The following is a 55,929-nucleotide window of genomic DNA, read 5'->3' as shown; positions in this document are numbered from 1 at the left end:
CGATAGCCCTCCTGCGCCAATGCCTCCAGCACCGGGCGCCAAAGACCGGACCAGGCAGCAGTGCCGTGCAAAAGCAGCAGCGGCGGTCCGTCAGTCGGTCCCATCTCCAGCACGTGCAGCGTGCCCATTGATGTTTTCACCATCTGGCCGTCTGCGGGGCGAAGCAACGCCGCCGATCCCGTCTCTCGCAAGGCAGCGAAGATGCGGAAGCCCAACGGGACGACAATTGCCGCACCCAGCAACGACAGCAGAAGAACTCTCAACCAATACAATCGCACCGTTTCACCTGATCAATATCGCCGAAGGATGCGCGAAATCCGAACGCACTCGCAAGCGCACGATCACGCGTCATGCGTATTTCTGCGAGAAATCCGATCCAGCGTTGCGAGCGTTTTCAGCACCTCGACACGCCCGAATTCGCGCGCCGCCTTCTTCCGCGCGGCGTCGAAGCCAGGCGTGAGCCGCGCAATCTCGGCGTCCAGGTGAAGCCTCGCCCCAGCCAGCCGCCCGGATTCCTGACTGGCAAGCCTGGCTCCCGCGACCGAGAAAGCGTCATGTCGCGAATAGCTGAGCGCCAGCTTCTCGCCGACCGCCCGACGCTCTGCCAGCACGGTATCCATATGGGCGCGAAAAGCCGAAAACCTTTTGAGCTCGGCGTCCGAGCGGATCTGCGCCAGCTTCGCGAGCTGCTTCATCTGGGCGGCGTTCATCTTCATCCGTTCATCCTTCTTTCTTGCAGGTATTCGCCGTTCGCCCACGGCCTGCCGCAGGAATGTCTGCGCAGCAGCAGGCAAGCCGGACAGGCAGGCCCTTTACCAACCGCGCTTCGCCTTTTCGCGCATCGTTTCGGCAAAGCGGATCGCCGCGGCGACGGCGGCGAAATGATCCGGCTCGATTTCTGCGCCGATTCTGACGCTGGCATGGATCGCGCGCGCGCAGGGCGGGTCGGGCCAGATCGGCACCTTATGCTCGGCCGCGCGTTCGCGGATGCGCAGCGCGACGGCGTCGACGCCCTTCGCGACGCAGACAGGCGCGCGCCCGCTTCCACGTTTCCACTCCAGCGCGACGGCGTAATGCGTCGGGTTGACGATCACGACATCGGCCTTTTCCACATCCGCAAGCATGGAGTTCAGGACGATTTCCATCGACTTCTGACGCCGGGCGGATTTCATGTGCGGATCGCCCTCGCTGTCCTTCATCTCATCCTTCATTTCCTTCAACGTCATTCGGTTGCGCCGGCGAAAGTCAAAGTGCTTCCAGCCGAAATCGGCGAGCGCGAAGACGATCGAAATCGCAAGCGCGACCAGCAGCGCTTGCGCCAGCACCGTTTCAAGCCCCGCGATCCAGCCCAGATCATCGCTGCCGGCGATCAGGCGCGGCAGCATTCTGCCGAACAGAAACCATCCGCCAATGGCAACAGCGACGGCCTTCGCGGTCGAAATCGCGAAGGTGACGAGGCCGGTCTTGCCAAATTTCTGGCCGGCGTTCTTGATCGGGTTGATCCGGTTGATATCGGGGGCCAGCTTGCTGGGGACGAATACGATCCCGCGCTGTGCCATCAGCCCGATCAGCACCACAATCGCCGGAACAGCCAATACGGCTAGCGTTATTAGCGCAGCGGACGCGGCGACGCCAAGGGCGGCGTCAAGTCCCGCCTTCGTTCGAAGCGCGCCCGCCGGTGACATGCCCCCGGCGCTTGTGAAACCGGCATTTCGCCAGGCACCGTCGACGCTGTGAAGCCAGCCGGGTAAGGCCCATGACAGGGCCGCCGCACCACCCGCAAGCGCGCCGAGATAGGCAAGTGCGGCATTGACCTCGTTCGAACGCGGAAAATCACCCTTTTCGCGCGCCTTTCGCAGCTTTTGCTCGGTCGCGTCGAACTGCTTGTCGTCGTCCTCGGTTTCGCTCATGGATATCTCCGGCCCGTCGCTCGCGAAGCGTGCGCCGCTGCCCCCTGCAGATGATCGCCCTTAATCCGGCAACGCATGCAGGAACACCGCATCAGCCCAACCCGAAAGGATCAGTGGTGACAGTACGGCAAGCGCGACGAGCGCAAGCATAATGATCGCGGGTGCGCCAATGAACACGACAGGAAGTGCCGGCATGACCCGGTTCACGATCCCGGTCAGAACCTGATAAAGAAGCCCGCCCAGTATGAACGGCGAGGCAACCGCAAGCGCCAGCACAAAGGATCGGCTGACAAGACCAACCATGCCGCCCACCTGGTCGCCGCTGATCTGAAATTGCCCGGCAGGAAAGGCCGCATAGCTTTGCGCAATCAGGTCCACCAGCAGGATCGGAAGTCCCATGGCCATCAGCAGTGCCAGTCCCGCCATATGCATCAGATTGCCGATTGGATGGGGTGCGGCCTCGGTCCCCGTCCCGATCAGTTGCGACAGCGAGGCGGTGGCACCAATTGCAGAACTCGCGACATGAAGCGCAGACGCCATGATCCGCGCCGGCAATGCGATCAGGAAGCCTGCCAGCATTTCGCGAAGCGCGAGCGGGGCAAACAGCATGATGCCCTCGGTTTCGGCGGGCAGCGTTTGCATGTTCGACATGACCGCTGCGACCGGCGCCAGCAGCATTGCGATGGTGATCCGGATGCGCACGGACACGACGCGCTCTGAAAATACGGGAAAGACAAGGACGGCGGCCTGAACACGCAGATAGGCCAGCAGAAGCGGCATCAGCATGGCAGTCAGATCAGGGGGAAGCGCAGATGTCAGCGCCATCAGCCCGCCTCGATTGTCCCAAGCAGATTGATATCTGCAGCCGGGTCGATATCGGCCAATCCCAGCACAGGGACGGGCAGGCCATGCGCGGAAAGAATGTCGCGAAGCTGACGCCTGCGATGATCGGGCGCAGCAATTACCGGGTCTTCCTGCAGGTCGAGCCCGGCAAGCTGCGTGCGCACACGCGCAACCAGCTTCCGCGACAGATCGACAAGCGGCGCGCCGTTATGGCCCCGGCCGGCGCCATCCTCTGCCGCGACGAACTCTGCTTCCCACGCGGGGTGAAGCTGTACGATATTCAACTGCCCGGAAGGTCCGGCCATGCGCTGCGTGATCTGACCGCGAAGGCGTCTGCGGATCGCCTCGAACACTGCATCCGGGCTGCCCGCGGCGCGACATTCGTGAACCGCATCGACGATAAGCGGCAGGTTTCGGATCGACAGCCCCTCATCCAGCATCTGGCGCAGAACTGCCAGCAGCAGCTCCGGCGAGATTTTCTCGGGTATCATGTTGTCGAAATAGGCCTGATAAGCCTTCGCGCGCGAGGGATCCGACATCTCTTTCAACTCGGCAATCAGGCGCTGAAGCGCGGTCAGCGTCAACAATTCAGACAGGCTGGATTTGACGACTTCCATCAGGTGCGTCGACAGGACCTCCATCGGTGTGACGACGGTCGCACCGGCAAGGACGGCATCTTCCTGCTGGTCCTGTTCGACCCATTTCGCCTGCGTGCCGAAGACGGGCTCGCGCATGATCGCGCCTGGCATCAGGTCAAGCACCTCGGTGCTGCCAAGCGCCATCAGCCGGCCCGATTCAAGGGTGCCGCGCCCGCGAACCACGCCATGCACGCGGATGACATAGGCATTCGCGGCACAGTTGCTGTCGTCGGTGATGCGCACCTCGGGCAAAATAATACCGAAGTTGCGCGCGATATGAGTGCGCAGGTTTCCGATGCGCGCGGCAAGTCCGCGACCGGCATCCAACGCGTCCATGACAAGATCGTCGCCGATCTCGACCGCGATATCGTCCATGTCCAGATCGTCGCCGATTCGACGCGGTTGCGCAGGCTCGACCACAGGCGCAGGCTCGGGTCGCGCGCATTCGACGGACTTCTTCCGATAGATGCGCCAGGCAGCAAAGGCGAGCGCTGAGGCGAGCAACAGGAAAAGCAGCTTCGGCATGCCGGGAACGAAAGCCATCAAGACCATCGCGCCGCAGACCACGGCAGGCGCGCGCCAGTCCTGCGCGGCCTGCCCCAGAATGAGACTGGAGGTTTCTTCGGTCGCGCCGCCGCGCGAAAGAAGAAGTGCCGCTGCCATGGAGGTGATGAGCGACGGCACCTGGCTGACCAGACCATCGCCGATCGACAGGCGCGAATAGTTCTGAAGCGCAGTTCCGATGGACAGGTCGTGGGCAATCACCCCCATCGCAATCCCGACCAGCAGGTTTATGAGTGTGATCAGGATACCGGCGACGGCGTCACCCTTCACAAATTTCGACGCCCCGTCGAGCGAGCCGAAAAAGCTGATCTCGCGCTGATCGTTCTCGCGACGGCGACGGGCTTCGGCATGGTCGATAGCGCCGCAGTTCAGGTCGCCGTCGATCGCAAGCTGCTTGCCGGGCAGGCTGTCAAGCGCAAAGCGGGCAGAAACCTCGGCCATCCGGCCGGCACCCTTGGTAATGACAATGAAATTCACGGCAGAGATGACCGCGAAAATCGTCAGCCCCACCATTAATGAGCCACCGGCAACGAATTGCGAAAAGCCGCTGATGACATGACCCGCGGCACCTTCGCCTGTATGCCCCTCTGTCAGGATCAGCCGCGTTGACGACACGTTCAGCGAAAGCCTGATGATGAGCGAGACGAGAAGCAGCACCGGGAATGCCTGAAAGTCGGTAGGCTTTTCGACAGTCGATGCCATGACCAGGATCATCGTCGCACTGGCGATGGAAACCGCGATCCCGAAATCGAGCAGGGATGCAGGTATCGGAATGACCATCGTCAGCACGATGATGACGAGGCCGGAGGTTATCATGGTCCCGCGAAGTGCGCCCGCACCCGCGCGTGCGCCCTCATTCGCCATTCGAAGGCTCCGCAGCATTCGGTGCCGCGACAGGCGCGCGCTGGAAGACGATGCCATCCAGAGGCTGCGCGCTGCCGGTCAGAAGCCCCGCACGGCGCAGATAAACCAGCGCCTGCATTCGGTCGCCCGCATCCGGCAGGCGGCGGACATCCAGCATGAAGGCTGCGGGCATCTGCCGCCCGCTCAGAACCAGCCTGTCGATCTCTGCGATTATCTCGGGCAGTCCGGGGGCGCCTGCCAGCCCCGCGGCAAGGATGCCTGCAAGCAGAGTCATGACGCCCTCTTGATGTCGCGCAGGGCGTTTTCAAGCGAGACGAAGCTGGGGCGCAACTGCTCGGGCGCCGATTGCCGCCCGACCTCGACGCAAAGGTTGGTGGCGTGGTGATGAAGGCCAGCCACCAGCACGGATTTGATAACCTCATAGAAGGACAGATCGTGTTTTTTCACCGCGCTGAGGCGCTGCGCGAGCGGCGATACCAGCCCGTAGGCCAGGAAAACCCCAAGAAATGTCCCGACCAGTGCTGAACCGATCATCTTGCCCAGGATCTCTGGCGGCTGGTCGATCGCGCTCATCGTCTTGATGACGCCAAGCACCGCCGCGACGATGCCAAGCGCAGGCAGCGCGTCGGCCATGGATTGAAGCGCATGGGCGACGTGCATCTCCTCTTCCTTGATAAGCGCGATACGCTTGGTCAGCATATCCTCGACCTGATAGGGGTCGTCATAGTTCAGGCTGGCGGATCGCAACGTGTCGGTAATGATCGCCACGGCCTCGTGATCGGCGAGGATACGCGGATACGCCCGGAATATCTCGCTGCTTTCGGGGTTCTCGATATGCTCCTCCAGCTCTACCGCGTTGCTGCGGCCAAGGCGCAGAAGCTGGAACAGAAGGCACAGAAGGTCTTCGTGATCCTGGCCTTGCCACGCTGGCCCCTTGAAAGCCCGCATGATGCCGGAGACGGTATGCTTCAGAACAGCGCCGCTGTTCGACAGGATGTACGATCCGATCGCGGCGCCACCGATAATCATCATTTCGAAAGGCAGGGCGTGAAGGATCACCTCCATCTTGCCGCCGGCGAGCGCATAGCCGCCGAACACCATGACAATCGTGACAACGATGCCTGCTGCACCGAACATGGCGTTCTCCTATCGCAAGGGGGTGCTACGGGCACCCATATAGGTCGTGAGAATGGCGGCCTTTTGCGGTTCGATCGCCGCAATGATGCGCGCGCCTGTCTCGGGGTTCACGCGCATCAGGATCTCGGCGGCGAAATCCGAGGGCAGGCTTGCGAGAACGGCGGCCGATTCCTTGGGCTTCATGGCTTCATAGACCGCGACCAGGCGGGCAATATCTGCGTCAACCGCGCGCTGAGTGCTTGTCTTCGACCCGAGGAGCGGCTTGCCCGCCTGCTTGAACCTTCGCAATTCCGCTGTCAGGGTCGCACGAGCCGATGCTATTTCGGACTTCTTGTCGTCAAGTTCGGCCAATGCCTTCTTGATCCGGTCTTCGCGGATACGCAATTCCTCGACCAAGGCCACAACCTCGGGGATATCGCCGCAACCTGCCAGCAACCCTTCGGCCGCAAACGGTGGCGGTGTGGTTGTCGGGGGCGTCACCGAAAGCGCCGCAACCGGCAAAAGCGCAGCCGCGACGACGGGCAAAAGGATCTTAGGCATCCTCTGCCTCCAGCAACTGGGCGCGTGGGCGCAGACGGCGCTGCGACGCGGTGCCGCCGCGCGAAAGTTCCGATTGCAGGGCCCAATATGCCTTTTCGTTCCGCGATGCCTCGATGACGCGGGCAAGTTCGTTCGACGCCGCTTCCGCCTCGGCCCGCGCCTTCCGAATGCATTGGTCAAGCCGCGAGATCTCGGATGTCATCACGGCAATCGCACCGCCCAACCCGGTTTCCAGGTTGTTCAGCTTTCGCAACCTTCGCGACAAAAGCAGGCAATAGGCCGCCAGCGGGAATGCCGTCAGAACGCTGACGGCGGGAAGCAGGAATTGCAGGCTCATTGGATCGCGAACTCCGTAATCAGGACTTCCTTGACGATGCCGTCGCCCAGCACGATCTGGGCGCGCGTCGTCAATTCAGCGCGAATGATTTCCAGCACCCCGCGCCGATCCATCGCCGCGGGGTCTATATCGCTGAGAAAGCCGGTAAAGCTGTCGGCAATACGCGGCATCAGAAGCTGCACCTGCGCTGCATCTTGCGGCGCGACCTCAAGCTTGATGCTCATCATCAGTTGCCGGTTGCGCCCCGGCATGGGCACGACGATCCGGGGGACATCGACAAAGCCGATCTCTGGCAGCGGTTCGCTATGCCCGGCATCCTTCGAAAACATCGCGAGCGGGCTGACGAATCCCATGTAGCTGGCCGCGAACCCGCAGATTCCGGCTGAAAGGACCAGTGCGATCAGAGCCAGTCTGCCGCGCCCCCTGCGCGCCGGCACTTCATCAATCGCGAGTGTTTCGGACATGGTGATTCTCCTTCTTCGAATTGAGGGAATACCATTGCCCGACTAACCAATAATTAACGCGCATCGTGCCAAAACACCCTTGTCGAAGAACTCGAATCGAAGGGGACAGATTTGCGGGAACTGCAGAAATACTGGGCGGCGCGCACGGCTCGTCAGCGATTCGCGGTGATTGGCGGCTTCGTCGCTACCTTCCTTCTTGTGCTGGCCTTCATCGCGCTTGCCGGGCGTGTTCAGATGGCGCTGCTCTATTCCGGGCTTGACGATTCGCAGGCCGGGCCGGTGGTTGCGCATCTGGAACAGACGGGCACAGCTTATGAGCTTCGCGGAAGCTCGATCTGGGTCGATGCAGCGCAGCGTGACCGCATCCGCATGGATCTGGCGTCGCAGGATCTGCCTCAGCAAAGCGGCAAGGGCTACGAGATTCTCGACGAGATGTCCGGCTTCAGCACCACCTCGCAGATGTTCGACGCGGCCTATTGGCGCGCCAAAGAGGGCGAGCTTGCCCGGACCATCCTTTCGATTCCATCCGTGCGTTCCGCGCGTGTGCACCTGACCGCGCCCCAATCGCGGGGCTATCGCGATACCCAGCCCGGCTCTGCCTCGGTGACGATTGTCACGGATGGCACGCCGCTTTCGCCCGCGCAGGCCAACGCGATGCGCTTCCTGATTTCGTCGGCCGTTCCGAAACTGGCACCAGACGCGGTTTCGGTGATCGATTCTCTGCGCGGTGTCATCCAAGCGCCTGACGAGCAAAGCGTCAGCGACCGCGAGACGCGCATCAAAGAAAATGTCGAACGCATTCTCGCGCCGCATGTCGGCGCGGGGAACGCAATTGTCGAGGTGAGCATCGATCTGGTCACAGAAGCAGAGCAGGTGACCGAGCGAAGCTTCGATCCCACGCAGCGCGCAATGATCTCGCAAGAGACGGAAGAGCTTAGCGACGAAAGCAGCACGGCGAATGGCGGCGCGGTCACTGCGGCATCCAACCTGCCCGAGCAGCGCCAGCAGGATGGCGACAAGCAGCAGTCGCAGCGCGCAGAAACCCGCCAGCGTGCGAATTATGAGGTCGGCAGCGTGACGCGCCAGATCGACCGAAGGCCTGGCTCGGTCCGGCGGCAGAGTGTTGCGGTGCTCGTCAATGGCGTTATGCGCAGCACTGCCGACGGCACCGATGAACTGGTCGCCCGCGATGACGCAGAGCTTGGCGCGATTCGCGAACTCGTCTCGGCGGCAGTCGGGTATGACGAAGCGCGCGGCGATGAGATCACGGTGAAGTCGATGCCCTTCGTTTCTGTTCCCGAAGCCGGAACCGAGATTGCGCGCCGCGATGGGCTTCTGGACCGGCTCGCGCTCGACAGTCTGCTGCGGATCACGATGGTCGGGCTTTTCGCGCTGCTGGCGCTGTGGCTGACGATGCGCGGGCTGCGTCGTGGCAAGGCCGGGGGCAGCGAAAGCGCAGCGCTTGATGATTCCCGGCCTCCACCGGTTTCTGATCAGGCCACGATGGCGCCGCCGATGATGATGCCCGACATTCCGATGCTGACCATGTCCGCGCCCGAGTTCGATTTCGATAATCCGGGCGGCGCAGGGGATGATCCGGTCGCACGCCTGAAGCAACTGATGAAAGAACGCCAGGACGAGACCGTTCGCTTGCTGAGCGGCTGGATCGGCGACGATGAAAGGTCGATCACATGAGTGCCGCGCTGCGTCTGGAAGACTTCGCCGCGCCGCCCCGCCCGCGCCAACCTGTCTTCTCCGAGAGCGAGCTTCGTGATGAATATCAGCGCGGTTTTGCATGCGGCGCCGACGCATGCAGGGATGCCGAACTGACCGCGCTGAATGACGCGCTCAGCGCCGCAACTGCCCGCATCGCCGTGGAAGACCAGATCCGCAATTGCGCGATCGAGGAGGTTTTGCAGGCGATCCGCCCGGTTCTGCAGGCGATCGTGGCGAAACTGGCCGAGCGTTACGACGACGTGCTTGCACAAGCGATTGCCGATGAGTTGGACAGGCTTTGCAAATCGGGTACCCGGCCCGCCTGCCAGATCGCTGCCGAAGGCCCCCTGTTCGGGCTGCTGGAAGAAAAGATCGCCGAGCTTGGCCTTCGCGGGATCACGCTCCGGCCCGGCGCGCAGACGGAAATCACATTCGACGGTGGCCGGATCTCGTTCGGGCATGCCGACCTTCCCGTCAGTATCGCCGAACTTCTTGGCGATCTGTCCCCTTTCAAGGAGCGATGAATGGACCTGAACCAGACCGTCCTGACCGACAATATCCCCGTCGAGATCACCGTCCGCATCGGACGGCGCAGCATGACCGTGGCCGAGCTTTCCGAGCTGCGCGAAAACGACATCCTGCCGCTCGATCAGGCGGTGGATGATGCGGTCGAAATCTGTGTCGGCGATCACGTCATCGCATTTGGCGAACTGATCGCCGACGAGACGGATGCCGGTCGCCTTATGCTGCGCATCACGCGGGCTGGCGGGGACGCGGCGTGATTCGCATGCCTCGGATCGCGTTGCCCGCTCTGCTGATGGTGGCGCTGGCAGTGCTGATCGCGACGCCCTTGCAAGGCGTCGCGCAAAGCGTCGACGTGCCGCTGACGACCGGCGAAGCGATCACAACGACCGACAGTGCCACAGGCGCGCAGGCGGCAAACAGCGTGGCAGAACAGATCGGGTCGGTGGTCGAATCCATTGCGACGGGTTCTGCCGAAGGTTCCGGGGTCGGGCAGACGTCGATCCTGCTGTTTTTGGGGCTGACCGTTCTTTCGCTTGCCCCAGCAATCGCGATTACAGTGACATGCTTTCCGTTCATGGTGACGGTGCTGTCGATCCTGCGCCAGTCACTTGGCCTTCAGCAGTCACCGCCCAATATGCTGATCGTCAGCCTCGCGCTGTTTCTGACATGGTTCGTCATGGACCCGGTCCTTCGCGAGGCCTGGTCGCTTTCCGGCCCGCCGCTTCAGTCGGGCCAGATCGGTTTGATCGAGGCATTGTCGCGCGCAATCGGGCCGTTCGAACGTTTCATGGCCGCGCGTGCCGATCCGGCGATACTGGACGAGATGCGTTCTCTGGTGCCTGCCGACGCGGCTGGCGACGGATTGCGGCTGCTGATCCCCTCGTTCATGCTGACCGAGCTGCAGCGCGCTTTCGAAATCGGCTTTCTGATCGCGCTTCCCTTCCTCGTCATCGACCTCGTCGTATCGGCGGTTCTGATGGCGATGGGCATGATGATGGTGCCCCCGGCTGTGGTCGCGCTGCCGTTCAAGCTGGCCTTCTTCGTCGTTGTCGATGGCTGGGTCATGCTTTCTGCGGCTCTCGTGCGCGGCTATCAATAAGTCTGCCGCAACCATCAGCTTTCAGTCGCCGGGTCGTGGGCGCGTCGGACGCGGACGCACGCGCTTTGCCCTTGGGATCGGCGCAGGCGCGCCTATATTGGGCCTGACGCGCCCTGCTGGCGCCAGACAATCCGAAGGACACCATGACCAATATCAACCAGATCGCGTGGGACGATACCGTCCTGCCGTTTCAGCTCGACCGCTCCTCGATACGCGGCCGGGTTGCTCGGCTTGACGGGGTTCTGGACCACATTCTTTCACGCCACGAATACCCCGGCCCGGTCGCCGCGGCCGTGGCAGAGCTTGCGCTGCTGACGGCCCTTATCGGACCGATGATCAAGTTGCGCTGGAAGCTGTCGCTTCAGGTTCGCGGCAAGGGTGCAATCCGCACCATCGCCGCCGATTATTACGCCCCGGAAACCGAAGGGGGCCCGGCACGGATGCGCGCATGGGCAAGCTTCGATGCCGAGCGACTGACCGAAGGCGCGCATTTCGACCAGATCGGCGAAGGTTACTTCGCCATCCTGATCGATCAGGGGCCGGGTAGTCAGCCCTATCAGGGCATCACGCCCCTTGCCGGAGGCTCGCTTTCGGCCTGTGCCGGGACTTATTTCGCGCAGTCCGAGCAACTTCCCAGCAGCTTTGCGCTGTCCTATGGGCGCTCTCTGCTGCCGGGCGGTGTGGAAACCTGGCGCGCGGGCGGCATCATGCTGCAGACGCTGCCGGCCCAGCCGATGCTGGGTGACGGGGCAAGCACCGAAAGCGGGCTGATCGAAGCCGCCGACATTCTGCAGGGCGCACAGTCCGAAGACTGGAACCGCGCGAATCACCTGCTTTCCACCGTGGAAGAGATGGAGATGATCGGCCCCTCGGTCGCGCCAACCGACCTGCTCGTTCGGTTGTTCCATGAGGAGCAGCCCCGTGTGTTCGATCCGCAGCGTGTCGAGTTCGGATGTTCCTGCAGCGAGGATAAGGTGCGCGCCACCCTGTCGATCTATTCGCAGAAAGACATTGGCCATATGACGACCGAGGATGGCCGCGTCACTGCGGATTGCCAGTTCTGCGGCGCGCATTACGAATTCGATCCGCAATCGCTGGGGTTTGAGGCCACGATTGACGAAAACGGCAACCCTCTGCCCTCTGCCCCGGCATCGCCGGCGGATCAGGATGGTGCCCGCCCATGACCATGACGGCCGGGCCTGGTCCGGTCGACGCGAAGGCGCCGCGTGCTGACGCGACGCCTTTTGCTTCTTCGCCGCGCAGATCACCGCCGCCGCCTTCTGGCGACGCGCTGATCGCGCGGCTTCGCAGGGCGCTTTCTGTCCCGGCCGAGCCGAGTTCCGATTTCGATCCCAACCCCGGCTTTCTGCCGCCAGACGGTTCACTGCGTCGCGCGGCAGTTCTGGCTGCGTTTCACGAAGATGACGGGCGGCTTTATCTGACCACCCGCGCCGCGACCATGCGCCATCATCCCGGCCAGATCGCCCTGCCCGGCGGCAAAGTCGATCCGAGTGACCGCGATGAAGAAGCGGCCGCCCTGCGAGAGGCCCGGGAAGAGATCGCGCTTGACCCCGGCCAGGTCGAAGTGATCGGCGCATTGCCCGCGCATCGCACCGTCACCCATTTCTGCATCACGCCCATCGTGGCCGTCATTCGCGGCCCGTTCACCCCGGTGGCAGAGCCGGGCGAGGTTGCCGAAGTCTTTTCGCTGCCGTTCAGCCACATTGCCGATCCCGCGAATTACCGTCTTGAAGGTCGCATCTGGCGCGACACATGGCGCGCCTATCGGGTGGCACCTTTCGGGCCGTATTACCTGTGGGGGGCAACCGCGCGAATTCTGCTCGGGCTGGCGGAAAGACTATCGAGATGAAGATCAAGGCCAGCTTTCTGAACGATCCGGCGCTTGGAAAACTGCTTGAGGCGCTGACGGATGCCGGGCATCAGGCGCTGATCGTCGGCGGCGCGGTGCGCAATGCGGTTCTTGGACAATCCGTTGACGATGTTGATATTTCGACTGATGCGTTACCCGAGCAGGTCGTTCGGCTGGCCCACGCGGCCGGGATGAAGACCGTGCCGACAGGCATTGAGCATGGCACCGTCACCGTCATCGCTGACGGCACCCCGTTCGAAATCACGACCTTCCGGCGCGACGTCGAAACCGACGGGCGCAACGCCACCGTCGCCTTTTCCGACCGGATCGAGGATGACGCCGCGCGCCGCGATTTTACGATGAACGCGCTTTACGCGACGGTCTCGGGCGAGGTGTTGGACCCAGTCGGAGGCTGGGCCGACCTGCGGCGTCGGGAACTGCGTTTCGTGGGCGACCCGACCGCCCGCATCCGCGAGGATTATCTGCGCATTCTGCGCTTCTTCCGCTTTCTCGCGTGGTACGCCCACAAGACCGCCCCCGGCACGGTCGAGGCGATTACCGCCGAAAAAGCAGGCTTGTCGCGGGTTTCCGCAGAACGCATCGGCGCGGAAATGCGCAAGCTGCTGGCCGCCCCCGATCCGGCAATGTCCATGGGGCTGATGCAGGAAACGGGCGTTCTGTCGCAGATCCTTGATGACGCAGACACAGCCCCTCTCGCCGCGCTTGTGGCTGAAGAAAAGGAGCGAAACATCGCCCCCGACTGGCTGCGCCGCCTGTCTCTGATCGCGCCTGAAACCGGCGCGGATCGCCTGCGCCTGTCGCGGGTCGAGATCGGGCGGCTGGAATCGCTGCGCCGTGCCGCTGGCCTGCCCCCGACAGAGGCGTCGTTCCGGCATGGTCCAGATATTGCGCGCGACGCAGGCCTGATCCGGCTGGCGCGCGGCGATGCGCTGCCGCCTGACTGGCTGGATCAGATCGACCAGGCAGCCCATACGCCTCTGCCGGTCAGCGCATCCGATCTGATGCCCGATCTGACCGGCCCCGCGCTTGGCCGTGGCCTGAAAGCCGCCGAAAACCTGTGGATCGCGTCGACCTTTTCTGCGTCCAAAGCTGCGCTGATTGACGCCGCGCGGCAGGCGGGGGAAGAAGACGCATGAGCATCCATTCCGCCTTCGCGCGTCAGATCGACGCCTTCCGACCCGCCGACGGGCCGCCGCCGCAGACGCTGCTGCGCTTTATCGGCTGGGCGCTGAAGGGATCGGGCCGGGGACTGACGATCGCCACCTTCGCCTCGGCCGCCAGCGGGGCGGCGGATGTCATCTCGGCCACGCTTCTGGGCGCGGTTGTCGATGCAGTGGCCAGCAACGACCCGTCGACCATCTGGGGCCAAAGCTGGCCGATCATCACCGGCTTCGTTCTGTTCTTTCTGGTCGTGCGCCCGCTGATCCTTGGCTTCTCGACCGCCTCATCGAACGTCATCATCGGGCCGAATATCCTGCCCCTTGTGCTATCGCGCCTGCATCGCTGGACGATGGGCCAGTCTGTCAGCTTCTTCGACAACGACTTCGCCGGACGGCTGGCGCAGAAGCAGATGCAGACCGCACGCGCCGTCACCGATGTCGCGGGCGAGATGGTGAACGTCGTGGCCTTCGCGCTGGCGTCCATTATCGGGTCTGCGGCGTTCCTTCTGTCGGTCGATCTGTGGGGGGCGGTGGCGCTGCTCGTCTGGCTGGGAAGCTATGCGCTGCTGATCCGCTTCTTCCTTCCACGCATTCGCAGCCGTTCCGCCGCGCGAGCCTCTGCCCGTGCCACCGTCACGGGGCAGGTCGTCGACACGATCACCAACATCAAGACCGTCAAGCTGTTCGCCCATGCCGATCACGAAGACCGCGCCGCCCTTTCGGCCATGGCCGGTTTCCGCGAACGCGCGGTCGATTTCGGCATCGTGTCCACCTGGTTCCGCCTGTCGCTGATGACGCTGGCGGGCATCCTGCCGGTGATCCTGATCGGCATGGCGATCCTGCAATGGCAGGACGGGCGTGCGACGGCGGGCGATATTGCCGCAATTGGCGCCATATCGCTGCGACTGTCGCAGATGTCGGGCTGGGTCAGCATGGCCCTGATGGGGATCTGGGGATCCATCGGGGAAATCGAGGACGGGATGCAGACGCTGTCGCCCGCGCCTTCTCTGGTCGATGCGCCAGACGCCAAAGCGCTGGCACAGGTGGACGGCGAAATCCGCTTTGACAATGTCACCTTCACGTATGGCCGAAACGACGGGCGTGGCGGCGTCCACGACATCGACCTGACCATCCGGCCGGGCGAAAGGGTCGGGCTGGTCGGCGCATCGGGCGCCGGCAAATCGACGCTGGTCGCGCTGCTGCTGCGGCTTTACGACGTCGAAAAGGGCGCGGTGCTGATCGACGGGCGGGATATCCGTGACGTGACGCAGGAAAGCCTGCGCCGCCAGATCGGCATGGTCACGCAGGAAACCGCGATGTTCAACCGCTCGGCCCGCGACAATATCCGCTATGGCAGCCCCGATGCGACCGAGGGCGAAATCGCCGCCGCAGCCGAAGCGGCCGAGGCTGACGAGTTCATCGCCGCGATGCAGGACCATGCCGGGCGGCAGGGATACGAGGCGCATCTGGGCGAACGCGGCGTCAAGCTGTCGGGCGGGCAACGCCAGCGCATCGCCCTTGCCCGCGCTTTCCTGAAGAACGCCCCGATTCTGATTCTGGACGAGGCGACAAGCGCGCTGGATAGCGAGGTCGAGGCCGCGATCCAGACCTCGCTTGACCGGGTGATGGAAGGCAAAACCGTGCTGGCCATCGCCCACCGCCTGTCCACCATCGCGGAAATGGACCGGATCGTGGTGCTGGATGCCGGTCGCATTGTCGAGGAAGGCAGCCACGAGGAATTGCTGGCGCAGGGCGGCACCTATGCCCGCTATTGGAACCGCCAGTCGGGCGGCTTCCTTGGCACGGACGAGGCGGAAGCCGCAGAATGACGCAATGGACGGTCGAACGGCTGAACCGGCGCGGCGACGGCGTCGCGCGCGACGCATCAGCCCAGCAGGTGCTGGCACAACTGACCCTGCCGGGCGAGATCATAGACGGCGCGGTCCATGACGGCCGCATCGAAACGCCGCGTATCCTGACCCCCTCAACCGATCGGGTGCACGCGGACTGCCCCCATTACGCTGCATGCGGCGGCTGTTCGCTGATGCATGGCAGCGACGCTTTCGTGGCGAAGTGGAAGGCAGACAGCGTGACCACTGCGCTCGCGGCGCATGGGATTACAGCGAAGATCGGCGGCATCGCCACATCGCCCCCGCAATCGCGCAGGCGCGCTGTGCTGTCCGGGCGGCGCACCAAACGGGGCGCGACTGTGGGTTTTCACGCCCGCGCCTCGGATCAGATCGTGGACATGACCGAATGCCGGGTGCTGCGGCCTGCCATCGTTGCGGCCCTGCCGGTGCTGCGCGAACTGGTCGCCACCGGTGCCTCTCGCGGGGCAGAGCTTGCGCTGACCGTCACCGAAAGCCCGGCGGGGCTGGATGTCGCATTGACGGGCGGCAAGGCTCTGGATGCGGCGCTGACCGAAAGGCTGGGCCAGATCATGCGGCAGGGCGATTTCGCGCGGCTGGATTGGGACGGCACGCCCATGACGCGGCGTAGTCCGGCGCGACAGATGGGCCGCGCCCGCGTGATCCCGCCCCCCGGCGCGTTCCAGCAGGCCACGGCAGAGGGCGAGGCCGCGCTGCTAAGCGTCGTGCGCAAATCGCTGCAGGGTGCCGCGCATATTGTCGATCTTTTCGCCGGTTGCGGAACCTTCACGCTGCCGCTTGCCGTAACCGCCGATATTCACGCGGTCGAAGGGTTGGCCGCGCCGCTGGACGCACTCGACGCCGCATGGCGCGCCACGCCCGATCTGCACCGCGTGACGACAGAGATCCGCGACCTGTCCGCCCGGCCGCTGCTGCCCGATGAACTGGCCCGTTTTGATGCCGCCATCATCGACCCGCCCCGCACGGGTGCGCCCGCGCAGGCCGAACATCTTGCCGCGTCATCGCTGAAACGCGTCGCGTGGGTCAGTTGCGATCCCGTGACCTTCGCCCGCGACGCCCGCACCATGCTGGATGCGGGCTGGCGCATGGGGCCCATCTATGTGGTCGATCAGTTCCGTTGGTCCCCGCATGTGGAAACGGTGACAAGCTTCACCCGCGACTGAAAAGGCCAAGCGATGCCCATGCCCTTCACCTATCGCCACGCCACGGACGAATGGCGTCGCTACCTGAAAAACATGCGCGAACGCACGCTGCTGGACAGCGACAATGTCATTTACACGGCGACTGACGGCATATTCCGCGCCTTTCGCAGCCGCGTTCCGCCCGAACAGGTTCTGGCCTTCGGGGATGAGCTGCCGGCCGTCATGCGATCCATCCTGATCTGGCGTTGGGACATTACCGCAACGCTGAAGCCATGGCTGCCCCGCGCGGAAATCGAAAGGGAAATCCTGACGCTGAGGCAGGACCACAACTTCGCATCTGCCGGAATCCTAGACGATCTGGTCTGGGGTATCCGCAAGGAAGTGCGAGAGATCGACTTTGACCGCGTCCTGTCGCGCATGTCGCCCGAGGCGCAGGCGTTATGGGCGCCCGTCGGCGGCTAGACGAACACCTCGACCCGCTCCTGCTCGCCCACGCCGAACACGCGCTTATAGCGCTCGATTTCGTCGGCAGGCCCCATTGCCTTTGCCGGGTTGTCTGACAGTTTGACGGTCGGTCGCCCCTCGGCCTCGACCGCCTTGCAGACAAGGCTGAGCGGGTCGAGCCCATTCCCGTCAACCAGACCGCGGAAATCGTTGGTCAGCAGCGTTCCCCAGCCAAAGCTGACCTTCACCCGGCCATTGAACTTGTTATAAAGTTCCTCGATCTTCTTTTCGTCCAGCCCGTCCGAGAAGATGACCAGCTTCTGGGTCGGGTCCTCGCCCCGGTCCTTCCACCACTTGATCGCGATTTCAGTGTTTTCCACCGGATCGCCGCTGTCGACGCGGATACCAGTCCAGCCCGCCAGCCAGTCGGGCGCGCCTTCCAGAAAGCCCTTGGTGCCGTAGGTATCGGGCAGAATGATGCGCAGATTGCCGTCATGTTCTTCGTGCCAGTCGGCCAGAACACGGTAAGGTGCCTGCTTCAACTCCTCGTCCGTATCTGCAAGCGCGGCATAGACCATCGGCAGTTCATGCGCATTGGTCCCGATGGCTTCCAGATCGCGGCGCATGGCGATCAGGCAGTTCGAGGTGCCGATGAACTTGCCGTCCGGGGCATGGCCCAGACCTTCGCCCATGGCCTGCACACACCAGTCCTGCCACAGATAGGAGTGCCGCCTCCGCGTTCCGAAATCGGCGATCTTCAGGTCGGGCAGCTTGTTCAGTTCGGTGATCTTTTCCCAGACGCGCGTCATCGCACGGGCGTACAGCACCTGCAGTTCGAACCGCCCCATATCCTTCGTCACCGCGCGCGATCGCAACTCCATGATGATGGCGAGCGCGGGAATTTCCCACAGCATCACCTCGGGCCATTTGCCTTCGAAGCGCAGTTCATACTGGCCGTCTTTCTTCGACAGCTCGTATTCGGGAAGCTGCACATTCTCCAGCCACTCCATGAAGTCAGGGCGGAACATCTGGCGCTTGCCATAGAAGGTATTGCCGCGCAGCCAGGTCGATTCACCGCGCGTCAGCCGCAGATTGCGCACCTGATCCAGCTGCTCGCGCAGTTCGACCTCGTCCACGATCTCGGCCAGCGGCACCGATTTGGTGCGGTTGATAAGCTGGAAGGTGACGTTGGTGTCGGGCTTGTTGCGAAAGACCGACTGGCACATCAGCAGCTTGTAGAAATCCGTATCCAGCAGCGAACGCACAATCGGATCAATCTTCCAGCGGTGGTTGTAGACCCGCGCGGCGATATCGACATTCGGCATCATCATTTCAGCATCACTCCTGCGGCGCGCATGTTGTCCTGCGCGGCTTTTTTCGATCCGTTCAGGTCGATGGCACGGGTTGCGTCCTCGATCACCCCGACATTGAAGCCAAGCTTCGCCGCGTCGATGGCCGACCATGCCACACAGAAATCATGGGCGAGGCCGACGAAATCCAGGCTCATCAAACCGCGCTCGCGCAGATAGCCTTCCAGCCCGGTGCGGGTCTGGTGGTCGTTCTCGAAAAAGGCGGAATAGCTGTCGATTTCAGGGCGGTAGCCCTTGCGGATGATGACATCGGCGACATCCACCGCCAGCGCGGGATGGAAACCCGCACCGGGCGAGTTGATCACGCAATGGCGCGGCCACAGAACCTGCGGGCCGTAAGGCATCTCGACCGTGCTGAACGGTTCGGCCCCGTCATGGTTATCGGCGAAGCTGGAATGGTTTTCGGGGTGCCAGTCCTGCGTCAGCACCACGGCGTCGTAATCCGCCATCAGGTCGTTGATTGGCGCGATGATCTGGTCGCCGCCTTCGACCGCAAGGCGGCCGCCGGGGCAGAAATCGACCTGCGCGTCGATGACAATCAGGGCCTTGGGCATGGGCTGATCCTCCGTTTGCCTTTCGTAACAGTTGCGTCCCCCGCGTCAATGCCGCCACGCGCCGGCGTCGATCCGCTGTTCGGCAGGCATCACAAACGGGCATGACCTGTCCATTTGGACAGTCTGCGCTTGCGGCTGCCGAGCGATTTACGCAACCTGACGATAGGGAAGCCTATGAGGAGGGACGCGCAATGACCGAAGATCACTTGCCGAATGAACCCCGGCAACAGGGTGAGTACGAAGAATATGATGACGGCGGCGGCCGCTCTGCTGCGATGATCTGGGGGCTTCGCGCTGCCGGTCTGATCGCAGCGGCGCTTGTCTGGCTGCTGCTTGGCGGGTCGGAAAACCTGTCGCCCGATGCCCGCAACGTCGCCGCGATCGGCACGCTGATGGCGATCTGGTGGATGTCCGAGGCGATCCCGCTTTCTGCCACCTCTCTTCTGCCCATCGTGCTGATCCCGATGCTGACCGAACGCACGGTCAGCGAGGCGACGGCGCCCTATGCAAGTTCCATCGTGTTCCTGTTTCTGGGCGGCTTTCTGATCGCCATTGCGATGGAAAAGTGGAACCTGCACCGCCGCATCGCGCTGCTGACGCTGCGCAAGGTCGGCGTGCAGCCGAAACGCATCATCCTCGGGATGATGCTGGCGACAGGGTTTCTGTCGATGTGGGTGTCGAATACCGCAACGACGCTGATGATGCTGCCCATCGGGCTGTCCATCCTGACGCTGGTGGTCGAACGCAGCCACCACACCGATCAGGGTGCCGAGGTCGGCGAGGCGCTTGCCGCAGGCGGCACCATCAGCGAGGTGGTGGACGATCCCAATATCAAGGCGTTCGGCATCTGCCTGATCCTGTCCATCGCCTGGGCGGCGACCATCGGCGGATTGGGGACATTGCTGGGCAGCCCGCCCAACGCCATCGTCGCAGGCTATGTCGCTGACGAGCTGGGCCGCGATATCGGCTTTCTGCAATGGATGCTGATCGGTCTTCCGCTGGCGCTCGTGTTCATCATGATCGCGTGGTTCCTGATGACCAATCTGCTGTTCCGCTTCAATCTGAACGAGGTGCCGGGCGGTCGCGCCATGATCAATGACGAGATCGCCCATCTCGGCCCGGTCAGCCAGGGCGAGCGGATGGTCATGATCGTGTTCGGCGCGGCAGCCTTTCTGTGGGTGGTGCCGGGACTGCTGACCAGCCTCACCGGATCGGATCTGGGTTTTCTGGGCATGCTCGACGACACCGCAATCGCGATTGCGGCGGGCATTGCGCTGTTCATCCTGCCGGCGCGCGGTCGCACGGAAATGGTGCTGAACTGGAAGGATGCCGAAGACGGATTGCCCTGGGGCGTCCTGTTGCTGTTCGGCGGCGGGCTGTCGCTGGCCGGTGCTGTGGCCTCGACCGGGCTTGACCAATGGTTCGGCCAGCAGGTGCAGGGGCTTGGCAGCCTGACGCCGCTGATGCTGGTGGCCGCCGTCACAACGCTGATCCTGTTCCTGACCGAGGTGACATCGAACACCGCCACCGCCGCCACCTTCATCCCGATCCTTGGCGGGGTCGCGGTCGGTATTGGCGTCGATCCCATGGCGCTGCTGATCCCCGCGGCCTTCGCGGCGACCTGCGCCTTCATGCTGCCGGTCGGCACCCCGCCAAACGCGATTGTCTTCGGCACCGGGGCCGTGACCATCGGGCAAATGGCGCGGGGCGGCTTCGTGCTGAACCTGGTCGGCATCATTCTGATCACCATGTTCATCTATCTGCTGGGCGGCTTTGCCCTTGGCATCACCTTCGGATGATTTGACGAACCGGGGCGCGGCGGCTATGGCCAGCAAATGCTGACAGTCGCCGCGCTTTATCATTTCACGCCTTTCCCTGACCCGGATGCCATCAAGGCCCCGCTGGCAAAGCTTGCCTGCTCGCAAGGGGTCAAGGGCACGCTGCTGCTGGCGCGTGAAGGCATCAACGGCACCATCGCGGGGACGCGGCAAGGGATCGACGCCGTGCTGGCCCATATCCGCGCCCTGCCCGGCTGTCAGGGACTGGTCTGGAAGGAAAGCACCGCGACCGAGATGCCCTTTGGCCGGATGAAGGTGCGTGTAAAGCCTGAAATCGTCACCATGGGACAGCCCGATGTGGACCCGCTTGCCAGCGTGGGCCACTATGTCGAGCCGAAGGACTGGAACGACCTGATCTCTGCCCCCGATGTCGCCGTCATCGACACCCGCAACGATTACGAGGTCGAGATCGGCACCTTTGACGGCGCAGTCGATCCCGGCACCAGATCCTTCCGCGACTTCCCGGCATGGTGGCAGCAGAACAAGCACCGCTTTCATAACAAGCGCATCGCCATGTTCTGCACCGGCGGCATCCGCTGCGAAAAATCGACGAATTACCTGATCTCGCAAGGGGTCGAGGATGTTTACCACCTGCAGGGCGGCATCCTGAAATACTTGGAAGATGTGCCGGAAGCCGACAGCAAATGGCAGGGCGAATGCTTCGTCTTCGATCAGCGCGTCAGCCTAGGTCATGGGCTGCGCAGCGGCAGCTATGACATGTGTCACGCCTGCCGCCGCCCGCTGTCGGCGCAGGACAAGACCCGCCCGGAATTCGAAGAAGGCGTGTCCTGCCACCGCTGCCTGCCCGAATATTCCGACGCCGACCGCGCCCGCTTCCGCGAACGCCAGCGGCAGGTTGAACTGGCCCAGGCGCGCGGCACCGATCATATCGGCGCAGTCCTGAACCCAAAGGCTTGAAACTCTGCCCTGCCGGTGATCTTGTCGGCGCGGCCCTGGCCAGACCTGAAAGCGGGATCAAGCGATGCTGGCGATCTTCCTGAAAACCCTGCCCTTCTTCGCCCTGATCGGGTTGGGCTGGTTCGCCGCGCGCACGCGGATCTTTCCGCCCGAGGGCGCGGCATGGCTGACCCGCTTCGTCTTTTATTTCGCGCTGTCGGCGATGCTGTTCCGCTTTGCCGCGACGCTCGACATCAACGAAATCTGGGACCCGGCCTTTGCTGCCGCCTATCTGTGCGGCTCTCTGGTCCTGTGGTGTATCGGCATGGCGATCGGCCGCGCCCGCAAGCTGGGCTGGGCCGAAGCCGCGATGGAGGCGCATTGCTATGTCATCGGCAACACAGGCTTCCTTGGCGTGCCGATGCTGATCGTCCTGCTGGGCGAGGCCGCCGCTGGTCCTGTCCTGCTGATCCTGATTATCGACCTCGTGGTGTTTTCGACGCTTATCACGGTCATCGTCACGGGCTCGCGTCAGGGCCGGCTCAGGGTTTCGACGCTGTGGACCTTGCTGCGCGGGCTGGTTGCGAACCCGATGATCGTGTCGATGCTGGCGGGCCTCGCATGGTCGGCGCTGCACCTGCCGCTACCCGGCCCGGCGCTTGAATTCCTGACAATCCTGTCGGCAGCCGCCACCCCCGGCGCGCTGTTCGCCATTGGCGCCAGCCTTGTCGGACGCCGCGCCGACCGGCCCGTCATCGCCGTCTGGCTGTCCTTCGCGAAACTGGTCCTGCATCCCGCAGCCGTCGCCGCCGCCTGCATCCTGTTCAGCGTGAACCCCTTCGCAGCAGGCGTTATGATCGCCGCCGCCGCCCTGCCCGTCGCGGGCAATGTCTTCATGCTGGCCGAATATTTCGGCATCGCCGTGCAGCGCGTGTCATCGGCGATCCTGATCTCGACCGCCGCCAGCGTCGCAACCATTCCCATCATCATCCACCTGATCGAAAAAGGCTGACCCATGTCCCGTATCGAGGCGCTGTCGCTGGAACATTGCAAACTGGAACTGGACGATCTGGGCATCGCCACGGTCACGCTGAACCGCCCCGACAAGCGCAACGCGCTGAACGCCGCGACGATTGACGAGCTGATCGCGATTTTCACCGCCCTGCCCCGCGATGGCGTCCGCGCCTGCATCCTGCGCGGCGAAGGCCCGCATTTCTGCGCCGGGCTGGATCTGGTCGAACATCACGCCGCCGACCGCTCTCCGGCAGATTTCATGCATGTCTGCCTGCATTGGCACGAAGCGTTCAACAAGATGGAATATGGCGGCGTCCCGATCATCGCCGCACTGCAGGGCGCGGTCGTGGGCGGCGGGCTGGAACTCGCATCGGCGGCGCATATCCGCGTCATCGACGACAGCGCCTATTTCGGCCTGCCCGAAGGTCAGCGCGGGCTGTTCACCGGCGGCGGGGCCACGATCCGCGTGGCCGACCTGATCGGCAAGTCGCGCATGGTCGACATGATGCTGACCGGCCGCCTGTATCGCGGGGACGAGGCCGTGACCGTGGGCCTCGCGAATTACCTGGCCGAAGACAGCCACGCAAAGGCCTATGAAATCGCCAAACGCTGCGCGGAAAACCTGCCGCTGACGAATTTCGCCATCTGCTCGGCGATCAGCCATGTGCAGAACATGTCGGCGCTGGATGCCGCCTATGCCGAATCCTTCGTCGCCGGGGTCGTGAATACCCAGCCCGCCGCGCGCGAGCGATTGGCGGCTTTTCGCGACGGCAGCGGGCCGCGCATCAAGCCGACGCAGGGTTGATCCTATACAGGCCCGGCTGCCGGGCCTAAGCTGTCCGCGAATTTCATTTGGGGGAACATCATGTCTGATTCCGATATCGTCATTCTGGCCGGCGCACGCACCGCGATCGGCACCTTCGGCGGCAGCCTGGCCGCCATTCCGCCGATCCAGCTTGCCGCGACCGTCACCAAGGCCGCGATCGAACGCGCGGGCGTTGCGCCAGACCAGATCGGCACCGTGGTCTTCGGCCATGTCATCAACACCGAACCGCGCGACGCCTATCTGTCCCGCGTGGCCATGCTGGATGCAGGCGTCCCCTTCACCACGCCCGCGATGAACGTGAACCGCCTGTGCGGATCGGGCGCGCAGGCCATCGTGTCCGCCGTGCAGTCGCTGCAACTGGGCGACGCAGATTTCGCCGTCGCGGGCGGTGCGGAAAGCATGTCGCGCGCGCCCTATATCGCGCCCGCCGCACGTTTCGGTGCCAAGATGGGCGATGTGCAGATGCTGGACATGATGCTGGGCGCGCTGACCTGCCCGATGGGCACCGGCCATATGGGCGTCACCGCTGAGAACGTATCCGCCGAACATGACATCAGCCGCGAGGCGCAGGACGAATTCGCGCTGGAATCGCAGAACCGTGCCGCCAAAGCGATTGCAGAGGGGCGTTTCAAGGACCAGATCGTCCCGGTCGAAGTGAAAACCCGCAAGGGCGTGGTGGCCTTTGACACGGACGAACACCCCAAGGAAACCTCGCTGGACAAGCTCGCCGGTCTGAAAACCGTGTTCAAGAAGGACGGCAGCGTCACCGCAGGCAACGCATCGGGCATCAATGACGGTGCCGCCGCCATCGTTCTTGCGCGCGAGGACGCCGCCAAAGCCGCTGGCCTGACCCCGCGCTTCCGCGTGCTGGGCTATGCCGTCGCAGGCGTCCGGCCCGAAGTGATGGGCATCGGCCCTGTTCCCGCCGTCCAGAAGCTGCTGGAGAAGACCGGGCTGAAAGCGGAAGACTTCGACGTCATCGAATCGAACGAGGCTTTTGCCGCACAGGCCCTTGCGGTGAACAAGGAACTCGGCCTCGACCCGGCCAAGGTGAACCCCAATGGCGGCGCAATCGCGCTTGGCCACCCGGTCGGGGCCACTGGCGCGATCATCACCGTCAAGGCGATGTATGAACTGGACCGCACGGACGGCAAGCGCGCCCTGATCACCATGTGCATCGGCGGCGGTCAGGGGATTGCCCTGGCGATCGAGCGCATCTGACGCCAGCCGACGCGGTGTCGCCATTTCGCGGTGACGCTGTCCCTGCCAGATACAAAACCGCCCGCCCCGGAACCGAGGCGGGCGGCTTTATCTCAGTCGACCGGACTCAGGCCTCGCCGTCCCAGCCGCTGATCGCCTTGGAATCCATGAACTCCTCGATCCCCCAGACGCCTCCTTCGCGGGCGCGACCCGACCGGCCGATGCCGCCGAAGAACGCACCGGCGGCGCGCCCCTCGCCATTGGTTTCGACCATGCCCGCGCGCAGCTTCCGCGCCATGCGGTTGCGCCGCGCGCCGTCCTGGGTCTGGACATAGTTGGTCAGGCCGTAAGCGGTGTCATTCGCAATCGCGATGGCCTCTTCCTCGTCGTCGAACGGAATGATCGACAGGACAGGGCCGAAGATTTCCTCGCGCGCGATGGTCATGTCATTATTGACATCCGCAAAGACCGTGGGCCGCACGAAATAGCCGCGGTTCATCCCCTCGGGCAGACCCGGACCTCCCGCCACAAGGCGCGCGCCCTCGTCGATACCCTTCTGGATCAGGCCCTGTATCTTATCCCATTGCTGGCGCGAAACGACCGGCCCGATATGACGCCCGGCATCATGCCCGCTGGCCACGCCGGTCTTCTCGGCAACCTCTTTCGCGGTTTCGACCGCCTTGTCATAGATGTCGCGCTGCACCAGCATGCGGGTCGGCGCATTGCAGCTTTGGCCGGAGTTATAGAACACATGCCGCGCCCCACGCGTCACCGCCTTTTCGTCGGCATCGGCGAATATCACATTCGCGCCCTTGCCGCCTAGTTCCAGCGCCACCTTCTTCAGACTGTCCGCAGCAGCCTTGGAAATCGCGATCCCCGCGCGGGTCGAGCCGGTGAAGCTGATCATCTCCACATCGGGATGGGTCGAAAGCTGCGTGCCGACGCCGCTGCCATCGCCGTTCACCAGATTGAACACCCCCGGCGGCAGCCCCGCCTCGTCCACGATCTCGGCAAAGACCATCGACGACAGCGGCGCGATCTCGGACGGCTTCAGCACCATCGTATCACCTGCCAGCAAGGCCGGGATCACCTTCAGCGTCACCTGATTCATCGGCCAGTTCCAGGGCGTGATAAGCCCCACGACGCCAATCGGTTCCCACGCGATCATGGTGCCGTTCGCCTTGTCGTTCAGCGGGCGAATGAACTCGAAATCGCGGAAGGCGTCGATGAAGTTCTGCGTGTGATAGCTGCCGGCCTCGACCTGATCGCCGACCGACATATCGGTCGGTGCGCCCATTTCATGGGTGATCGCCCATGCCATGTCGTCAGCGCGGCGCTTATAGATCGCGAGGATCTTTTCGACATAGGCCAGCCGTTCCTCGGGCGGGGTCGCCGACCATGCCGGGAAGGCGCGCTTGGCCGCGGCCACAGCCGCATCGGTATCGGCCTGATCGCCGAGAGAGATCACCGCCACCGCCTCCTCGGTCGAGGGGTCGATCACCTCCAGATCGTTTTTGGCCTTGGGCTCGACCCAATTGCCGTCGATATAGAATTTTCGCTTGTCCAGAAGCTCGCTCATGCCTGAGTCCTCCAATCATTGACCGAATGGTCGCATTTACGCCGCACCGGCGCAAGCTGCACGCGCCGGGAAATCCTGTCGAAAAAAGGGCTTGGAACTTGGCGCGCGCACCATATGTTGCCTGTGAGATCAACGGAAAGGACTCCAGATGAGCCTGCGTATCAACGACACAGCCCCCGATTTCACCGCAGATTCGACCGAGGGCGAGATCAAGTTCCACGAATGGGCTGGCGACAGCTACGTTGTTCTGTTCTCGCACCCACGCGACTTCACCCCGGTCTGCACCACCGAATTCGGCGCAGTGGCCCAGCTTGCCGCGGATTTCGAAAAGCGCGGCACCAAGGTGCTCGGGATTTCGGTCGACTCGGTCGACGATCATGGCAAATGGAAGGCCGATATCGAGAAATTCGGCGGTGCGCCCGCGAACTTCCCGATGATCGACGACACCTCGCTGACCGTCGCCAAGGCCTATGACATGCTGCCGGCCGACTATTACCTGCCGCAGGAAGGCCGCACGCCCCAGCATTCCGCGACCGTGCGCACCGTCTTCATCATCGGCCCGGACAAGAAGGTCCGCCTGACCATGACGTATCCCATGTCCGTCGGCCGCAACTTCGCCGAGATCCTGCGCGCCCTCGACGCCGTGCAGGAAACCGACGGCGTGCCACTGGCCACCCCCGCCAACTGGGTGCCGGGTCAGGACGTGATCGTGGCACTGTCACTGGACGATGCGGCGGCTGAGGAAAAATACGGCAAGCTCGACAAGAAGCTGCCCTATCTGCGCTTTGCGAAAGATCCGAAGCACGGGTGATATGCGGGAAGGCCGCGCGGAATTGCGCGGCCTTATTTCTTTCGGCGGCGGCCGCTTTGCGGACAAAGCTGCCGCTTTCTGATCTATGGTGATTTCGACCGTATGATGTTTGCAATGATCGCGATAAGAATTGCGCCAATGCACAGTAAGGCCATGGCGACCCGGAGGCCGAACCCTTGGGACAGGAAGCCGAGCATCGCAGGTCCGACGAAGAACCCCGTGTAGGCGATCACGCTGATCGTCGCAACGGTCGCGCCGCGCGTTGCCGACGATGCCCGTTGCCCGCCGATATTCAGGGCGGCAGGGGCAATTACCGAGACACCGGCTGCGCCGAGGAAGATGCCGGCGTAGGCAAGCCAGGGGTGTTGCGAAAAAGCGAAGGCAAGACAGCCTAGTGCTGATCCTCCCGCGCCGAGCAGGATTATGCCCCAGTCCCCGACTCGCTGCGTCATCGCCTGGCCGCCAAAGCGACCGATGGCGACGGCCAGACCAACCGTTGCAGGAGCGCCGCTCGACAGCTGAGGCGTGGCATCGAAGAGCCTCTCGAAAAAGAGTGCGCTCCAATTCTGGAGGCCGTTCTCCGTCAGGAAGGCGATCCCCGCGATTACACCAAGCCCCATCACGGGCAGGCTGGGCCGGAATCCCGACCGAGGTTCGCTGCCCGATCGCGAACCGGCCCGCGTGAGAACGCCGGCAAGCACGGCAAGCAGGAGGCAGAGCAAGAGGATCGCCAAGAGAACCTGCAACGCGCCGAACCCCGACCCTCTCGCCTGACCCGAGGCGATGGCAACCAGAAAATAGATCGCGGCAAAACTTCCATGTGCGAATTGCATCGACGATTTGCCAGTCCGGGAATCCGCCTCGGACACGCCAGCATTCATGACAATATCCATGAAGCCCGAGCAGCATCCGAGGATGAGAAGGCACAGGCCAAGGGCGAAGGGATCTCGCGCCATCGCCGGCAGCACGGCAGATGCCCCGAATGCCGGAATCGCGATAGGCAGAAGAAGCCTGACGCCCAGTCGATCGACCATCCGCCCTCCGAGGATCATCGCGGGTATTGCTCCGAGGGCGACGCAGAGGAGTGCCATTCCAAGCTCCGCATCCGAAGCGGCGGTATTCGTCTTCACAACAGGGATGAGGGTGCCCCACGCACCCCAGAACACCCCCATTGCGACGAAACCTATGAGGGGGCCTCCAACCTCTGCGAGCTTCATTGACCCCTCCTAAAAAATGCCCCTGAACATGAAATTTTTGACAGCCAGTCAAATATGTTAGCGCTATACTGCCTTGGGCAATGTCTTGGAAGGGCTCAAACCAACCCCGCACAAAAACCCAGCCGCTCGCGCCCGCGCCACATGGTGCCCCAGAAAACTGTCCTCGGGGATCACGCCGCCGTTTTCCTTGGCAAGGATCTTGTTGATATTGCTGGCCGTCAGATGCACCGCCCGCGTGTCCGGCCCGAAGCTTTCATCCGACAGGTCGCCCGGCGTCACAAAACGGCGGCAATCCTTCGTCAGGATCGGATACAGCACCTCCAGCGGCAGGGCATAGCGCAGCTCATCATGCTTGCGCAAAAACGCCGTCAGCGCGCGCGGGCCGGTTGACCCCCAAGGCCAGTTTTCAATCGGCACGCCGCGCCCAAACGTCTTGATCTGGTATTTCAGCCGCCGCGCGCCCTGGATATGCGGCGCGATCCCGCGCGTACCCGGCCCCAGCTTCGACAGATCGGCCAGCACGGGCGAATCCTTCGGCAGCCGCAGCACGGCGCAATTCACTTGATCGGGCTTTTCATAGCCGTAAATCCGCGCACCCTCGAACGCGAAGGGCTGCAACGCGATCATATCCAGATCGACCCATGTGTGATCCGTGTTCCGCATCAGCGCGAAGCGGAAGAAATTCGAATGCAGCGAGGGCGAGCCTTCGCGCGCATAGGTGGCGATCTGCCGCGCCGGATAAACCTCGTTCGCATCGCGGCCTTCGACGCCCGGCGGCAGGTTCGCAATCGGCGTATAGCTGTAAACCGTCAGCGGATTGCCCATGCGCAAGAAACTGGCGGCCGATGCCAGCTCGATCGGGCCAAGCCTGTCGCCAACCCACAGGGTCGCCAATGTGTTGCGCATCGAAATCCTCAAGAAAATGGCCGGCCCGAGCATCCCCGGACCGGCCTGAACATTCAAGAAGCCGCGCCGATTATTCGGCGGTTTCTTCCTTGGCTTCGGTAACTTCCTCGCCGGTTTCCTGATCGACCATCTTCATGCCAAGGCGCACCTTGCCGCGGTCGTCAAAGCCCAGAAGCTTCACTTTCACTTCCTGGCCTTCCTTCAGCAGCTCGTTCGGGTGACCCAGACGCTTGTTGGCGATCTGGGACACGTGGACCAGACCGTCGCGCTTGCCGAAGAAGTTCACGAAAGCACCGAAATCGACCAGCTTCACCACCTTGCCGGTGTAGATCTGGCCTTCTTCCGGCTCCGCGACGATCGAGTGGATCATCTCGTAGGCTTTCTTGATCGACTCGCCGTTTGCGGATGCGATCTTGATGGTGCCGTCGTCGTTGATGTCGACCTTGGCGCCGGAAACTTCCACGATCTCGCGGATGACCTTCCCGCCCGAACCGATCACTTCGCGGATCTTGTCGGTCGGGATCTGCATCGTTTCGATGCGCGGGGCGTGTTCGCTGAACTCGCGGCGGCCTTCGGTCAGGGCTTTGCCCATCTCGGCCAGGATGTGCATCCGGCCGTCTTTCGCCTGCGACAGCGCCTGCTGCATGATCTCGGGCGTGATGCCCGCAACCTTGATGTCCATCTGCAGGCTGGTGATGCCCTTCTCGGTCCCGGCGACCTTGAAGTCCATGTCGCCCAAGTGGTCTTCGTCGCCCAGAATGTCGGTCAGAACGGCGTATTTGCCATCATCTTCCAGGATCAGACCCATGGCGACACCAGCCACCGGCGCCTTCAGCGGAACACCCGCATCCATCATCGACAGCGAGCCGCCGCAGACAGACGCCATCGACGAAGAGCCGTTCGATTCGGTGATCTCGGAGACGACGCGGATGGTATAGGGGAAGTCGGTGGCGGCGGGCAGAACAGCCTGCAGCGCACGCCAAGCCAGCTTGCCGTGACCGATTTCGCGGCGACCGGGCGAACCCACGCGGCCAACCTCGCCGACCGAATAGGGCGGGAAGTTGTAATGCAGCAGGAAATTGCTGCGGAAGTTGCCATGCAGCGCGTCGATGATCTGTTCGTCATCGCCGGTGCCCAGCGTGGTCACGACCAGCGCCTGCGTTTCCCCACGGGTGAACAGGGCCGAGCCATGGGTCCGCGGCAGCACGCCCACTTCGCAGTCGATCCCGCGCACGGTCTTGGTGTCGCGGCCGTCGATGCGCTTGCCATTGGCAACCACGTCACCGCGCAGAATCGCCGATTCCAGCTTTTTCAGCGCCGAACCCAGATTGGCATCCGCCAGTTCATCCTCGTTCAGACCGGCAACGATCTTTTCCTTGGCCGCGTCGATGGCGTCGCGACGGTCGCCCTTGTCCAGAATGGCATAGGCGGCGCGCATATCGGCCTCACCCAGATCCTTCACACGGGCATAGAGCGCCGAATAATCCGGCGACTCGAAGTCGAACGGCTCTTTCGCGGCGGCTTCCGCGAAGTCGATGATCAGGTCGATGACCGGCTGCATCTGTTCATGGCCGAACTTGACCGCGCCCAGCATTTCTTCCTCGGTCAGCTCGTAAGCTTCCGATTCGACCATCATCACGGCGTCCTTGGTGCCGGCGACGACAAGGTCCAGACGCTGCTCGGGGTTGTTGCGCAGCTGGTCCATGTCCTGAACTTCGGGGTTCAGCACATATTCGCCATCCGCAAAACCAACGCGGGCCGCACCGATCGGGCCCATGAAGGGAACGCCGGAAATCGTCAGCGCAGCGGATGCGGCGATCATGGCGACGACGTCGGGATCGTTGACCAGATCGTGCGACAGCACGGTGCACATGACCAGAACTTCGTTCTTGAAGCCCGGCGCGAACAGCGGGCGGCAGGGACGGTCGATCAGACGCGCGGTCAGCGTCTCTTTCTCGGTCGGGCGCGCCTCGCGCTTGAAGAAGCCGCCCGGAATCTTGCCGGCGGCATAGTATTTTTCCTGATAGTGAACCGTCAGCGGGAAAAAGTCCTGACCCGGCTTCGGTTCTTTCGCAAAGGTCACGTTGGCCATGACGCTGGTTTCGCCCAGCGTGGCGATGACGCTGCCGTCAGCCTGACGCGCAACCTTGCCCGTTTCCAGGGTCAGCGTTTCCGGCCCCCACTGGATCGATTTCTTCACTTCATCAAACATCGTATATCCTCTGGGCGCGCACCGGCCCTCCGGCCGCGCCGTGTTTTTGGCGGCCCCATTGCCGCCGCCCCTATCCTTATGCGTCGCCCCGGGGCCGGGCGTTACGTCACAGATTGGGGGGCCTTACAGGAAATCAAGGGCTTTGGGAAGTGTCGCCGGGCCGCGCCTGCGGGGAAATGCCAGACGCCCGCCCCGATGCGGGACGGGCGCCAAAGCCAGGAACGGATGCCCCGGATCAGACCGTTTTCGGCGCGCGGTATTCGCCGGTATCGGGGGTCATGTTGCTGACGACGACAATCGCGATCCATGCGGCGATAAAGCCGGGCACGATCTCATACAGCGTGCTGCTAAGCCCCAGCATGATCCAGACGCCGACCACGACGGCACCCACGATCAGGCCCGCAACCGCGCCCGCGCCGGTCATCCGCTTCCATGTCAGCGCAAGGATGATCAGCGGACCGAAGGCCGCGCCAAAACCGGCCCATGCGTTGGACACCAGCCCCAGCACCTGCGCATCGGGGTTCGAGGCGATGACCACCGCGACCAGCCCCACCAGCAGCACCGCAATCCGCCCGACTGTCACCAGCTCCCTGTCCGTCGCATCGCGCTTGAAGACGGTGTGGTAAATATCCTCGGTCAACGAGGATGACGCGACCAGCAGCTGGCTGGACACCGTGGACATGATCGCGGCCAGCAATGCCGCATACAGGAAGCCCGTCACCAGCGGGTGGAACAGCAGGTTCGACAGGATGATGAAGATGGTTTCCGGGTCCGCGACCTCCAGCCCGTTCCTTTCGGCATAGGCGCGCCCGAAGATCCCCAGCGAGATCGCGCCGATCAGCGACACCGCCATCCAGCTCATCCCGATATTGCGCGCGGTCGGCACTTCCTTGACGCTGCGAATGGCCATGAAACGCACGATGATATGCGGCTGCCCGAAATAGCCCAGGCCCCAGGCCACCGCCGACAGCCAGCCCATGAAGGTCAGCCCCGCCGTCAGTGACAGATAGTCCGGCCCCACCGCCTCGCGCAGGCGGTCGGCGGCGGTTGCGATGCCGTCGCCCTGCCCGGTCGTCAGAATGACGATGGGCATGATGACCAGCGCCAGCATCATGATGATGCCCTGCACGAAATCGGTCAGCGACACCGCCAGAAAGCCGCCCATGACGGTATAGACCATGACGATCCCCAGCGTCAGCAGCACGCCGGACATATAGCCGCCATTGAACGCGCTGACGAACAGCTTGCCGCCGCCGACAAGGCCCGATGCCGTGTAAACCGCGAAGAACACCACGATCACGATGGCCGACACGATCCGCAGCAGGCGCGCCTGCGACGGAAAGCGATTGCCCAGAAATCCGGGGATGGTCAGGCTGTTATCATATTCCTCGGTCTGCTGGCGCAGGCGCGGGGCCACGACGACCCAGTTGACCCAGGCCCCGATGAACAGCCCGATCCCGATCCAGCTTTGCGACAGGCCCGACACGAACAGCGCGCCCGGCAGACCCAGCAACAGCCAGCCGCTCATATCCGACGCACCCGCCGACAGCGCCGCAACGGAAGGCGGCAGGTTGCGCCCGCCCAGCATGTATTCTTCTGAATTCGAGGTTGATTTGCGCCACGCATAAACGCCGATGCCGAGCATCAGCAGAAAATACGCCGCCAGGCTGATCCAGATTCCGGTTGCCATGAAAGCCTCCTTGCCAATAATTTCTTTGCTTGTTTCACAAAAACGTCAGAAGCCGAAGGCCACCCGGAAGATTTTTCCGTTTGCTGTGGGGATTTGGTCAAAACGTCCCGGACAGCGCCGCCCGAGCCTGCGTGAAATCAGGCGCGGGCGGGACCGCGTTCCGGGGACTTGTGGGGGCGTCAGAAATTGCAGGCCTGCGCCGTGTAAATCTCGCCCTTCACCAGCACCTGACCCGGAATGCAGAAGCGCGGGACGCGCATGGTTCCGGGCATATCGCCCGCCAGCGGACCCGGCGCGGACCCTGCCGGCACCTCGCGGACCTCGAAATGCAGATGCCGGCCATCATTGCTGCCCTGCGCCATGCCGATATTCGATTCGACCCCGATCACCTGCCCCATCGCCACATCGTCGCCGACCGAAAGCCCGGCGGCACTGACCGATCCGGTGGCAAGATGGGAATATTTCGTCCATTCCAGCCCCGGCACATGCTGGATCCAGACATAGTTGTTCGGACAGCCCGAGGCGCAGTTCTGGGTGTTCGTCTCCTCGATGAACCGCACGATGCCGGGCCGCGCGGCGACGACATTATAGGTCGTGCTGCCGTTCGTTCCGGCCATGTCGATGGCGAATTCGCCCCCGGAATGGGTGGTATGGTCCTGCCAGACCCCCACGGTCGATCCGGGCTGATAGGGAAGCTGATACAGAAACAGCGATTGATCGGGCGATGTGCAGCCAGCCAGCAGCGCACCCGCCGCGATAAGGGAAGAGAGGGTTTTCATGACAATAACGACCGCCCGCCGCGACTCCGGCTAAGCGTCCGGGCGGCACGCGCCTTTCAATTGGTGTTAAGCCCTGAAATCATACCATAAATTTTCGATTCGCGCGACGAAAAGCGGTCATGGACAGCGCTCGCGCTGGCTGACAAACTTCCCGAAAAAGGATCGCCATAATGTCCAAGACCGCCGCCAAATCGAAGCCCGCCGATCAGGTCAGGCTCGACGCCTTCTTCTCTCATCTCGACAATTGGCGCGACGAATTGCTGGTCCTGCGCGCGATCCTTCTGGATTGCGGCCTGACCGAGACATTCAAATGGTCCTCGCCCGTCTATACCGCGCATGGGGGCAATGTCGCGATCATCTGGGGCTTCAAGGACCGCGCCGCGCTTGGCTTCTTCAAGGGCGTGCTGATGAACGACCCCGAAGGCATTCTTGAACCGCCGGGCGAAAATTCCCGCAGCTCTCGGGTCGTCAACTTCACCGATACCTCCCAGATCAGGGCGGCGGAAAAGACCCTGCGCGCCTATATCGCCGAGGCGATGGGGATCGAGGAAAAGGGCCTCAAGGTTGATCTGCCCAAGGACGATCTGGAATATCCCGATGAACTCGTCGACAAGCTGGACAGCGACGACGCCTTCCGTGACGCGTTCGAAGGTCTGACCCCCGGTCGCCAGCGCGGCTGGGTGCTGCATTTCTCGACCGCCAAGCAGTCAAAGACCCGCACCGACCGGATCGAGAAGGCCGCGCCCAGCATCCTTGCGGGCAAAGGCATGCATGACAGGTGACAGAATGCCCGGAACCGCCCGCTATCTGACCCATCCGCAGGTTCAGGTCGATCCCGACCGCGACGTGCCCCGCTGGACACTGAACGACACCGGCCGCGCCCGTGTCGCAGCCCTTGCCGCAGCGCCGGGCCTTTTGTCCGGCACCAGCCGCATCATCAGCAGCGCCGAGGTCAAGGCCGTGGAAACCGCCGAACCGCTGGCCCGCGCCCTTGGCCTGCAACTGGAAATCCGCCCGCTGATGCACGAAAACGACCGCAGCGCCACCGGCTTCCTGCCACCGCCGGAATTCGAGGCGATGGCAGATGCCTTCTTCGCCCGCCCCGACGACAGCATCCGCGGCTGGGAACCCGCCCGCGCCGCGCAGGCCCGCATCCTGTCCGAGGTCGAAGCGGTCCTTGCCGGCCACGATACCGGCGACGTCCTGTTCGTCGGCCACGGCGGCGTCGGCACCCTGCTTTACTGCGCGCTGGCGCAGGAGGCCATCGACCGGCGCTTCGATCAGGGACCGGGCGGAGGCGGCAACTGGTTCGGCTTCGACATTCTCAGCCGCAAGGCGGCGTTGGGCTGGCAGCCGATGGAAACGCTAAGCGACTGATACACAATGAAAAACGCCCGCAGCGGATGCCACGGGCGCAATTCTCGATCATCTCGGCGTCTTAGCGGCGGATGCCCAGACGCTTGATGAGATCCTGATACCGGGCCTCTTCCTTGCCCTTCAGATAGTCCAGCAGCTTGCGGCGCTGTGCGACCAGCTTCAGAAGGCCACGACGGCTGTGGTTGTCCTTCTTGTGGGTCTTGAAGTGCTCGGTCAGGGTGGAAATGCGCGAGGTCAGAATCGCGACCTGAACTTCGGGCGAACCGGTATCGCCTTCCTTCGTCGCATATTCCTTCATCAGGCGATTCTTTTCTTCTACCGTAATCGACATCGGGGTCTCCTTTCGGAATCAAGGGGTTATGGCGCAGGCCGGGATGTCGTCCAGCACTGGCCCGTGGAGGCTTGCCGCCGGATTTCGCCAGCGGACGCGCGGCTATACTGAATCCTGCCGCAAAAAGAAAGCCTTGAAGTGCCGCGTCCTATAGTCCGGGGTGGATCAGCGCAATATCGGCCAGCTTCAGTCCCGCCCCGTTCAGGACCTGCACGACCGGCTGACCATCGACCAGCACGGTGGCATGGCCCTCTGCCTCGGTTATGCTCAGAACGGCATCGCGATGGCCGACTTCGATCTCGATCCGGTCGCCCGCGCCGTAATCGCCGATATGGACAAGCCCGGTTTCGGCCGGATCATAGGCGATGACAAAGCGGTCATCGCCGTCATTGCCGTCCAGCCAGTCGCCCGCACCGCCCAGCAGCGCATCATCGCCCGCGCCGCCATGCAGCGAATCCGCGCCCGCGCCGCCGGACAAGGTGTCATTGCCCAGCCCGCCGGCAAGGTCGTCATCGCCCGCGCCGCCGTCCAGCCAGTCATCGCCTGAATTGCCGTCAAGCCAGTCACTGCCGTCGCCGCCGTCCAGCGAATCGTCGCCCTCGCCACCGAACAGCCGGTCATCGCCCGCATCGCCGGCCAAGGCGTCGTCGCCGCCATTTCCGGCCAGCGTGTCATTGCCCGCCCCGCCATGCAGCCAGTCGTCGCCGCCGGGGCCATAGCTGTCATCGCCATACAGCCAGTCGCCGCCATCATTGCCGATCAGCGTGTCATTGCCCGCGCCGCCTGCCATATCGTCAAAGCCGTCGCTGCCCTCCAGCCGGTCATCGCCGGCCCCGCCGACAAGCGCGCCTTGCCCGGTGATCGTCTGCCCGGAGGATGCGTCGTCAAGCCCGGCTTCCGCCCCATCCTCGCCGGTTTCGGGATCGGATACCCCTGCGCCCGGATCAAACGCCGGATCGCCCGCATCGCCTTCGCCCTGCGTTTCTGCATCGGGATCGCCAAGATCGACATTGTCGAGGATCGTGCCGGCGCCCTCTGTCTCGTCCGGCGGCGCTTCGGCGCCCATCTCGTCCTCGTCCGTATCCTGGTCAGGACCGGACTCCTGAAACCCGCCCTGACTGAACATCAGTTCAACCGCCGCACCGGCGGCCAAGGCACCCATCAAACCAGCCAGAATCAACATGACACAACCCCACACACCATCCGCAGGACATATCGCAAACAGCGTCCCCCGGCCCGCGCTATGTTAAGAATGGGTTAACGCAGCAGCGCAGAGCCAGCTTCGCGCCATTCACCCGGCGCGATGCCGTCCAGCACCCAGTCGCCCACCTGCCAGCGCACCAGCCGCAGCGTCGGCAGGCCCACGGCGGCGGTCATGCGGCGCACCTGCCGGTTCCGCCCCTCGCGGATGGTCAGGCGCAGCCAGGCATCAGGCACGGTCTTGCGTTCCCGCACCGGCGGGTCGCGAGGCCACAGATCGGGGGCAGCGATCAGGTCCGCTTTCGCGGGCAGGGTCGGGCCGTCCTTCAGCGTCACACCCTTGCGAAGCGCCTGAAGCTGCGGCTGATCTGGTGCGCCCTCGACCTGCACCAGATAGGTCTTTTCCATCTTGTGCTTCGGGTCAGCGATGCGCGCCTGCAACTTGCCGTCATCGGTCAGCAGCATCAGCCCTTCGCTGTCCATATCCAGCCGCCCCGCCGGATAAACCCCCTTCACGTCAACGAAATCCGCCAGAGTCGGCCGTGGATTGGCCGACTGGTCGGTGAATTGCGGCAGCACGCCGTAAGGTTTGTTCAGCAGGATCAGCATCATCCCTTGTCACCCTATGCGCCGCGCTTCGCAAGCGTCAGACTGCGAAGCCATGCCCGACAGGAACCGCCGGGCAGCGCCCGACCCGCCCCCCAGGGCGGGCGCTTCACGCCCACCCTCGGGCCGGTCGCTGCCCTCTGCTTTATCCAGCATGCCCCGAATCCCTTGCCACGCCGCCCCCACAGGCGTAAATTCCCCGCCCATGATGCGCTATTTCAACATTCACGACCGCGCCCGCCTGCCGGGCCGCTTCTATGGCGAAAGCCTGTCCGTGACTGCCCGACTGTGATCGGCGGCGGGAAGACCCCGCATGACCAATCGCATCAGCAAGCCATTCCCTGAGGAAGAACAGCCATGACCGGCCCATCCAACGCGGGAAAACCCCGCACCCTTTACGATAAAATCTGGGACGCCCATATCGTCGACACGACCGATGACGGCACCAGCATCCTCTATATCGACCGCCATCTGGTCCACGAGGTCACCAGCCCGCAGGCCTTCGAAGGTCTGCGCATGGCTGGCCGCAAGGTCCGCCGCCCGGATCAGACCATCGCGGTCCCGGACCACAACGTGCCCACCACCGCCGACCGCGTGAACGGGATCGAAAACCCCGAAGGCCGCATTCAGGTCGCCGAGTTGGACAAGAACGCGAAAGAGTTCGGCCTGAACTACTATCCGATGAACGATGTGCGTCAGGGCATCGTTCATATCGTCGGCCCCGAACAGGGCTGGACCCTGCCCGGCATGACCGTCGTCTGCGGCGACAGCCACACCGCGACCCATGGCGCGTTCGGCGCGCTGGCGCACGGCATCGGCACGTCCGAGGTGGAACATGTTCTGGCCACCCAGACGCTGATCCAGAAGAAGTCGAAGAACATGAAGGTCGAAATCACCGGCAAGCTGCGCCCCGGTGTGACCGCCAAGGACATCACCCTGTCCGTCATCGGCGCGACCGGCACCGCCGGCGGCACCGGCTATGTGATCGAATATTGTGGCGAGGCGATCCGCGACCTGTCCATGGAAGGCCGCATGACGGTCTGCAACATGGCCATCGAAGGCGGCGCACGCGCCGGCCTGATCGCGCCCGATGAAAAGACCTTCGCCTATGTCAACGGTCGCCCGCATGCGCCGAAAGGTGCCGCATGGGAAGCCGCGCTGAACTGGTGGAAGACGCTCTATTCCGATGACGACGCGCATTGGGACAAGGTCATCACCATCAAGGGCGAAGACATCGCGCCGGTCGTCACATGGGGCACCAGCCCCGAAGACGTGCTGCCCATCACCGCCAATGTCCCCGCCGCCGAGGATTTCACCGGCGGCAAGGTCGAGGCTGCGCGCCGCTCGCTCGATTACATGGGCCTGACGCCGGGCATGGCGCTGACCGACATCAAGATCGACGCGGTGTTCATCGGGTCCTGCACCAATGGCCGGATCGAGGATCTGCGCGCCGCCGCCGGCATCCTGAAGGGCAAGAAGCTGGCCGACGGTGTGCGTGGCATGGTCGTGCCGGGGTCTGGCCTCGTGCGCGCCCAGGCCGAGGAAGAGGGTCTGGACAAGATCTTCACCGATGCCGGTTTCGAATGGCGTCTGGCTGGCTGCTCGATGTGCCTTGGCATGAACCCCGACCAGCTTGCACCGGGCGAACGTTGCGCCGCGACCTCGAACCGCAATTTCGAAGGGCGCATGGGCTATAAGGGCCGCACGCATCTGATGTCGCCGGTCATGGCCGCCGCCGCTGCGGTCGCCGGCCATCTGGTCGATGTGCGCGACGTGATGGTCGAAACGGAAACGGCGTAAGGCAGCCGCCTATGCACGCGCGGTGTACGGCCTGTATACAGGCTGTGTACGCGCTGTGCGGGCGAAACCAGACAGGATCTAGAATATGGAAAAATTCACCACCCTCACCGCCGTGGCCGCACCGATGCCGCTGGTGAACATCGACACGGACATGATCATCCCGAAGCAGTTCCTGAAAACGATCCACCGCTCGGGTCTTGGCAAGAACCTGTTCGACGAGATGCGTTTTGACCGGGAAGGCAATGAAATCAGTGACTTCGTGCTGAACCAGCCGGCCTACCGAAACGCCGAAATCATCGTCGCAGGCGACAATTTCGGCTGCGGCTCGTCCCGCGAACACGCCCCCTGGGCACTGCTGGATTTCGGGATTCGCTGTGTGATTTCAACAAGCTTCGCCGACATCTTCTTCAACAACTGCTTCAAGAACGGCATCCTGCCCGTCGTCCTTCCCGAAGACGCCGTCCAGGCCCTGATGGACGACGCCCGCAACGGCGAAAACGCGCGCCTGACCGTGGATCTGGAAAACCAGAAAGTGACGGCCCCGGACGGGACCGAATACCACTTCGACGTGGACCCGACGCGAAAGCATAACCTGTTGAACGGATTGGATGATATCGGCCAGACGTTGGAGCGCGGGGCGGCGATCGACGCCTTCGAGGCAACGGCCAGCCAAGCCCGCCCTTGGGTCTGAAAACAGTCCTTCTGACGACCATTCTGGCCGCCGCGCTGGCAAGTCCCGCGGCGGCCGAAACCATTCGCATCGCCAGCTTCGACCCCGAACTGACCCGCAAAGGACCGGGCCTTCTGCTGCGCGACATTCAGTCCGGCAAGGACAATCAGGTTCTGGCCGTCGCGATGGTCATCGCCAAGGTAAATCCCGATGTTCTGCTGCTGACCGGCTTCGACTGGGACCACGATCGCGCCGCGCTGCGCGCATTCACTCAGCTTATGGCCCGTAGCGGCGTGGATTATCCTTATCTCCTCGCCCCACAGACCAATCGCGGCATGGCCAGCGGCGCGGACCTCGACAATGATGGACGCTTGGCAGAGGCGGATGACTCTCAGGGCTGGGGCAGCTTCACCGGCCAGAACGGCATGGCGATCCTGTCACGCATTCCCCTCGGCAACGTCGTTGATTACAGCGAAGGCTTATGGCGCGACATGCCCGGGAACCTGATCGGGGACGCCCTCTCGCCCGAAGCCAAGACGGTCCAGCGTCTCTCGACCAGCGGGCATTGGGATGTCGAGCTTCTGACTGATCCGCCCCTGCATGTGCTGGCTTTTGCCGCCACCGCGCCGGTTTTCGACGGGCCAGAAGACCGCAACGGCCGCCGCAATCATGACGAGATCGCCTTCTGGCAGACCCACCTGCCAAACGCCCCGTTCGTCATTGCCGGCAACGCCAATCTCGACCCGGTAGACGGCGATGGGCGACACGAAGCAATCCGTAATCTTATTGAAAATAAACGCATTTCTGACGCACGACCTGCCAGCGCCGGCGGGGCAGCTGCAGCCGATGCGGGCCAGTCGGGCGATCCCGCGCTCGATACCGCGGACTGGCCTGATGATGGGCCGGGCAACCTGCGCGTAACCTACCTGCTGCCATCACGCGCGCTTCGCGTCACCGGCTCTGGCGTCGTCTGGCCCACCGACGAGGAGCCATTGTATCAGGCCGCCGCGGTCGCCTCGCCGCACAAGCTGGTCTGGATCGACGTGGAGATCGCGGACTGATGCTAGCTCCCGTTCTCGCCGGTGCCGCCGCCCATCTCTATCAGGTCGTCGATAATCGGCCGCGCCTTCGGGCCGATCCGGTCGCAGGCGGCGGGATCGTCCAGCATCCGAAATGCCGGGCCGTAATATTCGCGGTCATAGGTTTCCGGGTCGATACCAAGCTTTGCCGCCAGCATGTCGCCGGTGCCGGTCAGCAGCGTCCATTCACCATCGCTGATCCGGTAATCGGGGCAGTTCGAGGTGATGACGTTGATCTGCGCAAGCGCCGACAGCAATTTCTCGGCATTCGCATCCGAGATTCCTTCCAGATTCGGGATCGGAACAGACACTTTCGCGTCGGCCCGAACCTCCTTGCCAGTTGCACCCAAAGCAGTCGCGGCCGCCAGTGCCGCGACGAAAAGGCGGTTCATGGATCGTCCCCCGGTCGTCTTCATCTGCGCATGACTCGGCCCGATCCACGCGCGATGCGCAACCCAATTCAGCGTGAACTTGACCACATCCCGCGCCGGCGCTAGGCCAGCAATAACCCCGAAAGCACGAGGCACATATGTCCGACTATTCCCTTCTGATCCTTCCCGGCGACGGAATCGGCCCCGAAGTCATGGCCGAAGTCCGTAAGGTGATTGGCTGGTTCCAGACCAATCGCGGCATGCGTTTCGACGTGTCCGAGGATCTTGTCGGGGGCGCGGCTTACGACAAGCACGGCAAGCCGCTGGCGGATGAGACCATGGCAAAGGCGCAACAGGTCGATGCCGTTCTTCTGGGTGCCGTGGGCGGCCCGAAATACGACAATCTGGACTTTTCGCTGAAGCCAGAGCGTGGCCTGCTGCGACTGCGCAAGGAGATGGACCTTTACGCGAACCTGCGCCCCGCGCAGTGTTTTGACGCGCTTGCAGATTTTTCCTCGCTCAAGCGAAACATCGTGGCCGGTCTAGATATCCTGATCGTGCGCGAGCTGACCTCTGGCGTCTATTTTGGCGAGCCGCGCGGCATCCATGACGACAATAACAACCCCGAAAACGAGGGCGGCCGCGTCGGCATCAACACGCAGCGCTACACCAGTGGCGAAATCCGTCGCGTCGCCCGCGCCGCGTTCGAATTGGCGAAGAAGCGCGGCAACAAGGTCTGCTCCATGGAGAAGGCCAACGTGATGGAATCCGGCATCCTCTGGCGCGAGGAAGTGCAATGGGTTCATGACAACGAATTTCCGGATGTCGAGCTGTCGCATATGTATGCCGATAACGGTGCCATGCAGCTGGTCCGCAACCCGCGCCAGTTCGACGTGATCGTGACCGACAACCTCTTCGGCGACATCCTGTCGGATGCCGCAGCGATGCTGACCGGCAGCCTTGGTATGCTGCCTTCGGCGAGCCTTGGTGCGCCGATGGACAATGGCCGACCCAAGGCGCTGTATGAGCCCGTCCACGGGTCTGCCCCCGATATCGCGGGTCAGGGCAAGGCCAACCCGATCGCCTGCATCCTCAGCTTCGCGATGGCGCTGCGCTATTCCTTCAACGAGGGCCAGGCCGCTGACGATCTGGAAAAAGCCGTCGAAAAGGTGCTGGCCGATGGCGTCCGCACCGCGGATCTGATGGGACCAGAGGGCGGAACGCCTGTCTCGACCTCCGAGATGGGCGACAAGATCACCGAAGCACTGTCGAGGGCCTGATTGAACGCGCCGGGCAATATCAGGGCGATTGGCTTTGCGTTGATGTCGATGGGCGTCTTCGCGACGCATGACGTCATCATCAAGCTGCTCGGCGCGCACTACCCTTCGCTTCAGGTTCTTTTCTTTTCGTCCCTGCTGTCCTTTCCGCTCGTCTCACTGATCCTGATGCAGGAACGGACGCCCGGCACGTTGCGACCGAACCGTCCCGGCTGGGTTGCGTTGCGCGCGGTCTGCGCGATGGGATCGGGCATCTGCGCCTTCTATGCCTTCTCGGTTCTGCCGCTGGCGCAGGTCTATGCGATCCTTTTCTCGACGCCGCTGCTTATCACGTTGCTGTCGATCCCGATCCTGGGCGAGCGCGTCGGCATACATCGCTGGCTGGCGGTCGCCCTTGGCCTTTGTGGCGTGATGATCGTGCTTCGCCCGGGCGGGCAGACGCTGGAATTCGGTCATCTCGCCGCACTTCTCGCGGCCCTGTGCAGCGCAACCGCCGGGGTCGTGACGCGCAAGCTCGGCGGCTCCGAGAGACCGCTTGTCCTGTTGATGTGGCCGATGCTGGGCAACCTTTTGATCACCGGGGCGGGTCTCAGCATTGCCTATACGCCGATGCAGCTGCCGCATCTGGCGATGGCGGGCATGATTGCGGTGCTGGGATTGACCGGCGGTTTCCTGTCGATCCAGGCCTACCGTGTGGGCGAGGCGGCAATCGTCGCGCCGATGCAGTATTCGCAGATCATCTGGGCAACGATCTATGGCTGGTTCATCTTCGGCGAATCGCTGGATCGCCCGACAGTGATCGGCGCCGGGGTCATCATCAGCTCTGGCCTGTACATCGTCTGGCGCGAAAGCTCTCGCGGGGCTGGTTCCAACCGCCCGGTCATCGCATCCCGTCTGCGGCCCGACACGGTGACAACCCCGAAATCAACGCTTTTGCAGCGAATTCTTACCGGCCGCGCAGGATCACATCACTGAGGCGCATTTTGCGCCCGCATTCCCCCTTGCATTCGCCCCCAAGCCGCGTTACCTGCCCCACCTACGGTCGGAGCGTAGCGCAGCCTGGTAGCGCACCTGCTTCGGGAGCAGGGGGTCGGAGGTTCGAATCCTCTCGCTCCGACCAGTTTTCCCTTATGGCGTTTCAGGAAGGTTTGCCTTTTGTTTCACAAGGCGAGGCTTCTGGCGATCGGAGTGGACCCATTTCGTTCCTATAGACAGCCGCATGACGTCAACCGCATCGCATGTCGAAGGCGGCGGGGCGCTGATCGAGCAAATTATATTTGATCAGAGTTCAGCCGTCCGGATGCGCATTCCACTGCTGCGGAAACGGACTGGCCAGCCGCAGATTGGTAAAGCAGTGGATCAGGGTGGTGACTGCCTCGACGCTAAGCCCGTGCTCATGGAAGCTTTTGTCTTCAAAGCCGATAAGCAGATTGATCCCACCTTCGGGATTCACCGACAGTTCGAAATAGCTTTCATTGATCGACGCCCGCAGCCTTCGCTTCCGCGACCAATCGGCAGGATCGTCCGCGAGGATCGGCAGAGGCTTCACACCGATGCCGCTTTCGACCAGAAGATCGACCAGCACGTCCAGCAACACCGCCGCGCGCCGGTGGTCTTCGTCAGTCGGTGGCTCGAACACATACTCGAGGCGGTTGGCGACGATGATGTTGCGGACGAGGTTGGAGACCGCCACCACATGAGGGGCGATCACGTAGTAGCCACCGACATCTATGAACGGACGATATTGGAGATCGAGATGCTGATCTCCGGTATCCATCTTCAAAAGCTCGATGATCTCACGCGCCTTGTCCTCGTCGCCTAAGATCAGCCGCATCTGCTCGACCATTGCATCATGCCGTATGACCAAGAGTGTCGAAGCCAGAGTCAACGTTCCGCGCTCGGCCGGGTCCTGAAAGTCCGCCAGCCTGCGCTGGTACGCGCAGCTGATGAAGTTGAAGTAGCGCTGCACCTTGAATACGTCCATCGATGAGATGCGGTCGGTGATGGAGAAGATGAGGTCATCGAACGTTCCAAAGCTGTCGACGTCCAGCGCCAGAAGCTTCTGGATCTCGTCGAGGAACCGTTCGTCCCGCCCGAAGAATCCATTGAATACCTCCGGGATCGCGGGCAGTCGCAGAATCAAGCGTCTTACGATCTGATCGTTGATCTCAAGCAGATGGTCGAAACTACCGCGGTCAAAGCCTTGGTCTATGACGCTCCGGATGGAGATCGCTGGATCCTCTTCATGCAGGTGGAACTGTCGGATAGTCATCTGGTTCTGCTGCTGAATGAAGCCAAGGCGGACGGATTGGCCTCGATCACGAGGTCGATCCGGCCCTGATCGCAGAACTGGCCCCGCAGTTGAAAGACCTCCTGAACGTGCATGATGCCGCGCGCCGTCTCGGCATTAGCCTCGACGTGTTTCGCGTGCTGCTGGCCGATGGGCTGATCGAGCCCGATTATCAGTTCAACCGGCGCATGGCAGGGTTTCGGCCCGAAACACTGGACGCGTTTTTGGTCGAGTGGGCGGGGTTTGGGCGGCCGATACCGAAAAGGACAAGGCAGAGGACGTTGAATCTGATGATCGTTGCGCGGTCGCACTTCACGCGAACGCCCCTCCTACTTCGCGCCGCACGGAAACTGGGACTCGAATTGTTCCGGGACAGGCGGAAGCGCGGGCTGGCGGCGGTAATGATCGCTGAATGCGATGTTGCGGCATTGATCGAGGAGGCGAAGGCGGAGCGTGGACGGCGGGATCGCGATCGTCAGGATATGGTCGCCCAACGATGACTTTGGCCGAAATCTATGGGTCTGGAGCCTACATATGGATACCCATGAGGATATTATGGCTGCCACTAGCCCGTCGCAGTCAAGCTGGGACCTGACATTCGTGCCCGTATTCACCAGGCCGCCAAGGCGCGGGATCGCTCAGCACCCTACCATGTGGAGGGGACCTCGCGGTGGTGCTGGCCGTCCGCCATCAGCGCGAGGCGGGCTATGGCTGACCGGCGCGCGACGTGGTAAAAGGCCAATATTGTAACAGGTGCATGGTAACAGGTTTCCAGATGAACATCCCGCAGGATCAGGACAGCGATGATCCTTGGACGCTGCTGCCGGGAAGTGCTGCTGCGGGTCAGTCGGAACCCGACCGTCCCGTGCTTCAGGTCGACACAATCGAGGGCGTCGAGCCGCTGGATACCCAGATCGGCGTCTTCCCCAAGAAAACCGTCCCCGACGCGCTGCACGATGCTCTGTTCGGCCAGCCGGAACCAACCGCAGCCGAGATCAAGGCGGCAGGCGGCGATCCTGCCGCCATTCCGCCCATGCAGACCTATGCCATCCTAGACGCCGCCAAAGTCACCAACCCGCTGGAACTGCTGGAACGCAGCGGTCTCGAACACCGCTGCCTGTTCAAGGGCGCGGCCTATGACGAGCTGAAGAACGTCGCCCCCTGGATCGTGCGCCTGGAAGAGGGAAACGCCTTCACCCGTAACCTGTTCACCCGCTCAGATGCGCATTGGCACCACTGGGACAAGGAACCGGGCATCTGTGTCCGCTCGCGCGGAACCCTGGACGATATGTGGAAGCACTTTAGGAAATTCACCAGAGTCCAAGATGAAGACGGGAACTGGCTCTACTGGAGGTTCTGGGATAACCCGGTCAATACAACACTCATCAGCATGGGATCGTCCGGCGAAGCCACCGAATTGGTAGTCCCGCTATTCGGTGGCGGCAAGATTGCGGCCTTTGTGCTTCGAAACGGGTTTGGGCAATGGCAGCATATATGCTGGCATGGTCGAGCGGCCCTTCCACAAAAAAAACCGATCCTGACCCATGACGTGCGAAGACTGATGCGCCGATTGAGGCAGATATTCGAATTTGAAAAGCTGGCCAGGGTATCGACCTGCAAAGTTGCCGAGCGTCAGAGGATTGATGAGGCAAAGGCAATGGCGTCGCTGCGATCAAGGCGTGACGAATTTTTGAGCCTTGGATTTTGGCGCCGCGACCATTTGGCGAAGATCTGCTGCTGGGAGTTAATGCTTGGCCCGGACTTCATTGGGCGTTTTGAAAGTGGGCGCGTAAAGGACATCATGCTGGAGGCGGTCACACCGGAAGTCAGGATATCCAAGACAGAGGAGCTGCTTGCGACTGTAGCGCAGGAGAAGGGTTGAGATGACTGGCACTAGCAGCAGCCGTGGCGACTGGTTACAGGCAGGGGCTTTCCGATGGATCACAATCGCAGGGGCTGTTTTCTGTGCGTCACTTGTCTTCTTTTGGCTGGGGCCAACCCATGCGCGCAGCATGTCGCTTGACTACAACCTGGCCCCCTATGTGCCAGGTGCAATGCGGGTGGAAGCCAATGGTCAGGTCATCGATTACATTTCCAGCGGGCGCAATAGCGGTGGTGGTTCATATTACAAAAGTCGGTTCAGTGACGAGATGGAGTTTCGCATCCTGTGGTATGACGCCGCTGAGGAAACGGCATGGATGTCAGATATAATGGTTCGCGGCCGGGAACTTTCGGCCTATGACACAGAGCGAGAGGTTCTCGGTCTCGACATCGTTGTCGGGCCGGGTGCTGACTTGCTGGTGACAACACCGAACGCGGACGCATTGCGCTTGATGCGAGACGACCGGACGGATGAAATTACGACCGATATGCGCGCGCCGGTTGTTCTGCGCCAGCTTTGCGGCACATCGCTGCCGCTGGACGACCCGCGGATCGATCCACTCGTCTCTGCTGCGCATGATCCGGATGACAGCCTGTCTCGTCGTATCGCACGGATCATGACGGCACGTAATGAGTTCATTGGGGATGGCGGTGTCATCCAATCGCGCTGCGGCGGGCGGGAGTAGCTGCTATGCAGACAGAAAATCATGAAGCGATAGAACAGGCGACAGCCGCGGCGAATGAAGCGGCGGCCGAAGTCGGCTCTGGCCCGGTAGATGCCGTTGCAGCGGGATGCGACCTTTTCCGTTTTGGCGTGTTTTTCGACGGGACCGGTAACTCGCGCGACCATGCTGGGCAGGGTGATTTTGGCGCTTGGCATACCAATGTCGATCTGTTGGAACGTCTTTATCTCGATACCGGAGGGGTGCCGGTCAACGGCACCGGCTCGGCTGCTGGGCGTAAGATCATACGGCTGAAGCGCTATATGCGCGGTATCGGCGTAGATCCCGACGGTGACACAACTGACAACCTTTTGGATGCCTGGCCCCCAAGTTTCTTGCCCGGCCCGCGTGGTTTTGGTCATGGAACCGGCCCTGAGGGCGTGGAAATGCGCGTAACGGAAGCTATCGGCTTCGTGAATGCCGATATCCGAAGCGCGGCCGGAGATATTCAGCCCTGCGACATTCATCTGGACATATTCGGCTTTTCACGAGGGGCTGCCGCCGCGCGTCATTTTGCGAACTCAGCCCGGCGCGGGGCCGTCAGCTATGACAGCGCGAATATCCTTACGAAGTTTCTGGGCCTGTTCGATACTGTCTCATCACTTGGTGAGGGTGGGCATACCGGCAATTTCGGTAACGTTGACATCAGCACAAGCGGCAATGTCGCCGAGCGGATCGTTCATCTCACCGCGAAGGATGAAATCCGCAAGAATTTCCCGCTGACCCTTGCGATGACCGGAACGCGGATAGAACTTGTGGGCGCCCATTCGGATCTTGGCGGTGGCTATCTTCCCAGCGGCGATATCTATCGGCTGGAGATTCCGCGAGAGACCTATCACGGGGTTTCGGATTTCTATCGAGAGCGTTGGATTGTCGGCTCGGACGGCAACAGCATCACCCGCGAAGACATATCCAGTGCTGCCGACCTGTATCCCCGGGTCAGAGAGATCATCGACACCGAAACGCGTCATGGGCTGCAATTCGTATCGTTGCGGGTGATGCATCGCGAGGCCGTGGCTGCGGGTGTGCCGCTGGAGACCGAAATCGGAAGCTCTATCGACGGCCTCAACGTTCGCCTGATTGACGAGCTTCAGGAATATTACACGGCACTGCTGGACAATGGATATCGCGCAAGTCCGGAGTTGGAGCGCAGGGTCCGTTCCAAGTTTGGCCACTTCTCAGCGCATAACCGCCTGCACCCTGATATCAGGCCTCATTTCTCGTCGCCATCGGGCCACGTTTCCACCCAATGGGGGAACGTGACTGCGCAAATGAGCCACATGCCAGAGGCCAGTGGCCGACGCCGGGTCGCACAGATGTAGCGCATGGCGCTCAGATATTGCATTTTAAGTTGCTGTGGGATCATTTTTCACCGCCCAGCCGTGCGCAGACGCCCTGCTTCAGCAGCCTGTTAAAATTCAACGCAGCCAATTATCGACTGGGGCAATAGCGGTTTTACTCGCTTATAAAGGCGGTACAGCAGCGGATGAAACGAAAGGCAATTGTGAAAAAAATCGCTGGCGCGAAACCCAGCAATCGTTCACGATTCGGAACATGAACAAAGCAAGACTTCGTGAAATTTTACATCCCTTATGGTGTTTCAGGAAGGTTTGCCTTTTGTTTCACAAGGCGAGGCTTCTGGCGACTTGGATAAGCCCATTTCATTCCTAATAGACAGCCACATGATGTCAGCGACGGAGCGGCACGGGCGGCGTCGCTTCGCTAGGGGAGGATCAACCGTCACGGCGATCATCGCCGAAGCGAAGGATCGCAAGAAGCGGATCGAGGCGCTGATGGCAGAGCTTCAGGCCAGCCAGAAAGCGCAGATCGCGGCTGAATAGATTTTCCGCCGGGGCGACGAATGAAACGATCCCGTGAAGCCATTGGCGTCGGCGCATGGCCTGCCTACATACAGCGCAGCGAACAACAAGGGGACCAAGGATGACCTACAAGAAATCCGATGACGCCATTTCCAAGCTGACCCCGGAGCAATTCCGCGTCACCCAGCAGAACGGGACCGAGCGCGCCTTTACCGGCAAATATGACGAACATTTCGAACCCGGCATCTATGTCGATGTCGTTTCGGGCGAACCGCTTTTCGCCTCGTCAGCGAAGTTCAATTCGGGCTGCGGCTGGCCGTCCTTCTCGAAGCCCATCGTCGATGCCAATGTCAACGAATTGCGCGACACCACGCATGGCATGGTCCGGACCGAGGTGCGATCAGCGCATGGTGACAGCCATCTGGGCCATGTCTTCCCGGACGGGCCGCGCGACATGGGCGGGCTGCGCTACTGCATCAACTCGGCCAGTCTGCGGTTTGTCCCCGTCGAGGACATGCAGGCAGAAGGCTATGGCGACTATCTGGATCAGGTAGAGGGCAAGTGATGACCGAACGTGCTGTATTGGCGGGTGGCTGTTTCTGGGGCATGCAGGATCTGATCCGCAAGCTGCCCGGCGTTCAGACGACCCGCGTCGGCTACACAGGCGGCGACGTCGAGAATGCCACCTATCGCAACCACGGCAGCCATGCCGAAGGAATCGAGATCATCTTTGATCCGGCGAAGATCAGCTATCGCGACCTGCTGGAATTCTTCTTCCAGATCCACGATCCCAGCACGCAAGACCGGCAAGGCAATGATCGCGGCACCAGCTATCGCTCGGGCATCTACTATACCTCCGAGGCGCAGCATCAGACCGCGCTGGATACGATTGCGGATGTCGATGCCTCGGGTCTGTGGCCGGGCAAGGTCGTGACCGAGGTGAAGCCCGCGGGCGATTTCTGGGAAGCAGAGCCAGAGCATCAGGATTATCTGGAACGCATCCCCAACGGCTATACCTGCCACTTCCCCCGTCCGAACTGGGTGCTGCCCAAACGCGCCGCGGAATAACAGGCGGGACAATCAGGGTCATTCCAGACGCCAGCGGAGCGATCCGCTGGCGTCTTTCTCATGTCAACTGCGGATGAATTCCAGCAGATCCTTGTTAATCGTTTCGGCTTCGGTGGTGGGCATGCCGTGCGGGAAACCGGGATAGGTTTTCAGCACGCAGTTCTGCAGCAATTCGGCTGATTTCTTCCCGGAAATCTCAAACGGAACGACCTGATCATGCTCTCCGTGCATGACCAGCATCGGGATGGTGATGCCCTTCATCTCCTCGCGGAAATCGGTCTGCGAGAAGGCAACGATCCCGTCATAATGCGCTATGCCCGCACCCATCATGCCCTGCCGCCACCAGTTATGGATGATCGGCTCGGACGGCTCGACCCCGTCCTGATCGTAATTATAGAAGGGACCTGACGGCACATCGTTGAAGAACTGTGCGCGGCTTTCCTTGGTGTTCTTCTGAAAATCGTCGAACACCGCCTTGTCGATGCCATCCGGGTTGTCATCGGTCTTGACCATCAAGGGCGGCACGGCGCTTATCAGCACGCCCTTTGCGACCTTGTCTTCGGGATGGCGCGTAATGTAACGCACGACGACGCCGCCGCCCGTCGAATGGCCGACATGCACCGCGCCCTGCACACCCAGATGCTTGACCACGGCAGCCGTATCGTCGGCATAGTGGTCCATGTCATGCCCGTCCCAGACCTGCGCCGAGCGGCCGTGCCCGCGTCGATCCGAGGCGACAACGCGGAAGCCTTCGCCCAGAAAGAACATCAGTTGGGCATCCCAGTCGTCAGCACTAAGCGGCCAACCATGGTGAAAGAAGATCACCGGCGCGTCTTTCGGACCCCAGTCCTTGTAAAAGATTTCGACCCCGTCCTCCGTGGTGACATAGCCCATCTGCGTCTCCTGATCCCTTGGTTTGACTTGGGATCGCAACGCACAGACACCCGGTAATGTTTCGGTCGATGGGCTGAATTGCATGCACCGCTCAGCCCTTGCGATGCCGCAGCGCTTCGACGATCAGGCGGAAGACTGGCAGGTTTTGCCGGCGGGTTGGGTAATACAGGAAATAGCCGTCGAAGAAGGGCGACCAGTCGTCCAGCACCAGTTGCAGCGCGCCGGAAGCTACATGATCGTCGGCGAGGCTGTTTGGCACGAAGGCGATGCCCATTCCGCTGAGTGCTGCATCCATCATCGCGTAGGAATTGTTAAAGGTTAGTTGGCCGTTCACGCGGACATTCAGCTCCTGACCATCCTTCTCGAATTCCCACGGATACAGCCCGCCGCGTGTTTCGTGACGCATGTTGATGCAATTGTGCTTCAGCAAGTCCTGCGGGTGCTCAGGCACGCCATGGTTGGCGAAGTAATCGGGCGATGATACGGCAACCATCCGCCAGTCCGGGCCGATCCGAACGGCAATCATGTCCTTTTCGACGCTTTCGCCCAGGCGGACGCCCGCATCAAACCCGTCTTCAACAATGTTGCGCAAACCGCTGTCGAGGCTGAACTCCACGCTGACATCGGGATGTTTGGCCAGAACCGGCTTCAGCTTTGGCCAGACGACGGTTTCCAAGGCGTGATCGGACAGCGTCAGCCGGATAGACCCCGAGGGTTTGTCGCGGAGCTCCATCAGGGCTGCAATTTCGTCCTCGATCTCGGTCAGACGTGGGGCAACGGTGGCCAGCAGACGCTCCCCTGCCGGGGTCGGGGCGACGCTGCGGGTGGTTCTCGTCAGCAGGCGGATGCCCATATTGGTTTCCAACCGCTTGATCGTATGGCTCAGCGTCGATTGCGCCACGCCGATCCGGGCGGCGGCACGGGTAAAGTTGCGCTCCTCTGCGACGATGCGAAACCACATCAGATCGTTGAAATCGGTCTTTGACATGGCGACATCATTAATCGACTGGATCGATTAGTCCATGCAATTCTAGACGGCTAATCAGATTGGCGTCCTGCGTCTATCTTCTGTCCAACCCTAGAGATGACGGAGATCAGCCATGACCGACGCGGCCGCAATTCCTACAAGGTCCAATGCCCAGTGGGGCGCTGTTCTGTCCATGTCACTCTGCGTGGCGCTGCTGATCGCGTCGGAATTCATGCCGGTCAGCCTGCTGACACCGATGGCTGCAGGTCTGGGTGCCAGTGAAGGCGCGACCGGACAGGCGATTTCGATCAGCGGCTTGTTCGCGCTGGCAGCAAGTCTGCTGATCACAACGGCTGCCGGTCAGTTCAACCGCAAATTGGTGTTGATCGCACTGACCGCGTTGATGCTGGCCTCCCTTGTCATGGTCGCTGTGGCCCCGAATTTCACCGTGCTGATCACCGCGCGCGCCATTCTGGGCATCTGCATCGGCGGCTTCTGGGCCTTGGCGACCGCGGTGATGATGCGGCTGGTGCCGCCGGGCGAGGTGCCGAAGGCTCTGTCGATCATGTATGGCGGGCAGGCCATCGCCGCGGCCTTCGCCGCGCCCTTGGGTGCCTATCTTGGCGATATCTTCGGCTGGCGCGCGGTGTTCTGGGCGCTGACCCCTTTGGTGGCGCTGAACCTGATCTGGCACCTGATCGCGCTGCCTTCCCTCCCTGCACGCGGTCGCCAAAGCTTTGGCGTTGTGATTGAGGTCCTGCGCCGCCCGTATTTCCTGCGCGGGCTGATCGCTGCCATGCTCAGCTGGGGTTCGGCCTTCACCATGTTCACCTATCTGCGCCCGTTTCTGGAGCAGGTGACCGGCGTTAATGCGACACTGCTGTCGATCCTGCTGCTTGTCCTTGGAATTGCCGGTTTTGCCGGAACCTGGGCTGCGGGGCGCTTTGTCGGCGAGGGCTTCGAGCGGCTTTTGAAACTGCCGGCACTGGTGATGGGCGGTGTCACGCTCGCACTGATCTTCACCGGCAGTTCACCCCTCGCCACCGGCATTTTGCTGGCGATCTGGGGCGCGATGAACACGGCACTGTCGGTGATCTTCATGACCTGGATGTCGCAAAACGTCGATGACCAACCCGAGGCTGGCGGCAGCCTGATGGTCGCCGCGATCCAGGGGTCGATCCTGCTGGGCGCTGTCATCGGCGGGCTTTTGCTGGACGCCCTTTCCATCACTGCAACCTTCGCGGGCGCCGTTGCCCTTGCTGTCGCCGCCGTCGCGCTGATCGGCAACGGGCAGCGGATGCTGAAACCCGCGAACTGAACCTGAACAGGAGACTGTTATGACCACCCAACTTCACGACGAAACGAACGACGCGAACGCCCGCCACACATTCGGCCGCCGCGCGTTGCTGAAGATGACCGGCGCAAGTGTCGCCGCCATTGGCGCATCTTCTTTCTTCAACACATCAACAGCAAAGGCACAGACCATGACACAAGATTGGGACAAGGTTTTTCCGAAAAGCGACCGCGTTGACCACGAAAAGGTCAGCTTCACCAACCGCTACGGCATCACGCTGACCGGCGATCTGTATCTGCCCAAGGATCGCAGCAGTGCCATGCCTGCGCTGGCAGTTTCCGGGCCTTTCGGGGCGGTAAAGGAACAGTCGTCGGGTCTTTACGCACAAACCATGGCTGAACGCGGCTTTATCGCACTGGCCTTCGATCAGTCCTTTACCGGCGAAAGCGGGGGCGAGCCGCGTAATGTCGCGTCCCCCGACTTCAGCACCGAAGATGTCAGCGCCGCCGTCGACTTCCTTGGGCTGCATGAGGCCGTGAATCGCGAACGGATCGGCGTGATCGGAATTTGCGGCTGGGGCGGCTTCGTCCTGAACGCCGCTGCCGCCGACAAGCGGATCAAGGCGGTCGTGGCCAGCACCATGTACGACATCTCGCGTGTCAGCGCGCATGGCTATAACGACAGCATGACCGCCGAACAGCGCGCAGAGGCGCTGGATCAGATGAGCCGTCAGCGGTGGGCAGACGCCGAAAATGGCAGCCCGGCCTATCTGCCGCCGTTCAATGCAGAGGTCGCAGCGGACGCGCCGCAGTTCATGAAGGATTATCATGATTACTACATGACGCCGCGCGGATACCACGAACGGGCGGTTAACTCGGGCAATGCATGGACACAGACGAATTCGCTGTCCTTCATGAACATGCCGCTGCTGACCTATATCGACGAAATCGCCCCGCGTCCGATCCTGCTGATACACGGCGAGAACGCCCATTCCCGCTATATGAGCGAAACCGCCTATGAGGCCGCGGCGGAGCCGAAGGAGCTGCTGATCGTTCCGGGCGCCAATCACACCGATCTTTACGACAAGGTCGATGTGATCCCCTTCGACCGGATCGAAAGCTTCTTCAGCGACAATCTGGCATAGCGTTTTTGCGGTCGGGGTGATGAGCCCCGGCCGCAATCGTTAAGCTCTCTCTTTGCGAAGAAAGGACTGGAAATGATGACCACGAATCGGCGCGAGTTCATCGCGGCTGCCGCGACCCTGCTCGTCGCCCGCCCCATCCTTGCCCAGGCCGAGGCCACGCCCATGCGCATACGCTGCACCTTCGCCGATCAGGACTTCACCGTCGCGCTGCAGGACAGCGCCACGACACGCGATTTCGTATCAATGTTGCCACTGGATCTGACGATCAGCGACTTTTCCACCAACGAAAAGATCGCCCACCTGCCGCGCCGACTGGATGAGGGAGGGCTGGTCGATTACACCGACGAAGCCCCCGGCGATCTGTGCTATTTCCGTGGCTGGGGCAATCTCGCCTTCTTCCACGACAGCTACAACTATCGCGGCGACCTGATCCGGTTGGGAAGAATCGAGGGCGAGATCGATCCGCTGCTGATAAAGGGAGAGTTTCCGCTGCGGATCGACAAGTCATAGTCGGCAATCTAAAGCTTCTCGGTCAGTTCCGGGACGATCTGGAACAAGTCGCCCACAAGGCCGTAATCGGCGACCTGGAAGATCGGGGCTTCCTCGTCCTTGTTGATCGCGACGATGACCTTCGAATCCTTCATCCCCGCAAGGTGCTGGATCGCGCCCGAGATGCCGACGGCGACGTAAAGCTCTGGCGCGACGATCTTGCCGGTCTGGCCGACCTGCCAGTCGTTGGGCGCAAAGCCTGAATCGACGGCGGCGCGGGATGCGCCGACGGCGGCGCCCAGCTTGTCGGCGAGCGCCTCGATGATCGCGAAGTTTTCTTCCGATCCGACGCCGCGCCCGCCCGAGACGACGCGGCCCGCCGAGGTCAGTTCCGGCCGGTCGCTTTCCGCGACCTCATCGGCGACCCAGCTCGACAGGCCCGGATCTTCGCCCGCGGCCTGAGCGGTCACGCTGGCCGATCCGCCCTGACCCGCCGCATCGAACGACGCCGTACGGATGGTCATGACCTTCTTGCCGTCCTTCGACTTCACCGTCTGGATGGCGTTGCCGGCATAGACCGGGCGTTCGAACGT

General features: G+C 62.4%; 59 protein-coding genes and 1 tRNA gene (1 of these 60 only partly in view). 34 read left to right on the top strand and 26 right to left on the bottom strand.

Annotated elements, in window-relative coordinates; translation table 11 throughout:
• The 10 genes from FQV27_RS12810 to FQV27_RS12765 all read right to left on the bottom strand — a co-directional run.
• Nucleotides 1-263, bottom strand: partial view of an alpha/beta fold hydrolase gene (locus tag FQV27_RS12810; protein WP_147099129.1) — the 5' end (the start) only. The gene continues 718 nt to the left of window position 1, outside the view; 263 of the gene's 981 nt are visible here — the first part of the coding sequence; the start codon lies at nt 261-263; its stop codon lies beyond the left edge, outside the window.
• A 78-nt stretch (nt 264-341) separates the two neighbouring features.
• Nucleotides 342-716, bottom strand: a complete 375-nt coding sequence (locus FQV27_RS12805; RefSeq protein WP_147099126.1) for a glycoside hydrolase family 92 protein — start codon at nt 714-716, stop codon at nt 342-344.
• A gap of 96 nt (nt 717-812) precedes the next feature.
• Nucleotides 813-1,910, bottom strand: a complete 1,098-nt coding sequence (gene flhB / locus FQV27_RS12800; protein ID WP_147099124.1) for a flagellar type III secretion system protein FlhB — start codon at nt 1,908-1,910, stop codon at nt 813-815.
• Between the two features lie 60 nt (nt 1,911-1,970).
• Nucleotides 1,971-2,735, bottom strand: a complete 765-nt coding sequence (locus FQV27_RS12795) for a flagellar biosynthetic protein FliR (RefSeq protein ID WP_147099122.1) — start codon at nt 2,733-2,735, stop codon at nt 1,971-1,973.
• The gene (locus FQV27_RS12790) at nt 2,735-4,819 is read right to left on the bottom strand and encodes a flagellar biosynthesis protein FlhA (protein WP_147099120.1); all 2,085 of its coding nucleotides are present in this window, start codon (nt 4,817-4,819) and stop codon (nt 2,735-2,737) included. Before FQV27_RS12790 ends, FQV27_RS12795 begins: the two co-directional genes overlap by 1 nt.
• Entirely contained in the window at nt 4,809-5,093 is a 285-nt protein-coding gene (locus FQV27_RS12785; protein ID WP_147099118.1) for a hypothetical protein, read from the bottom strand. The genes FQV27_RS12790 and FQV27_RS12785 overlap by 11 nt, the downstream gene beginning before the upstream one ends.
• Complete coding sequence (motA, locus tag FQV27_RS12780; protein ID WP_147099117.1) at nt 5,090-5,956, bottom strand: flagellar motor stator protein MotA; 867 nt, start codon at nt 5,954-5,956, stop codon at nt 5,090-5,092. Before motA ends, FQV27_RS12785 begins: the two co-directional genes overlap by 4 nt.
• Nucleotides 5,957-5,965: 9 nt before the next feature.
• Complete coding sequence (locus FQV27_RS12775) at nt 5,966-6,496, bottom strand: MotE family protein (protein ID WP_147099115.1); 531 nt, start codon at nt 6,494-6,496, stop codon at nt 5,966-5,968.
• Nucleotides 6,489-6,833, bottom strand: a complete 345-nt coding sequence (locus tag FQV27_RS12770; protein WP_147099111.1) for a hypothetical protein — start codon at nt 6,831-6,833, stop codon at nt 6,489-6,491. The genes FQV27_RS12775 and FQV27_RS12770 overlap by 8 nt, the downstream gene beginning before the upstream one ends.
• Complete coding sequence (locus FQV27_RS12765; RefSeq protein ID WP_147099108.1) at nt 6,830-7,297, bottom strand: flagellar basal body-associated FliL family protein; 468 nt, start codon at nt 7,295-7,297, stop codon at nt 6,830-6,832. Before FQV27_RS12765 ends, FQV27_RS12770 begins: the two co-directional genes overlap by 4 nt.
• A gap of 111 nt (nt 7,298-7,408) precedes the next feature.
• On the opposite strand from FQV27_RS12765, the gene fliF reads away from it, so the two are divergent.
• The 10 genes from fliF to FQV27_RS12715 all read left to right on the top strand — a co-directional run bounded on the left by fliF (nt 7,409) and on the right by FQV27_RS12715 (nt 17,181).
• Complete coding sequence (fliF, locus tag FQV27_RS12760; protein ID WP_147099106.1) at nt 7,409-8,992, top strand: flagellar basal-body MS-ring/collar protein FliF; 1,584 nt, start codon at nt 7,409-7,411, stop codon at nt 8,990-8,992.
• On the top strand, nt 8,989-9,537 hold the full coding sequence (locus FQV27_RS12755; RefSeq protein WP_147099104.1) for a hypothetical protein: 549 nt from the start codon (nt 8,989-8,991) through the stop codon (nt 9,535-9,537). The genes fliF and FQV27_RS12755 overlap by 4 nt, the downstream gene beginning before the upstream one ends.
• A complete protein-coding gene (locus FQV27_RS12750; protein ID WP_147099101.1) occupies nt 9,538-9,795 on the top strand; it encodes a FliM/FliN family flagellar motor switch protein in 258 nt (85 codons plus the stop codon). It begins immediately after the preceding gene.
• On the top strand, nt 9,792-10,637 hold the full coding sequence (locus tag FQV27_RS12745; protein WP_246133097.1) for a flagellar type III secretion system pore protein FliP: 846 nt from the start codon (nt 9,792-9,794) through the stop codon (nt 10,635-10,637). The genes FQV27_RS12750 and FQV27_RS12745 overlap by 4 nt, the downstream gene beginning before the upstream one ends.
• Before the next feature lie 143 nt (nt 10,638-10,780).
• Entirely contained in the window at nt 10,781-11,821 is a 1,041-nt protein-coding gene (gene hslO, locus FQV27_RS12740) for an Hsp33 family molecular chaperone HslO (RefSeq protein WP_147099098.1), read from the top strand.
• On the top strand, nt 11,818-12,507 hold the full coding sequence (locus tag FQV27_RS12735) for an NUDIX hydrolase (RefSeq protein WP_246133096.1): 690 nt from the start codon (nt 11,818-11,820) through the stop codon (nt 12,505-12,507). The genes hslO and FQV27_RS12735 overlap by 4 nt, the downstream gene beginning before the upstream one ends.
• Complete coding sequence (locus tag FQV27_RS12730) at nt 12,504-13,664, top strand: CCA tRNA nucleotidyltransferase (RefSeq protein ID WP_147099094.1); 1,161 nt, start codon at nt 12,504-12,506, stop codon at nt 13,662-13,664. Before FQV27_RS12735 ends, FQV27_RS12730 begins: the two co-directional genes overlap by 4 nt.
• On the top strand, nt 13,661-15,517 hold the full coding sequence (locus FQV27_RS12725; protein ID WP_147099089.1) for an ABC transporter ATP-binding protein: 1,857 nt from the start codon (nt 13,661-13,663) through the stop codon (nt 15,515-15,517). Before FQV27_RS12730 ends, FQV27_RS12725 begins: the two co-directional genes overlap by 4 nt.
• Nucleotides 15,514-16,740, top strand: coding sequence for a class I SAM-dependent RNA methyltransferase (locus FQV27_RS12720; protein ID WP_147099087.1), 1,227 nt, complete (start codon nt 15,514-15,516; stop codon nt 16,738-16,740). The genes FQV27_RS12725 and FQV27_RS12720 overlap by 4 nt, the downstream gene beginning before the upstream one ends.
• Nucleotides 16,741-16,752: 12 nt before the next feature.
• Complete coding sequence (locus FQV27_RS12715; RefSeq protein WP_147099085.1) at nt 16,753-17,181, top strand: DUF2267 domain-containing protein; 429 nt, start codon at nt 16,753-16,755, stop codon at nt 17,179-17,181.
• Here the strand turns inward: FQV27_RS12715 and pncB are convergent.
• Nucleotides 17,178-18,494 (bottom strand): nicotinate phosphoribosyltransferase, encoded by a 1,317-nt coding sequence (gene pncB, locus FQV27_RS12710; RefSeq protein ID WP_147099083.1) that lies wholly within the window; start codon nt 18,492-18,494, stop codon nt 17,178-17,180. The two genes, FQV27_RS12715 and pncB, sit on opposite strands and share 4 nt — an antisense overlap.
• On the bottom strand, nt 18,491-19,087 hold the full coding sequence (pncA, locus tag FQV27_RS12705) for a bifunctional nicotinamidase/pyrazinamidase (protein ID WP_147099081.1): 597 nt from the start codon (nt 19,085-19,087) through the stop codon (nt 18,491-18,493). The genes pncB and pncA overlap by 4 nt, the downstream gene beginning before the upstream one ends.
• A 191-nt stretch (nt 19,088-19,278) precedes the next feature.
• On the opposite strand from pncA, the gene FQV27_RS12700 reads away from it, so the two are divergent.
• The 5 genes from FQV27_RS12700 (at nt 19,279) to FQV27_RS12680 (ending at nt 24,883) form a co-directional block, all read left to right on the top strand.
• Nucleotides 19,279-20,886 (top strand): SLC13 family permease, encoded by a 1,608-nt coding sequence (locus FQV27_RS12700; RefSeq protein ID WP_222611699.1) that lies wholly within the window; start codon nt 19,279-19,281, stop codon nt 20,884-20,886.
• Between the two features lie 36 nt (nt 20,887-20,922).
• Nucleotides 20,923-21,843 carry an oxygen-dependent tRNA uridine(34) hydroxylase TrhO gene (gene trhO / locus FQV27_RS12695; RefSeq protein ID WP_147099079.1) on the top strand — a complete coding sequence of 307 codons (921 nt, stop codon included), beginning with the start codon at nt 20,923-20,925 and terminating at the stop codon, nt 21,841-21,843.
• Nucleotides 21,844-21,907: 64 nt separating this feature from the next.
• Nucleotides 21,908-22,834, top strand: a complete 927-nt coding sequence (locus FQV27_RS12690) for an AEC family transporter (RefSeq protein ID WP_147099077.1) — start codon at nt 21,908-21,910, stop codon at nt 22,832-22,834.
• A 3-nt stretch (nt 22,835-22,837) separates the two neighbouring features.
• Complete coding sequence (locus tag FQV27_RS12685) at nt 22,838-23,641, top strand: crotonase/enoyl-CoA hydratase family protein (RefSeq protein ID WP_147099075.1); 804 nt, start codon at nt 22,838-22,840, stop codon at nt 23,639-23,641.
• Nucleotides 23,642-23,701: 60 nt separating this feature from the next.
• Entirely contained in the window at nt 23,702-24,883 is a 1,182-nt protein-coding gene (locus FQV27_RS12680) for an acetyl-CoA C-acyltransferase family protein (RefSeq protein WP_147099073.1), read from the top strand.
• Nucleotides 24,884-24,989: 106 nt separating this feature from the next.
• Here FQV27_RS12680 and FQV27_RS12675 read toward each other — a convergent pair whose 3' ends face one another.
• Nucleotides 24,990-26,441 (bottom strand): aldehyde dehydrogenase family protein, encoded by a 1,452-nt coding sequence (locus tag FQV27_RS12675; RefSeq protein WP_147099071.1) that lies wholly within the window; start codon nt 26,439-26,441, stop codon nt 24,990-24,992.
• A 148-nt stretch (nt 26,442-26,589) separates the two neighbouring features.
• On the opposite strand from FQV27_RS12675, the gene FQV27_RS12670 reads away from it, so the two are divergent.
• Nucleotides 26,590-27,252: a peroxiredoxin gene (locus tag FQV27_RS12670; protein ID WP_147099069.1), complete on the top strand. Its 663-nt coding sequence runs from the start codon at nt 26,590-26,592 to the stop codon at nt 27,250-27,252.
• Nucleotides 27,253-27,335: 83 nt separating this feature from the next.
• Here FQV27_RS12670 and FQV27_RS12665 read toward each other — a convergent pair whose 3' ends face one another.
• From FQV27_RS12665 to FQV27_RS12645, 5 genes are all read right to left on the bottom strand, one after another.
• Nucleotides 27,336-28,469: an MFS transporter gene (locus tag FQV27_RS12665; protein WP_147099067.1), complete on the bottom strand. Its 1,134-nt coding sequence runs from the start codon at nt 28,467-28,469 to the stop codon at nt 27,336-27,338.
• 63 nt (nt 28,470-28,532) lie between these two features.
• Nucleotides 28,533-29,375 carry a hypothetical protein gene (locus tag FQV27_RS12660; protein ID WP_147099065.1) on the bottom strand — a complete coding sequence of 281 codons (843 nt, stop codon included), beginning with the start codon at nt 29,373-29,375 and terminating at the stop codon, nt 28,533-28,535.
• Between the two features lie 70 nt (nt 29,376-29,445).
• Nucleotides 29,446-31,587 carry a polyribonucleotide nucleotidyltransferase gene (pnp, locus tag FQV27_RS12655; RefSeq protein ID WP_147099063.1) on the bottom strand — a complete coding sequence of 714 codons (2,142 nt, stop codon included), beginning with the start codon at nt 31,585-31,587 and terminating at the stop codon, nt 29,446-29,448.
• 235 nt (nt 31,588-31,822) lie between these two features.
• The gene (gene putP, locus FQV27_RS12650; RefSeq protein WP_147099061.1) at nt 31,823-33,277 is read right to left on the bottom strand and encodes a sodium/proline symporter PutP; all 1,455 of its coding nucleotides are present in this window, start codon (nt 33,275-33,277) and stop codon (nt 31,823-31,825) included.
• 179 nt (nt 33,278-33,456) lie between these two features.
• Nucleotides 33,457-34,056: a M23 family metallopeptidase gene (locus FQV27_RS12645; RefSeq protein ID WP_147099059.1), complete on the bottom strand. Its 600-nt coding sequence runs from the start codon at nt 34,054-34,056 to the stop codon at nt 33,457-33,459.
• Nucleotides 34,057-34,226: 170 nt separating this feature from the next.
• Between FQV27_RS12645 and FQV27_RS12640 the strand changes: the two genes are divergently transcribed.
• Nucleotides 34,227-34,838 (top strand): YdeI/OmpD-associated family protein, encoded by a 612-nt coding sequence (locus tag FQV27_RS12640; RefSeq protein ID WP_147099057.1) that lies wholly within the window; start codon nt 34,227-34,229, stop codon nt 34,836-34,838.
• 4 nt (nt 34,839-34,842) lie between these two features.
• A complete protein-coding gene (locus FQV27_RS12635; protein ID WP_147099055.1) occupies nt 34,843-35,433 on the top strand; it encodes a histidine phosphatase family protein in 591 nt (196 codons plus the stop codon).
• Nucleotides 35,434-35,494: 61 nt separating this feature from the next.
• Here the strand turns inward: FQV27_RS12635 and rpsO are convergent, their stop codons facing one another.
• From rpsO to FQV27_RS12620, 3 genes are all read right to left on the bottom strand, one after another.
• Nucleotides 35,495-35,764, bottom strand: a complete 270-nt coding sequence (gene rpsO / locus FQV27_RS12630; RefSeq protein WP_147099053.1) for a 30S ribosomal protein S15 — start codon at nt 35,762-35,764, stop codon at nt 35,495-35,497.
• A gap of 148 nt (nt 35,765-35,912) precedes the next feature.
• Complete coding sequence (locus tag FQV27_RS12625; protein ID WP_147099051.1) at nt 35,913-36,947, bottom strand: calcium-binding protein; 1,035 nt, start codon at nt 36,945-36,947, stop codon at nt 35,913-35,915.
• 74 nt (nt 36,948-37,021) lie between these two features.
• On the bottom strand, nt 37,022-37,573 hold the full coding sequence (locus tag FQV27_RS12620) for a pseudouridine synthase (RefSeq protein ID WP_147099555.1): 552 nt from the start codon (nt 37,571-37,573) through the stop codon (nt 37,022-37,024).
• A 354-nt stretch (nt 37,574-37,927) separates the two neighbouring features.
• On the opposite strand from FQV27_RS12620, the gene leuC reads away from it, so the two are divergent.
• The 3 genes from leuC (at nt 37,928) to FQV27_RS12600 (ending at nt 41,101) form a co-directional block, all read left to right on the top strand.
• Nucleotides 37,928-39,370 carry a 3-isopropylmalate dehydratase large subunit gene (leuC, locus tag FQV27_RS12610; protein ID WP_147099049.1) on the top strand — a complete coding sequence of 481 codons (1,443 nt, stop codon included), beginning with the start codon at nt 37,928-37,930 and terminating at the stop codon, nt 39,368-39,370.
• Between the two features lie 85 nt (nt 39,371-39,455).
• Complete coding sequence (gene leuD, locus FQV27_RS12605) at nt 39,456-40,061, top strand: 3-isopropylmalate dehydratase small subunit (RefSeq protein ID WP_147099047.1); 606 nt, start codon at nt 39,456-39,458, stop codon at nt 40,059-40,061.
• A complete protein-coding gene (locus tag FQV27_RS12600) occupies nt 40,052-41,101 on the top strand; it encodes an endonuclease/exonuclease/phosphatase family protein (RefSeq protein ID WP_342779889.1) in 1,050 nt (349 codons plus the stop codon). The genes leuD and FQV27_RS12600 overlap by 10 nt, the downstream gene beginning before the upstream one ends.
• A 2-nt stretch (nt 41,102-41,103) precedes the next feature.
• Here the strand turns inward: FQV27_RS12600 and FQV27_RS12595 are convergent, their stop codons facing one another.
• Nucleotides 41,104-41,511: a hypothetical protein gene (locus tag FQV27_RS12595; RefSeq protein WP_147099045.1), complete on the bottom strand. Its 408-nt coding sequence runs from the start codon at nt 41,509-41,511 to the stop codon at nt 41,104-41,106.
• A gap of 137 nt (nt 41,512-41,648) precedes the next feature.
• Here FQV27_RS12595 and leuB point away from each other — a divergent pair, with 137 nt between their 5' ends.
• The 3 genes from leuB (at nt 41,649) to FQV27_RS12580 (ending at nt 43,887) form a co-directional block, all read left to right on the top strand.
• On the top strand, nt 41,649-42,770 hold the full coding sequence (gene leuB, locus FQV27_RS12590) for a 3-isopropylmalate dehydrogenase (protein ID WP_147099043.1): 1,122 nt from the start codon (nt 41,649-41,651) through the stop codon (nt 42,768-42,770).
• Nucleotides 42,771-43,742 carry a DMT family transporter gene (locus FQV27_RS12585; RefSeq protein ID WP_281290026.1) on the top strand — a complete coding sequence of 324 codons (972 nt, stop codon included), beginning with the start codon at nt 42,771-42,773 and terminating at the stop codon, nt 43,740-43,742.
• 68 nt (nt 43,743-43,810) lie between these two features.
• Nucleotides 43,811-43,887, top strand: a tRNA-Pro gene (locus FQV27_RS12580).
• 168 nt (nt 43,888-44,055) lie between these two features.
• Here the strand turns inward: FQV27_RS12580 and FQV27_RS12575 are convergent.
• On the bottom strand, nt 44,056-45,039 hold the full coding sequence (locus tag FQV27_RS12575) for a hypothetical protein (protein WP_147099041.1): 984 nt from the start codon (nt 45,037-45,039) through the stop codon (nt 44,056-44,058).
• 89 nt (nt 45,040-45,128) lie between these two features.
• Here FQV27_RS12575 and FQV27_RS12570 point away from each other — a divergent pair, with 89 nt between their 5' ends.
• From FQV27_RS12570 to msrA, 7 genes are all read left to right on the top strand, one after another.
• On the top strand, nt 45,129-45,557 hold the full coding sequence (locus FQV27_RS12570; RefSeq protein WP_186827301.1) for a hypothetical protein: 429 nt from the start codon (nt 45,129-45,131) through the stop codon (nt 45,555-45,557).
• Nucleotides 45,558-45,832: 275 nt separating this feature from the next.
• Nucleotides 45,833-46,939, top strand: a complete 1,107-nt coding sequence (locus FQV27_RS12565) for a DUF4123 domain-containing protein (protein ID WP_186827300.1) — start codon at nt 45,833-45,835, stop codon at nt 46,937-46,939.
• 130 nt (nt 46,940-47,069) lie between these two features.
• Nucleotides 47,070-47,624: a hypothetical protein gene (locus FQV27_RS12560; protein WP_147099035.1), complete on the top strand. Its 555-nt coding sequence runs from the start codon at nt 47,070-47,072 to the stop codon at nt 47,622-47,624.
• 5 nt (nt 47,625-47,629) lie between these two features.
• Complete coding sequence (locus tag FQV27_RS12555; protein ID WP_147099033.1) at nt 47,630-48,982, top strand: DUF2235 domain-containing protein; 1,353 nt, start codon at nt 47,630-47,632, stop codon at nt 48,980-48,982.
• 360 nt (nt 48,983-49,342) lie between these two features.
• On the top strand, nt 49,343-49,501 hold the full coding sequence (locus tag FQV27_RS18895) for a hypothetical protein (protein WP_186827299.1): 159 nt from the start codon (nt 49,343-49,345) through the stop codon (nt 49,499-49,501).
• Nucleotides 49,502-49,601: 100 nt separating this feature from the next.
• A complete protein-coding gene (gene msrB, locus FQV27_RS12550; RefSeq protein WP_147099031.1) occupies nt 49,602-50,045 on the top strand; it encodes a peptide-methionine (R)-S-oxide reductase MsrB in 444 nt (147 codons plus the stop codon).
• The gene (gene msrA, locus FQV27_RS12545) at nt 50,045-50,548 is read left to right on the top strand and encodes a peptide-methionine (S)-S-oxide reductase MsrA (RefSeq protein ID WP_147099029.1); all 504 of its coding nucleotides are present in this window, start codon (nt 50,045-50,047) and stop codon (nt 50,546-50,548) included. Before msrB ends, msrA begins: the two co-directional genes overlap by 1 nt.
• 63 nt (nt 50,549-50,611) lie before the next feature.
• Here msrA and FQV27_RS12540 read toward each other — a convergent pair whose 3' ends face one another.
• Together FQV27_RS12540 and FQV27_RS12535 are read right to left on the bottom strand one after the other, a co-directional pair.
• Entirely contained in the window at nt 50,612-51,442 is an 831-nt protein-coding gene (locus FQV27_RS12540) for an alpha/beta fold hydrolase (RefSeq protein WP_147099027.1), read from the bottom strand.
• 91 nt (nt 51,443-51,533) lie between these two features.
• Entirely contained in the window at nt 51,534-52,430 is an 897-nt protein-coding gene (locus FQV27_RS12535) for a LysR family transcriptional regulator (protein ID WP_147099025.1), read from the bottom strand.
• A 112-nt stretch (nt 52,431-52,542) separates the two neighbouring features.
• Here FQV27_RS12535 and FQV27_RS12530 point away from each other — a divergent pair, with 112 nt between their 5' ends.
• The 3 genes from FQV27_RS12530 to FQV27_RS12520 all read left to right on the top strand — a co-directional run bounded on the left by FQV27_RS12530 (nt 52,543) and on the right by FQV27_RS12520 (nt 55,357).
• Entirely contained in the window at nt 52,543-53,727 is a 1,185-nt protein-coding gene (locus FQV27_RS12530) for an MFS transporter (RefSeq protein WP_147099023.1), read from the top strand.
• 19 nt (nt 53,728-53,746) lie between these two features.
• Nucleotides 53,747-54,847, top strand: a complete 1,101-nt coding sequence (locus FQV27_RS12525; protein WP_147099021.1) for an alpha/beta hydrolase — start codon at nt 53,747-53,749, stop codon at nt 54,845-54,847.
• 72 nt (nt 54,848-54,919) lie between these two features.
• Nucleotides 54,920-55,357, top strand: coding sequence for a cyclophilin-like fold protein (locus FQV27_RS12520; RefSeq protein ID WP_246133095.1), 438 nt, complete (start codon nt 54,920-54,922; stop codon nt 55,355-55,357).
• Nucleotides 55,358-55,365: 8 nt separating this feature from the next.
• On the opposite strand, the gene FQV27_RS12515 is transcribed toward FQV27_RS12520, so the two are convergent.
• A partial coding sequence (locus FQV27_RS12515) for an electron transfer flavoprotein subunit alpha/FixB family protein (RefSeq protein ID WP_222611698.1) occupies nt 55,366-55,929 on the bottom strand: 564 nt, incomplete at its 5' end.

This window comes from Paracoccus aurantiacus (assembly GCF_007993065.1).
Taxonomy (GTDB): Bacteria; Pseudomonadota; Alphaproteobacteria; order Rhodobacterales; family Rhodobacteraceae; genus Paracoccus; species Paracoccus aurantiacus.
The sequence above is the reverse complement of the archived record's forward strand: the minus strand, read 5'-3'. Positions and strand labels throughout refer to the sequence as shown.

Bases quoted from the DNA above. Each gene is read 5' to 3' on its own strand.
- FQV27_RS12805 (WP_147099126.1), bottom strand. From the start codon at position 716: ATGAAGATGAACGCCGCCCAGATGAAGCAGCTCGCGAAGCTGGCGCAG.
- flhB (WP_147099124.1), bottom strand. From the start codon at position 1,910: ATGAGCGAAACCGAGGACGACGACAAGCAGTTCGACGCGACCGAGCAA.
- FQV27_RS12795 (WP_147099122.1), bottom strand. From the start codon at position 2,735: ATGGCGCTGACATCTGCGCTTCCCCCTGATCTGACTGCCATGCTGATG.
- FQV27_RS12790 (WP_147099120.1), bottom strand. From the start codon at position 4,819: ATGGCGAATGAGGGCGCACGCGCGGGTGCGGGCGCACTTCGCGGGACC.
- FQV27_RS12785 (WP_147099118.1), bottom strand. From the start codon at position 5,093: ATGACTCTGCTTGCAGGCATCCTTGCCGCGGGGCTGGCAGGCGCCCCC.
- motA (WP_147099117.1), bottom strand. From the start codon at position 5,956: ATGTTCGGTGCAGCAGGCATCGTTGTCACGATTGTCATGGTGTTCGGC.
- FQV27_RS12775 (WP_147099115.1), bottom strand. From the start codon at position 6,496: ATGCCTAAGATCCTTTTGCCCGTCGTCGCGGCTGCGCTTTTGCCGGTT.
- FQV27_RS12770 (WP_147099111.1), bottom strand. From the start codon at position 6,833: ATGAGCCTGCAATTCCTGCTTCCCGCCGTCAGCGTTCTGACGGCATTC.
- FQV27_RS12765 (WP_147099108.1), bottom strand. From the start codon at position 7,297: ATGTCCGAAACACTCGCGATTGATGAAGTGCCGGCGCGCAGGGGGCGC.
- FQV27_RS12755 (WP_147099104.1), top strand. From the start codon at position 8,989: ATGAGTGCCGCGCTGCGTCTGGAAGACTTCGCCGCGCCGCCCCGCCCG.
- FQV27_RS12750 (WP_147099101.1), top strand. From the start codon at position 9,538: ATGGACCTGAACCAGACCGTCCTGACCGACAATATCCCCGTCGAGATC.
- hslO (WP_147099098.1), top strand. From the start codon at position 10,781: ATGACCAATATCAACCAGATCGCGTGGGACGATACCGTCCTGCCGTTT.
- FQV27_RS12735 (WP_246133096.1), top strand. From the start codon at position 11,818: ATGACCATGACGGCCGGGCCTGGTCCGGTCGACGCGAAGGCGCCGCGT.
- FQV27_RS12730 (WP_147099094.1), top strand. From the start codon at position 12,504: ATGAAGATCAAGGCCAGCTTTCTGAACGATCCGGCGCTTGGAAAACTG.
- FQV27_RS12725 (WP_147099089.1), top strand. From the start codon at position 13,661: ATGAGCATCCATTCCGCCTTCGCGCGTCAGATCGACGCCTTCCGACCC.
- FQV27_RS12720 (WP_147099087.1), top strand. From the start codon at position 15,514: ATGACGCAATGGACGGTCGAACGGCTGAACCGGCGCGGCGACGGCGTC.
- FQV27_RS12715 (WP_147099085.1), top strand. From the start codon at position 16,753: ATGCCCATGCCCTTCACCTATCGCCACGCCACGGACGAATGGCGTCGC.
- pncB (WP_147099083.1), bottom strand. From the start codon at position 18,494: ATGATGATGCCGAATGTCGATATCGCCGCGCGGGTCTACAACCACCGC.
- pncA (WP_147099081.1), bottom strand. From the start codon at position 19,087: ATGCCCAAGGCCCTGATTGTCATCGACGCGCAGGTCGATTTCTGCCCC.
- FQV27_RS12700 (WP_222611699.1), top strand. From the start codon at position 19,279: ATGACCGAAGATCACTTGCCGAATGAACCCCGGCAACAGGGTGAGTAC.
- trhO (WP_147099079.1), top strand. From the start codon at position 20,923: ATGCTGACAGTCGCCGCGCTTTATCATTTCACGCCTTTCCCTGACCCG.
- FQV27_RS12690 (WP_147099077.1), top strand. From the start codon at position 21,908: ATGCTGGCGATCTTCCTGAAAACCCTGCCCTTCTTCGCCCTGATCGGG.
- FQV27_RS12685 (WP_147099075.1), top strand. From the start codon at position 22,838: ATGTCCCGTATCGAGGCGCTGTCGCTGGAACATTGCAAACTGGAACTG.
- FQV27_RS12680 (WP_147099073.1), top strand. From the start codon at position 23,702: ATGTCTGATTCCGATATCGTCATTCTGGCCGGCGCACGCACCGCGATC.
- FQV27_RS12675 (WP_147099071.1), bottom strand. From the start codon at position 26,441: ATGAGCGAGCTTCTGGACAAGCGAAAATTCTATATCGACGGCAATTGG.
- FQV27_RS12670 (WP_147099069.1), top strand. From the start codon at position 26,590: ATGAGCCTGCGTATCAACGACACAGCCCCCGATTTCACCGCAGATTCG.
- FQV27_RS12665 (WP_147099067.1), bottom strand. From the start codon at position 28,469: ATGAAGCTCGCAGAGGTTGGAGGCCCCCTCATAGGTTTCGTCGCAATG.
- FQV27_RS12660 (WP_147099065.1), bottom strand. From the start codon at position 29,375: ATGCGCAACACATTGGCGACCCTGTGGGTTGGCGACAGGCTTGGCCCG.
- pnp (WP_147099063.1), bottom strand. From the start codon at position 31,587: ATGTTTGATGAAGTGAAGAAATCGATCCAGTGGGGGCCGGAAACGCTG.
- putP (WP_147099061.1), bottom strand. From the start codon at position 33,277: ATGGCAACCGGAATCTGGATCAGCCTGGCGGCGTATTTTCTGCTGATG.
- FQV27_RS12645 (WP_147099059.1), bottom strand. From the start codon at position 34,056: ATGAAAACCCTCTCTTCCCTTATCGCGGCGGGTGCGCTGCTGGCTGGC.
- FQV27_RS12640 (WP_147099057.1), top strand. From the start codon at position 34,227: ATGTCCAAGACCGCCGCCAAATCGAAGCCCGCCGATCAGGTCAGGCTC.
- FQV27_RS12635 (WP_147099055.1), top strand. From the start codon at position 34,843: ATGCCCGGAACCGCCCGCTATCTGACCCATCCGCAGGTTCAGGTCGAT.
- rpsO (WP_147099053.1), bottom strand. From the start codon at position 35,764: ATGTCGATTACGGTAGAAGAAAAGAATCGCCTGATGAAGGAATATGCG.
- FQV27_RS12625 (WP_147099051.1), bottom strand. From the start codon at position 36,947: ATGTTGATTCTGGCTGGTTTGATGGGTGCCTTGGCCGCCGGTGCGGCG.
- FQV27_RS12620 (WP_147099555.1), bottom strand. From the start codon at position 37,573: ATGCTGATCCTGCTGAACAAACCTTACGGCGTGCTGCCGCAATTCACC.
- leuC (WP_147099049.1), top strand. From the start codon at position 37,928: ATGACCGGCCCATCCAACGCGGGAAAACCCCGCACCCTTTACGATAAA.
- leuD (WP_147099047.1), top strand. From the start codon at position 39,456: ATGGAAAAATTCACCACCCTCACCGCCGTGGCCGCACCGATGCCGCTG.
- FQV27_RS12595 (WP_147099045.1), bottom strand. From the start codon at position 41,511: ATGAACCGCCTTTTCGTCGCGGCACTGGCGGCCGCGACTGCTTTGGGT.
- leuB (WP_147099043.1), top strand. From the start codon at position 41,649: ATGTCCGACTATTCCCTTCTGATCCTTCCCGGCGACGGAATCGGCCCC.
- FQV27_RS12575 (WP_147099041.1), bottom strand. From the start codon at position 45,039: ATGACTATCCGACAGTTCCACCTGCATGAAGAGGATCCAGCGATCTCC.
- FQV27_RS12565 (WP_186827300.1), top strand. From the start codon at position 45,833: ATGAACATCCCGCAGGATCAGGACAGCGATGATCCTTGGACGCTGCTG.
- FQV27_RS12560 (WP_147099035.1), top strand. From the start codon at position 47,070: ATGTCGCTTGACTACAACCTGGCCCCCTATGTGCCAGGTGCAATGCGG.
- FQV27_RS12555 (WP_147099033.1), top strand. From the start codon at position 47,630: ATGCAGACAGAAAATCATGAAGCGATAGAACAGGCGACAGCCGCGGCG.
- FQV27_RS18895 (WP_186827299.1), top strand. From the start codon at position 49,343: ATGATGTCAGCGACGGAGCGGCACGGGCGGCGTCGCTTCGCTAGGGGA.
- msrB (WP_147099031.1), top strand. From the start codon at position 49,602: ATGACCTACAAGAAATCCGATGACGCCATTTCCAAGCTGACCCCGGAG.
- msrA (WP_147099029.1), top strand. From the start codon at position 50,045: ATGACCGAACGTGCTGTATTGGCGGGTGGCTGTTTCTGGGGCATGCAG.
- FQV27_RS12540 (WP_147099027.1), bottom strand. From the start codon at position 51,442: ATGGGCTATGTCACCACGGAGGACGGGGTCGAAATCTTTTACAAGGAC.
- FQV27_RS12535 (WP_147099025.1), bottom strand. From the start codon at position 52,430: ATGTCAAAGACCGATTTCAACGATCTGATGTGGTTTCGCATCGTCGCA.
- FQV27_RS12530 (WP_147099023.1), top strand. From the start codon at position 52,543: ATGACCGACGCGGCCGCAATTCCTACAAGGTCCAATGCCCAGTGGGGC.
- FQV27_RS12525 (WP_147099021.1), top strand. From the start codon at position 53,747: ATGACCACCCAACTTCACGACGAAACGAACGACGCGAACGCCCGCCAC.
- FQV27_RS12520 (WP_246133095.1), top strand. From the start codon at position 54,920: ATGATGACCACGAATCGGCGCGAGTTCATCGCGGCTGCCGCGACCCTG.